This window comes from Paractinoplanes polyasparticus (assembly GCF_019710575.1).
Taxonomy (GTDB): Bacteria; Actinomycetota; Actinomycetes; order Mycobacteriales; family Micromonosporaceae; genus Actinoplanes; species Actinoplanes polyasparticus.
This window is the reverse complement of sequence record NZ_JAHWFK010000047.1, coordinates 1-50967: the sequence shown is the minus strand read 5'-3', so window position 1 is coordinate 50967 and position 50967 is coordinate 1. Positions and strand designations below refer to the sequence as shown.

The 50967-nt window shown below is 70.7% G+C and carries 42 protein-coding genes; 24 read left to right on the top strand and 18 right to left on the bottom strand.

Features of this window, described 5'->3' with window-relative positions; translation table 11 throughout:
- Positions 1 to 1837: 1837 nt before the first annotated feature.
- Positions 1838 to 2713: a helix-turn-helix transcriptional regulator gene (locus tag KXC43_RS39125; protein WP_221381287.1), complete on the bottom strand. Its 876-nt coding sequence runs from the start codon at positions 2711 to 2713 to the stop codon at positions 1838 to 1840.
- A gap of 87 nt (positions 2714 to 2800) precedes the next feature.
- Between KXC43_RS39125 and KXC43_RS39120 the strand changes: the two genes are divergently transcribed.
- From KXC43_RS39120 to KXC43_RS39105, 4 genes are all read left to right on the top strand, one after another.
- Positions 2801 to 3766, top strand: coding sequence for an SDR family oxidoreductase (locus KXC43_RS39120; protein ID WP_221381286.1), 966 nt, complete (start codon positions 2801 to 2803; stop codon positions 3764 to 3766).
- Positions 3767 to 3870: 104 nt separating this feature from the next.
- Positions 3871 to 4188: a hypothetical protein gene (locus tag KXC43_RS39115; RefSeq protein ID WP_221381285.1), complete on the top strand. Its 318-nt coding sequence runs from the start codon at positions 3871 to 3873 to the stop codon at positions 4186 to 4188.
- Positions 4185 to 6374 (top strand): bifunctional polysaccharide deacetylase/glycosyltransferase family 2 protein, encoded by a 2190-nt coding sequence (locus tag KXC43_RS39110; protein WP_308129466.1) that lies wholly within the window; start codon positions 4185 to 4187, stop codon positions 6372 to 6374. The genes KXC43_RS39115 and KXC43_RS39110 overlap by 4 nt, the downstream gene beginning before the upstream one ends.
- 57 nt (positions 6375 to 6431) lie before the next feature.
- Positions 6432 to 7826, top strand: a complete 1395-nt coding sequence (locus tag KXC43_RS39105; protein ID WP_221381284.1) for a serine/threonine-protein kinase — start codon at positions 6432 to 6434, stop codon at positions 7824 to 7826.
- Here the strand turns inward: KXC43_RS39105 and KXC43_RS39100 are convergent.
- The 5 genes from KXC43_RS39100 to KXC43_RS39080 all read right to left on the bottom strand — a co-directional run bounded on the left by KXC43_RS39100 (position 7804) and on the right by KXC43_RS39080 (position 14172).
- The gene (locus tag KXC43_RS39100) at positions 7804 to 8526 is read right to left on the bottom strand and encodes a hypothetical protein (protein WP_221381283.1); all 723 of its coding nucleotides are present in this window, start codon (positions 8524 to 8526) and stop codon (positions 7804 to 7806) included. The two genes, KXC43_RS39105 and KXC43_RS39100, sit on opposite strands and share 23 nt — an antisense overlap.
- A gap of 145 nt (positions 8527 to 8671) precedes the next feature.
- Positions 8672 to 10495: a LamG domain-containing protein gene (locus KXC43_RS39095; RefSeq protein WP_221381282.1), complete on the bottom strand. Its 1824-nt coding sequence runs from the start codon at positions 10493 to 10495 to the stop codon at positions 8672 to 8674.
- Between the two features lie 86 nt (positions 10496 to 10581).
- A complete protein-coding gene (locus tag KXC43_RS39090; protein ID WP_221381281.1) occupies positions 10582 to 12036 on the bottom strand; it encodes a GntP family permease in 1455 nt (484 codons plus the stop codon).
- 61 nt (positions 12037 to 12097) lie between these two features.
- Positions 12098 to 12691, bottom strand: a complete 594-nt coding sequence (locus tag KXC43_RS39085; protein WP_221381280.1) for a TetR family transcriptional regulator — start codon at positions 12689 to 12691, stop codon at positions 12098 to 12100.
- The gene (locus tag KXC43_RS39080; RefSeq protein WP_221381279.1) at positions 12688 to 14172 is read right to left on the bottom strand and encodes a DHA2 family efflux MFS transporter permease subunit; all 1485 of its coding nucleotides are present in this window, start codon (positions 14170 to 14172) and stop codon (positions 12688 to 12690) included. Before KXC43_RS39080 ends, KXC43_RS39085 begins: the two co-directional genes overlap by 4 nt.
- A 53-nt stretch (positions 14173 to 14225) precedes the next feature.
- On the opposite strand from KXC43_RS39080, the gene KXC43_RS39075 reads away from it, so the two are divergent.
- From KXC43_RS39075 to KXC43_RS39060, 4 genes are all read left to right on the top strand, one after another.
- A complete protein-coding gene (locus KXC43_RS39075; protein ID WP_308129465.1) occupies positions 14226 to 15083 on the top strand; it encodes an amidohydrolase family protein in 858 nt (285 codons plus the stop codon).
- Positions 15084 to 15158: 75 nt separating this feature from the next.
- Positions 15159 to 15314 carry a hypothetical protein gene (locus KXC43_RS39070; RefSeq protein ID WP_221381278.1) on the top strand — a complete coding sequence of 52 codons (156 nt, stop codon included), beginning with the start codon at positions 15159 to 15161 and terminating at the stop codon, positions 15312 to 15314.
- Between the two features lie 16 nt (positions 15315 to 15330).
- Positions 15331 to 15699 (top strand): EVE domain-containing protein, encoded by a 369-nt coding sequence (locus KXC43_RS39065; RefSeq protein ID WP_221381277.1) that lies wholly within the window; start codon positions 15331 to 15333, stop codon positions 15697 to 15699.
- Entirely contained in the window at positions 15696 to 16490 is a 795-nt protein-coding gene (locus tag KXC43_RS39060; protein WP_221381276.1) for a PfkB family carbohydrate kinase, read from the top strand. The genes KXC43_RS39065 and KXC43_RS39060 overlap by 4 nt, the downstream gene beginning before the upstream one ends.
- Positions 16491 to 16501: 11 nt before the next feature.
- Here KXC43_RS39060 and htpG read toward each other — a convergent pair whose 3' ends face one another.
- Complete coding sequence (gene htpG / locus KXC43_RS39055) at positions 16502 to 18331, bottom strand: molecular chaperone HtpG (protein ID WP_221381275.1); 1830 nt, start codon at positions 18329 to 18331, stop codon at positions 16502 to 16504.
- Positions 18332 to 18395: 64 nt separating this feature from the next.
- Positions 18396 to 19679, bottom strand: a complete 1284-nt coding sequence (locus KXC43_RS39050) for a citrate synthase (RefSeq protein ID WP_221381274.1) — start codon at positions 19677 to 19679, stop codon at positions 18396 to 18398.
- 163 nt (positions 19680 to 19842) lie between these two features.
- Between KXC43_RS39050 and KXC43_RS39045 the strand changes: the two genes are divergently transcribed.
- The 7 genes from KXC43_RS39045 (at position 19843) to KXC43_RS39015 (ending at position 28141) form a co-directional block, all read left to right on the top strand.
- On the top strand, positions 19843 to 20703 hold the full coding sequence (locus KXC43_RS39045; RefSeq protein ID WP_221381273.1) for a universal stress protein: 861 nt from the start codon (positions 19843 to 19845) through the stop codon (positions 20701 to 20703).
- 52 nt (positions 20704 to 20755) lie between these two features.
- Positions 20756 to 22987, top strand: coding sequence for a putative bifunctional diguanylate cyclase/phosphodiesterase (locus KXC43_RS39040; protein ID WP_221381272.1), 2232 nt, complete (start codon positions 20756 to 20758; stop codon positions 22985 to 22987).
- A 489-nt stretch (positions 22988 to 23476) separates the two neighbouring features.
- Entirely contained in the window at positions 23477 to 24259 is a 783-nt protein-coding gene (locus tag KXC43_RS39035; protein ID WP_221381271.1) for an exodeoxyribonuclease III, read from the top strand.
- A gap of 90 nt (positions 24260 to 24349) precedes the next feature.
- Positions 24350 to 26047 (top strand): PP2C family protein-serine/threonine phosphatase, encoded by a 1698-nt coding sequence (locus tag KXC43_RS39030; protein ID WP_255645597.1) that lies wholly within the window; start codon positions 24350 to 24352, stop codon positions 26045 to 26047.
- Positions 26044 to 27072 (top strand): cobalamin B12-binding domain-containing protein, encoded by a 1029-nt coding sequence (locus KXC43_RS39025; protein WP_221381270.1) that lies wholly within the window; start codon positions 26044 to 26046, stop codon positions 27070 to 27072. Before KXC43_RS39030 ends, KXC43_RS39025 begins: the two co-directional genes overlap by 4 nt.
- A 217-nt stretch (positions 27073 to 27289) precedes the next feature.
- Positions 27290 to 27520: a hypothetical protein gene (locus KXC43_RS39020; protein ID WP_221381269.1), complete on the top strand. Its 231-nt coding sequence runs from the start codon at positions 27290 to 27292 to the stop codon at positions 27518 to 27520.
- Positions 27521 to 27751: 231 nt separating this feature from the next.
- Positions 27752 to 28141 (top strand): winged helix-turn-helix transcriptional regulator, encoded by a 390-nt coding sequence (locus KXC43_RS39015; RefSeq protein WP_221381268.1) that lies wholly within the window; start codon positions 27752 to 27754, stop codon positions 28139 to 28141.
- A 7-nt stretch (positions 28142 to 28148) separates the two neighbouring features.
- Here the strand turns inward: KXC43_RS39015 and KXC43_RS39010 are convergent, their stop codons facing one another.
- The 5 genes from KXC43_RS39010 to KXC43_RS38990 form a co-directional block, all read right to left on the bottom strand.
- Complete coding sequence (locus KXC43_RS39010; RefSeq protein ID WP_221381267.1) at positions 28149 to 28535, bottom strand: RidA family protein; 387 nt, start codon at positions 28533 to 28535, stop codon at positions 28149 to 28151.
- 76 nt (positions 28536 to 28611) lie between these two features.
- Entirely contained in the window at positions 28612 to 29370 is a 759-nt protein-coding gene (locus tag KXC43_RS39005; RefSeq protein ID WP_221381266.1) for a laminin G domain-containing protein, read from the bottom strand.
- A 102-nt stretch (positions 29371 to 29472) separates the two neighbouring features.
- Positions 29473 to 29853 carry a DUF6401 family natural product biosynthesis protein gene (locus KXC43_RS39000; protein ID WP_221381265.1) on the bottom strand — a complete coding sequence of 127 codons (381 nt, stop codon included), beginning with the start codon at positions 29851 to 29853 and terminating at the stop codon, positions 29473 to 29475.
- Between the two features lie 75 nt (positions 29854 to 29928).
- A complete protein-coding gene (gene hrpA, locus KXC43_RS38995; protein ID WP_221381264.1) occupies positions 29929 to 33828 on the bottom strand; it encodes an ATP-dependent RNA helicase HrpA in 3900 nt (1299 codons plus the stop codon).
- A 44-nt stretch (positions 33829 to 33872) separates the two neighbouring features.
- Positions 33873 to 34934, bottom strand: coding sequence for an LCP family protein (locus tag KXC43_RS38990; RefSeq protein ID WP_221381263.1), 1062 nt, complete (start codon positions 34932 to 34934; stop codon positions 33873 to 33875).
- Between the two features lie 383 nt (positions 34935 to 35317).
- Here KXC43_RS38990 and KXC43_RS38985 point away from each other — a divergent pair, with 383 nt between their 5' ends.
- The 7 genes from KXC43_RS38985 to KXC43_RS38955 all read left to right on the top strand — a co-directional run bounded on the left by KXC43_RS38985 (position 35318) and on the right by KXC43_RS38955 (position 43699).
- Positions 35318 to 36700: a sugar transferase gene (locus KXC43_RS38985; protein WP_308129464.1), complete on the top strand. Its 1383-nt coding sequence runs from the start codon at positions 35318 to 35320 to the stop codon at positions 36698 to 36700.
- 1 nt (position 36701) lies between these two features.
- Positions 36702 to 37730: a glycosyltransferase gene (locus KXC43_RS38980; RefSeq protein WP_221381262.1), complete on the top strand. Its 1029-nt coding sequence runs from the start codon at positions 36702 to 36704 to the stop codon at positions 37728 to 37730.
- Complete coding sequence (locus KXC43_RS38975) at positions 37727 to 38758, top strand: glycosyltransferase family 4 protein (protein ID WP_221381261.1); 1032 nt, start codon at positions 37727 to 37729, stop codon at positions 38756 to 38758. The genes KXC43_RS38980 and KXC43_RS38975 overlap by 4 nt, the downstream gene beginning before the upstream one ends.
- Entirely contained in the window at positions 38755 to 39810 is a 1056-nt protein-coding gene (locus KXC43_RS38970) for a polysaccharide pyruvyl transferase family protein (protein ID WP_221381260.1), read from the top strand. Before KXC43_RS38975 ends, KXC43_RS38970 begins: the two co-directional genes overlap by 4 nt.
- Entirely contained in the window at positions 39807 to 41129 is a 1323-nt protein-coding gene (locus tag KXC43_RS38965) for a hypothetical protein (protein ID WP_221381259.1), read from the top strand. The genes KXC43_RS38970 and KXC43_RS38965 overlap by 4 nt, the downstream gene beginning before the upstream one ends.
- Positions 41126 to 42244, top strand: coding sequence for a hypothetical protein (locus tag KXC43_RS38960; protein WP_221381258.1), 1119 nt, complete (start codon positions 41126 to 41128; stop codon positions 42242 to 42244). The genes KXC43_RS38965 and KXC43_RS38960 overlap by 4 nt, the downstream gene beginning before the upstream one ends.
- Before the next feature lie 75 nt (positions 42245 to 42319).
- Positions 42320 to 43699, top strand: coding sequence for a tyrosine-protein kinase domain-containing protein (locus KXC43_RS38955; RefSeq protein ID WP_221381257.1), 1380 nt, complete (start codon positions 42320 to 42322; stop codon positions 43697 to 43699).
- A gap of 17 nt (positions 43700 to 43716) precedes the next feature.
- Here the strand turns inward: KXC43_RS38955 and KXC43_RS38950 are convergent, their stop codons facing one another.
- The 4 genes from KXC43_RS38950 to gsmA all read right to left on the bottom strand — a co-directional run bounded on the left by KXC43_RS38950 (position 43717) and on the right by gsmA (position 48665).
- Entirely contained in the window at positions 43717 to 44286 is a 570-nt protein-coding gene (locus KXC43_RS38950) for an arsenate reductase/protein-tyrosine-phosphatase family protein (RefSeq protein WP_221381256.1), read from the bottom strand.
- Positions 44283 to 45074, bottom strand: a complete 792-nt coding sequence (locus KXC43_RS38945) for an aldo/keto reductase (protein WP_255645595.1) — start codon at positions 45072 to 45074, stop codon at positions 44283 to 44285. Before KXC43_RS38945 ends, KXC43_RS38950 begins: the two co-directional genes overlap by 4 nt.
- A gap of 59 nt (positions 45075 to 45133) precedes the next feature.
- A complete protein-coding gene (locus KXC43_RS38940) occupies positions 45134 to 47464 on the bottom strand; it encodes an ATP-binding protein (RefSeq protein ID WP_308129463.1) in 2331 nt (776 codons plus the stop codon).
- Between the two features lie 61 nt (positions 47465 to 47525).
- Positions 47526 to 48665 carry a sporangiospore maturation cell wall hydrolase GsmA gene (gene gsmA, locus KXC43_RS38935; RefSeq protein WP_221381254.1) on the bottom strand — a complete coding sequence of 380 codons (1140 nt, stop codon included), beginning with the start codon at positions 48663 to 48665 and terminating at the stop codon, positions 47526 to 47528.
- A gap of 220 nt (positions 48666 to 48885) precedes the next feature.
- Here gsmA and KXC43_RS38930 point away from each other — a divergent pair, with 220 nt between their 5' ends.
- A complete protein-coding gene (locus KXC43_RS38930) occupies positions 48886 to 49866 on the top strand; it encodes a phosphatase PAP2 family protein (RefSeq protein ID WP_221381253.1) in 981 nt (326 codons plus the stop codon).
- Entirely contained in the window at positions 49863 to 50420 is a 558-nt protein-coding gene (locus KXC43_RS38925) for a YflT domain-containing protein (protein WP_221381252.1), read from the top strand. Before KXC43_RS38930 ends, KXC43_RS38925 begins: the two co-directional genes overlap by 4 nt.
- A gap of 389 nt (positions 50421 to 50809) precedes the next feature.
- On the opposite strand, the gene KXC43_RS38920 is transcribed toward KXC43_RS38925, so the two are convergent.
- Positions 50810 to 50967 (bottom strand): sigma-70 family RNA polymerase sigma factor (locus tag KXC43_RS38920; protein WP_221381288.1); only part of this gene is annotated, 158 nt, incomplete at its 5' end.

Genomic DNA, 50967 nt, shown 5'->3' with positions numbered 1-50967 from the left:
ACCGGATGCCGCCGCTCGCGCGGCGGCGACAGCCAGCCGAACCGCAAGGCCCGCTGCCTCGCACCCCGGGCCGGACGCGCCGCACGCCAACTGACTGCATCCAGCCGAACCGCAAGGCCGCCTTTTCTACCCTCGGGCGAGATGCTGCGCCGTTCGTGCGGGTGACAGTGGCAGGGCAGTAAGGTCGCCGGCGTGCACAAGCTCGGGGTGGCAAGTGCAGCCTGGCCGGAGCTCGGGGTGGCAACTGCAGCCTGGCCGGAGCTCGGGGGTGGCAACTGCAGCCTGGCCGGAGCTCGGTGCAGCCTGCGCCGAGCTGGGAGCAGCCAGCCCGGAGCTGGGAGCAGCCAGCCCGGAGCTCGGAGCAGCCTGGCCGGAGCTCGGAGCAGCCTGGCCGGAGCTCGGAGCAGCCTGGGCGGACCTCCAGGCATGCCACGTCGGCGATCTGCTGGGACGGCGGCGTGGCGTACGTCGCCAGCCTGGACGGCACGCCGGTGACAGCGCCGACGGAGTCGATCTGTGCACGCGGGGCAGCGACCGGCTCGACGAACGGGAGCGGCACAGATGAGACAACGACCGGCCCGACCGGACTGAGCGGCACAGACGAGACAACGACCGGCTCCACTTGCGCCGCGGAGGAAGTAGTTACTGGCTTGGCCGGCCGCGGTGTTGGAGCCGGCGCCGGCGTGGCTTGGTGAGCTGCGGAGCTGGTCGAGGACTCGGACCAGTCGCTCCAATCCGACGCGGCAGCGGCGCGGCGCAAACGGCTCAGCTTGGCGAAGTGCCTTTGTTGAAGGCCCCAGGCGCGGTGCCGCTCGTGTTCGCGGCGAAATTCCTCACCTGCGGGCGAGTAGTTTCGGCGCCGGGTCCGGTCACGCATTTTTGCCAACTCTGCCGAATTGAACAATTGCAGCTGCCGCATGCCTATATTGTCCCGCGCCGGCTATCAGAATGGGCGCCCTCGGGGCCTATTGATCATGCCAAAGTTGGGTGATTAATCGACCACTCGACTAGGATTCGATCATCACCGACGACGCAACTGCCTACAATTTCGTCCCTATCCGCTCTCTCGACGGCGGGCACCTGCGCGCAGAAGATCAGCAAGCCAGCCTGCCTGCCTGCCTGCCTGCTTGGCGGCCTACCTGGCGGGCTGGCTGGCTGCCGGGCTGGGCGGCTGGCTGGCTGCCGGGCTGGTGGGCTGCCGGGCTGGTGGGCTGCCGGGCTGGTGGGCTGCCGGGCTGGTGGGCTGGCCTGCCCATTCAGATCATGCAGCAGCGGGGGTCGCCACGACGGTCTCAATCCGGGCGCGTTGAGTTTCGGCGCTCTCGCCTACGAGCCTGAACCTCTCAACATGTGAGCGTATCGACCGGTGACGGTTCATTGGTCACGCGTGACGGCCGAGAAGCCGAAGGGTGCGCGGAAATAAAACAGACAAGCACTTTCGGCTGACCGCCAATAGTCACCGGACGCACCGCCACACAAGATCGCGTCCGCCGAAGCGCGCAGATCGAAGAGCGATAAGTAAAAGCACCGCCACGTGGTTGTTGTCGTTAACTAACGCAACCACGACGCCTCGCTCGTTGCCAACCACCGACGCACCGCCACCGGCCGCACCTATCCGGACCACGACGACACACCGCCTGGCGAGCGCCCTAACCACCCACACACCGCCACCGGCCGCACGCGCCCCGACCACGACGACACACCGCCCGGCGAGCGCCCTAACCACCCACACACCGCCACCGGCCGCACCCACCCAGACCACGACGACACACCGCCCGGCAAGCACCCACACACCGCCGGGAACTACCGCACCAGCGCCGACCCACCCGGCCAAGACCTATCCGACCCCGGCGCTCCCATCCATCGCAGCATCTCGACGTGCAGAACCAGACCACCAAGGAACAGTCGCAGAGCCGAGCACCCCCAACTTCTCCGCATCGACCGTCCCGGCATCAGGGTGATAGACGACCAACATCACCCCGTCGGTGTCGCTGACGTGCAGCTTCTCCCGGTGCAGGGTCAGCTTGCCGACGGAGGGATGGTCGAAGCACACAGCAGCACCGCCTCGATGGCGTACGTCGTGGCGGGCCCACAGACGACGGAAGAGAGGGCTGGCCAGCGAGAGCTCAGCGACCAGCTCCACCAGGCGCGGATCGTCGGTGTCGGCGCCGGCTGCCTCGCGCAGGTGGGCCACCATCGTGGCCGCGGCCGCCTGCCAGTCGGGGATGAGGGCCTGTTCGCCCTCGTCGAGCAGCACGTCGCGCAGCCGGTTGGCGCCGGTCACCATGCGGGGGGAGAGGGCGGTGGCCAGGGGGTTGGCTGCCAGAACGTCCATGAAGCGGCCCTCGACGAAGGCCGGCAGCGGCAGCTGCGCGACCAGGGCGGCCGTGCTCGGTGGCACGACCTCGTGGCGGCGCGGGGAGCGGGGGCGGCGGGAACGTTCCGCGCCCAGGCTCAGCAGGTGGGCGCGGGCGTCGTCGTCGAGCCGGAGGACGCGGGCCAGCGATTCGAGCACCTGCACCGACGGGTGGCGGCCGCGGCCGCGTTCCAGGCGCAGGTAGTAGTCGGCGCTGATCCCGGCCAGCATCGCGACCTCCTCGCGGCGCAGGCCGGGCACCCGGCGCACACCGGCCGCGGGCAGGCCGGCCTCGTCGGGGGTCACCAGCGCGCGCCGGGCTCGCAGGAACGCCCCCAGCTGCCACTGTTCGGTCATGTGACCACGGTAGGTCGGTGCCGGGCCGCCTGCGGGGGTCTGCTGGACCCCTGCCTGTCCGCGGGCGGCCGGGCAACCATGGTCGGCATGACCACTGTTCTTGTCACCGGCGGGTCCGGCTTCATCGCCGGGCACTGCATTCTCCAGCTTCTCGACCAGGGGTACGACGTCCGCACGACGGTGCGCTCGCTGAGCCGCACACCCGACTTCGCGGGGGTCGGCTTCGCCGAGGCCGACCTGCTCAGCGACGACGGCTGGGCCGAGGCCGTCCGGGGCTGCGACCACGTGCTGCATGTGGCCTCGCCGGTCGCGCCCGGCCCGGTCGAGAACGAGGACGACCTGATCGTCCCGGCCCGCGAGGGCACGCTGCGGGTCCTTCGGGCCGCCCGTGACGCCGGGGTGGGCCGGGTCGTGCTGACCTCCGCCTTCCACGCTGTCGGGTGGGGGTACCCGCACGACGATCGCGTCTTCACCGAGCAGGACTGGACCGTGCTCGACGGGCCCGGCACCGACGCCTACGGCCGCAGCAAGACCTTGGCCGAGCGGGCTGCGTGGGACTTCATGGCGGCCGAGGGCGGCTCGACCGAGCTGGTCACGATCCTGCCCGTGGCCGTGATGGGGCCGGTGCTCGGCGCCCAGATCTCCGGCGCGAATCAGATCGTGCGGCGGATGCTCGACGGGCAGATGCCGGCCCTGCTCAATCTGTGGTTTCCGATCGTCGACGTCCGGGACGTGGCGAGCGCCCACGTCGCCGCCCTGACTGCCGACGGCGCGGCCGGGCAGCGTTTCCTGGTGTCCGACGGCCCGGCCATCCCGATGGAGCGGATCGGCGCCGTCCTGCGGGAGCACCTCGGCGACGGCGCAAAGCGGGTGCCGACCAGCGTCCTGCCCGACGATCAGGCGCCGGCGGCGGTCCAGCCCGATCTCGGTTACGCCCGGCGTATGTCCAGCGAGAAGGCGCGCCGCGTCCTGCGCTGGACGCCGCGCCCAGCCGAGGAGGCCGTCATCGCCGCCGGTCGCAGCCTGATCGAACGCGGCCTGGTCACCCTCTGACGAAGCCGCCGGGCACGAGCCGCCGAGCACGAGCCGCCGGCCCGGACAGGGGGCGGGCGCCGGCGGAAGTGCGCATCCTCCGTGCATCTTCTACCGTCGATGCTGTGGCGGAGGAGCCGAACATCGGTCGAGCGCCCGTCGGCCGCCGGTCCCGGGGGCGGGCCCGGGTCGGGCGCGCGGTCGGGAAGGCCCCGCTGCCCGAGCACGCACGGACGGAGGCGTTCGAGGTGGGCGGGCCGGCAGCACCGCCCGTGTTCGTGGATCCCTCCGGGGGCCGGCGGCGGTGGGTGCGCCGCACGGCGTACGCGATCGGGGTCCTGCTGGTTCTGGCCCTGCTCGCCATCTGGGTGACTCAACTGCTCGAACCGGCCCGGCCCCCGGCCCCCGCGCCGTGCCCGAGCGCCGCGAGCTGCCCGCGGTGACGGTCTACCGGTCCGCCCCGCCGCCGCACGACCCGGCGGAGTCGACCTCTCTGCTGCCGCCGCTGCGACGCCGGCGGCGGATCAGGCGGCGCCGGGTGTTGGCGGGCGCGCTCGGGCTCACGGTGCTGTTGCTGCTGGCGACCGTCGTGCTGGTCGAGGTCTACACCGACGCCGGCTTCACCCCGGACGGGACGACCCCGGCCGGGACGGCCGACACCGAGGTGCCCCGCGCGGTCCGCGAAGGCGGGCCGGTGATCGACCTGACCGGCGGGGGCGAGGTGCGGACGTACGGGATGCCCGCCCGGACGATCGCGCTGACCTTCGACGACGGGCCCGATCCGCAGTGGACGCCCAAGATCCTCGACGTGCTGGCCCGGCACCACGCGCCGGCCACCTTCTTCGTCGTCGGCTCGCAGGTGGCGAGGCACCCGGACCTGACCGGGCGGATCGCCCGCGAGGGCCACGAGCTGGGCGGTCACACCTTCACCCACCCCGATCTGGCCGGGCTGCCCGAGTGGCGGCGCGAGATGGAGAACTCGCAGACCCAGCTGGCGATCGCCCACGCCACCGGCCGGGCGACCCGGCTGATGCGCCCGCCCTACTCGTCGTTCGCGGACGCGCTGACGGACAAGGACTGGCAGACCGTGCGGGCGGTCGGCGGGCAGGGCTATCTGACCGTGCTCGACACGATGGACAGCGAGGACTGGAAGCGGCCCGGCGCCGACGCCATCGTCCGCAACCTCACCCCGAAGGGCGACGCCGGGCAGATCGTGTTGCTGCACGACGCGGGCGGCGACCGCTCGCAGACCGTCGCCGCCCTCGATCGGCTGATTCCCCAGCTGCAGAAGCGCGGCTACCGGTTCAGCACGGTGAGCGCGGCGATCGGGGGCCGGATCAACCCGCCTGCCGCCGGCGACGCGGTCTGGCGCGGACGAGCGCTGGTGTGGACCGTGCAGGTGGCCGACGCCGTGCTGGCCGCGCTGTGGGTCCTGCTGATCACGGCGGGCGGGTTGATCGTGATCCGGACGCTGATCCTGTTCGCCTTCGCGTGGCGGCACTCGCGGCACCGCCGGGGACCGGACTGGTCGTGGGGGCTGCCGGTGACCTCGCCGGTCACCGTCGTCGTACCCGCGTACAACGAGGAGAAGACGATCGGGCCCGCGGTGCGCTCGCTCGCCGCCTCGGCCCATCCCGGCGTCGAGGTGCTGGTGGTCGACGACGGCTCGACCGACGGCACGGCCGACGCCGTACGGGATCTGCGGCTCGGCAACGTCCGGGTCGTGCGCATTCCCAACGGCGGCAAGGCCGGCGCGCTCAACGCCGGGGTTGCCCTGTCGCGGCACGACCTGGTCGTCATGGTGGACGCCGACACCTTGGTCGAGCCGGACGCGATCCACCGGTTGGTGCAGCCGTTCGCCGACCCGCGGGTGGGTGCGGTCGCGGGCAACGTCAAGGTGGGCAACCGGCGCGGGCTGATCGGCCGGTGGCAGCACATGGAGTACGTGATCGGGTTCAACCTGGACCGGCGGCTGTACGACACGTTCGGGTGCATCCCGACGATCCCCGGGGCGCTCGGGGCGTTCCGCCGCGAGGCGCTGACCGGATCGGGCGGCCTGAGCACGGACACGCTGGCCGAGGACACCGACCTGACGATCGCGCTCCACCGGGCCGGGTGGCGGGTGGTCTACGAGGAGTCGGCGCGGGCCTACACCGAGGCGCCGGCCACCGTACGGCAGTTGTGGCGGCAGCGGTACCGGTGGAGCTACGGCACGATGCAGTCGATGTGGAAGCACCGCCGGGCGGTTCTCGACCGGGGCGCCTCGGGCCGGTTCGGCCGCCGCGGCCTGCTCTTCATCGCGTTGTTCAGCGTGCTGTTGCCGCTGCTGGCGCCACTGGTCGACCTGATGGCGATCTACGGCCTGCTTTTCCTCGATCGCCAGGTCACCGTCATCGGCTGGCTGGCCATGCTGGTCGTGCAGGTGCTGACCGCGGTGCTGGCGTTCCGCCTCGACCACGAGCCGTTGCGCCCGCTGTGGAGCCTGCCGTTGCAGCAGATCGTCTACCGCCAGGTGATGTACGTTGTGCTGCTGCATTCGGCGCTGGCCGCGCTCACCGGGCGCCGCCTCGAGTGGCAGACGATCCACCGCACGGGCGATCTCAGCTCCGCGCCCGTTCCCGGACGTTGACCGTGATCGTTGGACTGCCGCGTATGTTCTGATCAGCAAATGGGCAGAGGAGGTGGCATGCCATCCCCAGGAGAGTTGATCGGTGACCGATACCGGCTGGACGACCGGATCGCGGCCGGCGGCATGGGCGAGGTCTGGCGGGCCACCGACACGGTGCTCGGCCGCGACGTCGCGGTGAAGACCCTGCACGCCGACCGGGCCGGTGATCCGGGCTTCCAGGAGAGGTTCCGGCACGAGGCCCGGTCGATGGCGGCGCTGCACCACCCGGGGGTGGCCGACGTCTACGACTTCGGCGAGACCGCGGACGGCACCGACGCGTACATCGTGATGGCCCGGATCGACGGCCAGCCGCTGACCGAGCGGATCGCCGAGCGGGGCCGGCTCACCGCGGCCGAGACGATGTCCGTGGTCGCGCAGGCGGCCCGCGCGCTCGAGGCCGCGCACGAGGCCGGCATCGTGCACCGCGACGTGAAGCCGAGCAATTTGATCATCAAGGACGACGGCACCGTGGTGCTGGTCGACTTCGGGGTGGCCCGCTCGGCCGGCTCGTCGACGCTGACCGGCGCCCGCGAGGTCGTGGGCACGGCGATGTACATCGCGCCCGAGCAGGTCTCGAAGCAGACGACCGGCCCGCCGGCCGACATCTACGCGCTGGGCGTGGTCGCGTACCACTGCCTGGCCGGGCACCCGCCGTTCACCGGCGACAACCCGATCGCCATCGCGATGCAGCACCTCAGCGAGCCGCCACCCGACCTGCCCGAGGACGTTCCACCGGCCGTACGGGCCGTGGTCGTGCGGGCCATGGCCAAGAACCCGGCCGACCGCTTCCCCACCGCCGCGGCGATGGCCGAGGCGGCCGACCGGGCCGTCTCGGGCGGGGACACGACCGCGATCCTGGCTGCTCCCCGCTACGGTGCGGTGCCCACCCCGACGACGCTGGCCGAGCCGCTCGGCCCGGCCGGACCGGCCGGACCGCGCCGCAAACTGGTCGTGCTGGCCGGCGCCGGGGCGCTGGTGCTGGCCGGGGCGGTCGCGGCCATCGCCTTCGCGGTCGCCGACCAGGACAACAAGGCGCCCGGCCCGACCACACCCTCCGGTTCGGTGCAGGGCTCGGTCGGCTCGGGCGACAAGCCGGCCACCACAACCGGGACGAAGCCGCAGAACCGCCCGACCACCCCCGCCCCGTCCCGCACAAGCACCCAGCCGGCGCCGCCGCCGGACACGCCGACCCCGACGGTGACGGAGACCCCGAGCGTCCCCGATCCGGGCGAGTCGGAACCCGAAGCTCCGGAAACCACCCCCGAAGCCCCGGAGACCACGACCACGCCGCCGGGCGACGGGAACGAGGGCCCGGGCGGCGGGAACGAGGATCCCGGTGGCGGGAACGACGGCCCCGGCGGCGGTGGCGGGGACACCGAGGCCGGGTCGGTCAGGACGAGCGGCTCGCCATGACCTGGTCGCTGAGGTCGGCGACCTGCTGCGAGAGCTGCTCGACAGCGTCGCGCAGCTTGGGCAGGTAGTCGTTGGCGATCGCCCCGGCGCGGATGTTGGCCGTCACCAGCGCGCCGTCGGCCCGCTGCGACGCGCTGCCGGTCGCCTTGCCGACGTTGAACGCCCAGATGTCGTCGACCTGAGCCTTGACCTGCTTGGCGATCTCCGCGGAAATCCACTTCTTGTCGTCTGCGGTGAGTGCCACGGGAACGTCCTCCAGATGCCAGGAAGCCGTCGAGGCTTCGTGGGCCGATGTGTACGAGGAAGAGAAGTGCGCATGGTGGTCGTGCGGGTTGGAGCCGGTGTAGTTCTGCTGCCGCCAGCTGTTGCTGGCCGACCAGATGCGCCGGTTGTAGATGATGTAGCGCAGCCGCTTCTCCGCGCCCGAGCGGCACCGGGTCAGCAGGAACTGCACGACCTTCTCCATCGACAGCCCCGGCACCCGCAGGTTCACGTCGACGTCGATGGCGTGCACCTCGTTGACCCGGTCGGCGTCGCGGATCGGGACGTTGCCGGTCTCGTCGGGGTTGTGATCCGACTGGCTGTCCTGATGCGCCGCGTCGCCGACCGAACCGTCACTGGCCTTGTCACGGCTGGGCGCGATCGCGTTGAACTCGGAGCGCAGCTTCACCAGGCAGGGAACCAAGATCCAGCTGGCCATTCGTCAGCTCCTCACGCTGAGTAGACAACGGCGGGCAAGGCTATCAGTACCCGTACGCCGGGGTCATCACTCCGCTCAGGGATGGATTGTCCCTTGTGGGATAGTCAACTCCCCACTGTGATCATCACAGCCAGTGACCACCGCGTCATCCGATGTGGATCCACGCGTCGTCCAGAGCGCCGTGGAACTGGTCGTTGTTCGTGCCCACACCCTTGCCACCCAGGCTGAACGGCTGCTCGGAGTCGATCGACAGGGCCGCTGGCACGGCCGCCGTCGCCTGCACCTGATCGTCGACGGCGATGGCCAGCGTCGGTCCGGTGCGGCGGCATTCGACGGTGTGCCATTCGTCGTCCGCGATGGAGGTGCGACTCCGGACGATGTACGAACCCTCACCCGTACGGTCGGTCAGGACGCAGCTGGGCTTGCCGGAGACACCGTCCACCTGGAGCTTGTACTGACCACCGGCCGCGGCGTAGCCCTTCTGCAGGATGTTCTGCCCGTCCTGGCCCGTCGCGCCGGCCGGCGGGGAGGCCAGGCGCACGCTCGCGCCGTAGCGCAGCGGCTGGGCCTGCGGGTTGAGATCGTCCGTGGCCTCGGCCTGCAGCACCAGGCGGGGGCACGACGGCTCGGAGCAGCGCGGCGGGAAGGTGATCGCCTGGCCCGAGCCGTGCGGCTCCATCGCGACCTTGCCACCGTTGCGGGTCACCGCGCGCAGCAGGTGTCCGTGGCCCGAGCCGTCGTCGAAGGTGCCGTCGGCGATCGTCGAGTCGAAGTTGTACGAGGCCACCGGTCCGCCGGCCGGCGCCGACTCCGCACGCGGGGTCACGCCGGCGAACGCCACGTACCGCTTGCGCGAGGTCGCGCCGACCGTGGTGAAGTCGCCGACCGCGCTGATCGAGCCCAGGGACGGACTTGTCGCGATCTGGCGGGTGCCGGCCACGCCGTTGGCCTGCGGCGCCCACGGCAACAGGTTGCCCTGCGCGTCGATCGCGGCCAGCTTGCCGCGCGGCACCGAGCCGTCGGTGCAGACGCCCTTGGCGCCGTTGTTGGTGGTCGTGCACGCCTTGTCGAAGTGCCCGCCGACGTAGACCGTGCCGTCGAGCGTCGCGATGGCCTGCGCGTCACCGTCGAATACCCGCGTCCACCGGGTGGCGCCGTTCGGGGCGTACGCCACCGCGCGCCCGCCCTGACCGCCGAGCGCCGCATAGACGCCCGAGGGGTCCGCGGCCAGCGCGAACACCTGAGAGACCGGCTTGGCGCTGAACGTGGTGTCGAGCGCCCCGGTGACCGGGTCCACGGCCGACAGGCGAAGCGTCGAACCGACGTTGTTCGTGCGGTGGAACCGGCCGCCGACGTACACCCGACGGGCCGTGACGGCCATCGCGTTGACCACGTCGTCGGTCGTCGGCGCCCAGGCGTCCAGGGCGCCGGTGGACAGGGTGAACGCGGCCAGGTTGGTGCGCGGCGCCCCGTCGACAGCGGTGATCCGGCCGCCGACGTACAGGCGCCCGTTGCCGGTGACGAGCGCGTTGGGCTGGCCGAGCACCGTGTGCCGCATGGCGGTCAGCTGGCCGGTGGTCGCGCCGAGGCCGGCGACGGCGTCGCGGGCGGTGCCGTTGACGGTGTCGAAGTCGCCGGCCGCGTAGACCACATCCCCGGCCACGGCGAGCGCGCGCACGTTGGCGTCGGCGCTCGGCTTCCAGTCGAGAAGGGCTCCCGTGCGGGCGTCGAGCGCGGCCAGCCGCGTACGGGGAAAGCTCTTGGAACCGACGACGGCGCTGGTGAAGTTGCCGCCGACGTAGACGGTCGAACCGCGGTAGGCCACCGCGTAGACCGGGCCGTTGAACGATGGCGAGGTCACCGGCTCTCCGGTGACCACCTCGGCGATCGCGGCGCCACCGGTGGCGATCACGACGGCCCCGAGGACGACGGTCAGGCTACGGCGGACGGCTTTTCGGATGTAAGGCACATTGCTCGTTAACTACGCTTCCATCCCGGAGATGCGCTCCCGATCAGGTGGCAAAAGCGACCGAACGGACGACGTTCCCCGCGCCGTCAGACGAAGACGCTCAACACCATCACGCAGGCGAAGCCGACCACCGAGATGATCGTCTCCATCACCGACCAGGTCTTGATGGTCTGGCCCACGGTCATCCCGAAGTACTCCTTGACCAGCCAGAACCCGGCGTCGTTGACGTGCGAGAAGAACAGCGAGCCGGCCCCGATGGCCAGCGCCAGCAGCGCCACCGTGGGCTTGTCGAGGGTGGTGGCCAGCGGTGCCACGATGCCGGCGGCGGTGATCGTCGCGACGGTGGCCGAGCCGGTCGCGAGCCGGATGCCGACCGCGACCAGGAAGCCCAGCACCAGCGCGTTGATGTTCGCGTCCTTGGCGGCGTCGGCCACCACGTTGCCGACGCCCGCGTCGACCAACACCTGCTTGAAGCCGCCGCCCGCGGCCACGATGAGAAGAATGCCGGCGATCGGCGGCAGCGAGCCGCCGATGACCGCCGAGGTCTGCTCACGGTCGAAACCGGCTCGCCTGCCGAGCGTCCACATGGCCAGCAGCAGGCCGAGCAGCAGCGCGACCACCGGCTCCCCGAGCACCTCGAAGAAGCCCCGGACGCTGTTCCCCTCGGTCAGGGTCAGCTCGGCGACGGCACGGGCGAGCATGAGCACGATCGGCACGAGGACGGTCAGGACGGCCGCCGCGAAGCCGGGATTGCGCCGGCCCGCCGGCAGCTGCTTGTCGACCAGTTCGGCCGGCTCGCCCGTCGCCGGGTTGGCCACGTCGTCCCGGTCGACGAAGTCCTGGCCCCCGGCCGGACCGGCGGCGGCGCCGACCAGGGCCGGCACGGGCACGTGCACGCGCTTGGCGATCCAGTTGCCGAAGACCGGCCCGGCGATGATGACCGTCGGGATCGCGCAGATCAGCCCGAACAGCAGGGTCAGGCCCAGGTCGGCGTTGAGGTTGGCGATGGCGACCAGCGGTCCGGGGTGCGGCGGCACCAGGCCGTGCAGCACGGACAGGCCGGCCAGCGCCGGGATGCCGATGCGGAGCAGGCCGATGTCCGTACGCCGGGCCACCAGCAGCACGATCGGCACGAGCAGCACCACGCCGACCTCGAAGAACAGCGGCAGCCCGATCAGCGCGGCCACACCGGCCATGGCCCAGGGCAGGGCCGAGCCGGTGACGCTGTTGACGATCCGGTTCACGATGCCGTCGGCGCCGCCCGACTCGGCCAGCAGCGCGCCGATCATCGAGCCGAGCGCGATCAGCAGCCCGACATTGCCGACGGTGCTGCCCAGCCCGGCCGTGAACGAGTCGATCGTGGCTCCCGGCGACGCTCCCGCCACGAGGCCCAGAGCCGCGGAGCCCATGATCAGAGCCAGGAACGGATGCCACTTCGCCCACGCGATCAGCAGCACCACAACCACAATGCCGAGCACGGCGGCGAGCACGAGCTGCCCGGTCCCCGCGTCGGTGATCGCCTCAGCGGCCAGCATCGTCATGATCGCGCGGTTACCCCGCCGAACGATCGTTCAACCGCCATGATCGAAAATGTCGGATGATTCAGAGCTCGAGGGGCGCCAGGTGCTCACGGACGCTGATCAGGGCCCGCTTGACCCGGTCGAAGTCGTCGGGCTGAAAGCCGGCCGTGTGTGACGGATAGAGGAACGCCAGCAAGACGCCGACCAGCGCGCCGGTCAGGGCCCGGGCCCCCGCGTCGTCGGCCGGCACGCCGAGGCGCTCGGCGATCACGCCGGCCAGCATGTCGACGGCGTCGAGGGTCTGTTGCTGCTGGCGGGCCTTCAGCTCGGGCACGGTGCGGAACAGTTCCTGGCGGCGGCGCTCGCTGACCCACTCGTCCTCGGTGAAGCGGTCGAAGACCTCCCGCATGCCGAGCAGCACCGCCTCGACGACCGGGGTCTCGGCGGGCTGGTCGCGGATCGCGGCGAGGATCAGCGGGTCGTAGTCGTCGGTGAGGACGACGTCCTCCTTGGTCGGGAAGTAGCGGAAGAACGTGCTCGGCGAGACCTCGGACGCCTCCGCGATCTGCTCCACCGTGGTCGCGGCGTAGCCCTGCTCGGTGAACAGGCGCATCGCGGCGTCGCGGATGGCCGCCCGCGTCTTCGCCTTCTTCCGCTCCCGCAACCCTGAGGTCATAGCAGTGATTCTGCCAGCACCTCCGGCTGCGGCTCGGCGGCGCGCTTCGGCATGACGGTCAGCGCGAGCACCACCCCGGCCAGCGCGAGCGCCCCGGCCACCAGCAGAGACCTTTCCATTCCGTACGCGAAAGCCTGCTGCACCGAGGCCAGGAGCCCCACATCGCCGGTTTGCCGCGCGACCGCCACACCCGAGGTGACACTGTCGGCGGCCACCGAGGGCACGCGTTCCCGGTACGCCGAGTTCAGCACCGTCCCCAGCACGGCCACCCCGATCGCCCCGCCGACCTGGCGCATCGCCTGCAGCAACGCGTTCCCGACGCCGCTGCCGGTCGGCGGCAGCGCACCGAGCGCCGCGTCCAGCGCCGGCGGCATGGTCAGCCCGAGCCCGAGTCCGGTGATCGTGATCCAGACGGCGATGTAGCCATAGCCGGTGGTCGCCGTGGTCTGCGCCCCGAGCAGCGACGCGATCGCGATCAAACCGAGCCCGCCCGCGATGACCAGCCGCGCCCCGAGCCGCCGGGCCAGCTTCTCGGCGAACCGCGCGCCCACGACCAGGCCACCGATGACCGGCAGCAGCCGCAGCCCGGAGCCGAACGCGTCGTGGCCGCCGACCGCCGAGAACAGTTGCGGCAGCGAGAACAGCAGGCCGAGCATCGCGAAGCTGGCCACCGTGGCCAGCACAGCGCCGCCGGTGAAGGCGCGGTTGCGGAACAGCGCCAGGTCGACCAACGGGTGGGCGGCGCGGCGCTGCCACAGCATGAAGCCGGCGAGCAGCGCGATTCCGGCCGCGATGGTGATCAGCGACCGGGCGTCGGACCAGCCGCGCTCGCCGGCCTCGATGATCCCGTACGTGACCCCGGCCAGCCCGGCCGCGGAGAGCACGATGCCCGGCAGGTCGAGACGGGAGCGCGCGCCGTGCGACTCGGGCAGCCAGAGCGTCAGCGCCAGCACGCCGGCCACCACGACCGGCACGTTGATCAGGAACACCGAGCCCCACCAGAAGTTGTCGAGCAGCCAGCCGCCCAGCAGTGGGCCGAGGGGGATGCCGAGCGCGCTCGCGGTCACCCAGATCGACATGGCCCGGGTCCGCTCCCCCGCCGGGAAGAGCACGGTGAGCACGGCGCCGGAGAGCGGCATGATCACGGCCGCGCCCAGGCCGAGCGCCGCGCGGGCGGCGATGAGCTGGCCCGACGTCTGGGCGTAGGCGCAGGCGACAGAGGCGGCGCCGAAGAGCATGAGGGCGCCGATCAGCATGCGCCGGCGGCCGAGCCGGTCGCCGAGCACGCCCGCGGGCAGCAGCGCCGCCGCCAGGACCAGCAGGTAGGCGGTGGTGAACCACTGGAGGTCGCCGGTGGTGGCGTCGAGATCGCGGGCGAGGGTGGGCAGCGCGACGCTGAGCACGGTGGTGTCGAGGCCGACCGCAAGCGTGCTCAGCGCCACGGCGGCGAGCGCGTACCAGCGCGAAGTGGAAGTCAGCATATTTTGATAGTAGCTGTCATTTGGTTGTTAGTGTCAATGCCTAGACTGGCGACGTGATCGAACGCCTCGCCCTGCCCGGCCTCGCCGACGTGCACACGCACTTCCTGCCGCCTCGCATGCAACGCCGCGTCTGGGAGTACTTCGACCGGGCGGAACCGGCGATCGGCCGCCCGTGGCCGATCACCTATCGCGGCTCCGAGCAGGAGCGCCTCGACACGCTGCGCGGGCTCGGCGTCACGATGTTCAGCGCCCTGGCATACGCCCATCGCCCGGCCATGGCGGCCGACCTCAACGACTGGACCCTCGCCTTCGCCGAGCGAACGCCCGGCTGCCTGCCCAGTGCCACCTTTTTCCCCGAGGCAGGCGTGGAGGCGTACGCGCGGGATGCTCTGGACCGTGGCGCCCGGATCTGGAAGCTGCACCTGCAGGTGGGCGGCTTCGACCCGCGCCTTCCGGAGCTGGACGCGGTGTGGGGCCTGCTCGCCGAGGCCGGCGCCCCGGTCGTCGTGCACGCCGGCTCCGGGCCGGTGGCCGCCGGCTTCACCGGACCCGGCCCGATCGGCGAGGTGCTGACCCGCCATCCTTCGCTGGAGGTGATCGTCGCCCACGCGGGCGCGCCCGAGTACGACGGCTTTCTCGAGCTGGCCGAGCGCTACGCCGGCGTCCGGCTCGACACGACGATGGCGTTCACCGACTTCTTCGAGCAGCTGGCGCCGTTCCCCCGCGCGCTCCGGCCGCGGCTGCGGGATCTCGGCCTGGCCGGCAAGGCGCTGCTCGGCAGCGACTTCCCCAACATTCCGTATCCGTACGAACACCAGCTGGAGTCACTGGCCCGGCTCGAGCTGGGCGACGACTGGTTGCGAGCCGTCTGCTGGACGAATGCGCAGGTGCTCTTCGCGCCGCGCGGGTGAAGGTGCGCCAAAGGCGTGCGCCGACGTGCCACGATCATGTAGGCAGACGCCCGCACCGGGAAGGGAGCCGGTCCCATGAAAAAAGCCCTCGGCTGGATCGTGCTCGTCCTCGTCATCTTCTACATCGGCACCAATCCCGGCCCGGCGTCCGAGATCGCGCAGGGCATCGGCGACGGCATCGCCGAGGTGTTCCGCAACATCGGTGTCTTCCTGCGCGAATTGTCGGACTGAGCAGCAGACTGGGTAAATGGCGTACTGGCTTCTGCAGCACAATCCGGCGCGGGGCGAGTGCGGCAGCGGCGACTGGACGGTCCGCCGCTACCGCGAGCTGATCACGGCCGGCGACGGCGTGGCGCTCTGGCTGAGCGGGCGCGACGGCGGGGTGGCGGCCGTCGGCACGATCACCGAGGCGCCGCACGACGGGCTGATCACCGTCGACTTCGCGCGCACGTTCACCGGGCGGCCCATCCGGCGCGACGCCCTGAGGGCCGACGAGCGGTTCCGCGACGCGCTCGTGCTGCGTATGCCCGGCGGCAGCAACCCGTTCCCGCTCACCCCCGCCCAGTGGCAGGCCGTCGAGGAGCGCGTGCCCGGTGCGGCGCCGGTCGCGGAATGATCCTCTGCGTCGGGCTGGCCACTGTCGACCTCGTCTACCGGGTCGGCCGGATCCCCGGCGCCGACGAGAAGGCCCAGGCCACGGCGTTCGAGGTCGCGGCCGGCGGTCCGGCTGCCAACGCCGCGGTCACGGCGGCCGCGTTGGGCGCCCCCGTCACCCTGGTCACCGCGATCGGCTCGCATCCGCTGGGGGCGCTCATCCGCTCCGATCTGCAGAACCACGGCGTACGGGTGATCGACACGGCCGCCGCCTCCGGGGCCCCGCCGCCGGTGTCGAGCATCGTGGTCGCCGGCCACGAACGCACGATCATCAGCCGCAACGCCGGTGAGCTGGAGTTCTCCGTACCGCCGGAGGGCTTGCCGGAAGCCGCGCTGACGCTGGTCGACGGGCATCACCCCGCGCTCGCCGTGGCCGCCGCGCGGGCCGCGCGCCGCCTGGTGGTCGACGCGGGAACGTGGCGGCCCGTGTTCGCCGACATCCTGCCGTACGCCGAGGTGGTCGCCTGCTCGTCCGCGTTCCGCCACCCCGCCGGCGTCGTCGAGGCGCCGCATGTCGTCGTCACCCACGGTCCCGCCCCCGTGACCTGGACCTCCGGCGGCGTCACGCGGTCGGTGGCCGTCCCGCCGGTCGACGCCGTCGAGACCTCGGGGGCAGGCGACGCGTTCCACGGCGCGCTCGCCTTCTTCCTGGCGGGCGGTTCCACCATGGAGGACGCGCTGGCCGAAGCGATCCGGGTGGCCGGGGTGCGTGTGCGGCACCCCGGCGCCCGGGACTGGCTGGATCGTCTTTAGACCATGCGTCTTCAGACCGTGCGGGCCAGGCGGTCCGCGAGGAGCTTGGCGAAGCGGGCCGGGTCCTCCAGGTCGCCGCCCTCGGCCAGCAGCGCCGTGCCGTACAGCAGCTCGGCCGTCTCGGGCAGCGCCGCGTCGTCGGCCCGCTGCTCGTGCGCCGAGCGCAGCCCACCGACCAGCGGGTGATTCGGGTTCAGCTCGAGGATCCGCTTGACCCGCGGGCCCTCCTGACCCATCGCCCGGTACATCTTCTCCAGCGCCGGCGTGATGTCGTCGGTGTCGCTGACCAGGCAGGCGGCCGAGGTGGTGAGCCGGTGTGAGAGGCGGACGTCCTTGACCTGCTCGGTCAGCTGCTCCTTGAGATAGGTGAGCAGCGGCGCGAAGTCGCCCTCGGGCGCCGGCTCCTCCTTGTCCTTGGGCAGGTCGACCGAGCCGCGCGCGATGGACTGGAACTTCTTGCCGTCGTAGTCAGGCACGGCCTCGACCCAGATCTCGTCGACCGGGTCGGTCAGGATCAGCACCTCGTACCCCTGGGCCTGGAACGCCTCCATGTGCGGCGAGTTCTCGACCTGGGAACGGCTGTCGCCGGTCAGGTAGTAGATCTCGTCCTGGCCCTCCTTCATCCGCTCGAGGTAGGCGGTGAGCGTGGTCGGCTCGCTGCCCGCGGTGGAGGCGAAGGTGGCGACGTCGAGGATCGCCTTCTGGTTGTCGGAGTCGTTGAGCAGGCCCTCCTTGACCGCCCGGCCGAACTCGCGCCAGAACGTCGCGTACTTCTCGGGATTGTTGTTCAGCAGGTCCTTGATCGTCGACAGCACCTTCTTGACCAGCCGCCGGCGGATCATCTGGATGTGCCTGTCCTGCTGGAGGATCTCGCGCGAGATGTTCAGCGACAGATCGGCCGCGTCGACCACGCCCTTGACGAAGCGCAGGTAGTCGGGGATCAGCTCACGGCTGTCGTCCATGATGAAGACGCGCTTGACGTAGAGCTGGAGGCCGCGGCGGGCGTCCCGCTGGAACAGGTCGTGCGGGGCCCGGGACGGCAGGAACAGCAGGGCCTCGTACTCGAAGGTGCCCTCGGCCCGCATGTTGATGATCTCGAGCGGCTCGGACCAGTCGTGGCTGATGTGCCGGTAGAACTCGTGGTATTCCTCGTCGGACACCTCGGATCGCGGGCGCGCCCACAGGGCCTTCATCGAGTTGAGCGTGTCGTCGCCCATCCGGATCGGGAACGAGATGAAGTCCGAGTACTTCTTGACGATCTCGCGGATCTTCGGGCTGTCCGTGTAGTCGTAGAGCGCGTCCTCCTCGTCCTTGGGGCGCAGGTGGACGGTGACGGTCGTGCCGATCGGCGCGTCGGGCGCGTCGTCGATCGTGAAGGTGCCCTCGCCGGTCGACTCCCAGCGGGTGCCGTGCCCCTCGGTGCCGGCCTTGCGGGTCACCAGCTCGACCTTGTCGGCGACCATGAAGGTCGAGTAGAAACCGACGCCGAACTGGCCGATCAGCTCGGGGCTCTCCTTGGCTTCCTTCAGCTTGGTGAGCAGCTCGGCCGTGCCCGACTTGGCGATCGTGCCGATCAGCTCGACGACCTCCTCGCGGGTCATGCCGATGCCGTTGTCACGCACGGTCAACGTGCGGGCCTCGGCGTCGGCCTCGAGCTCGATGTGCAGATCGGTGGCGTCCGCCTCCAGACCGTCCTGCAGGGTCGCCAGCCGCAGCTTGTCCAGCGCGTCCGAGGCGTTCGAGATCAGCTCGCGCAGGAAGATGTCCTTGTTCGAATAGATCGAGTGGACCATCAACTGCAACAACTGCCTGGCCTCGGCTTGAAACTCCAACGTCTCCATGCGCTGATGTTACGAAAACGCCCCGCCGGATCTCCGGCGGGGCGTCTTCAATTACTTCGATCGGTCAGCGCTTGTCGATCGCGACGAACTCGCGCTCGGCGGCGCCGGTGTAGAGCTGCCGCGGCCGGCCGATCTTGTTGGCCGGGTCGTTCATCATCTCGGTCCACTGCGCGATCCAGCCCGGCAGGCGGCCCAGCGCGAAGAGAACCGTGAACATCTTGGTCGGGAAGCCCATCGCCTTGTAGATGAGGCCCGTGTAGAAGTCGACGTTCGGGTAGAGCTTGCGCGAGACGAAGTAGTCGTCGCTGAGCGCGATCTCCTCCAGCTGGAACGCCAGCTCGAGCATCGGGTCGGGCCGGTCGAGCGTCGAGAACATCTCTTGCGCGGCCTTCTTGACGATGGCGGCCCGCGGGTCGTAATTCTTGTAGACCCGGTGGCCGAAGCCCATCAGCTTGACGCCCTTCTCCTTGTTCTTCACTCGCGTGACGAAGGAGTTGACGTCGCCGCCGTCCTTGCGGATCTGCTCGAGCATCTCGAGCACGGCCGCGTTGGCCCCGCCGTGCAGCGGGCCGGAGAGGGCGTTGATGCCGGCCGAGACCGACGCGAACAGGTTGGCCTGCGCCGAACCGACCAGGCGGACCGTCGACGTGGAACAGTTCTGCTCGTGGTCGGCGTGCAGGATGAACAGCATGTCCAGAATCTTCGCGACCTTGGGGTCGACGTCGTACTGAACCGTGGGCAGGCCGAAGGTCATCCGCAGGAAGTTCTCGACGTAGTCGAAACTGTTGTCGGGGTACGGCAGCGGGTGGCCGATGGACTTCTTGTACGCGTAGGCGGCGATGGTCGGAAGCTTCGCCATGAGCCGAATCCCCGAGATCTCGACCTGTTCGGGATCGAGCGGGTCGAGCGCGTCCTGATAAAACGTCGACAGCGCGGTGACGGCCGAGGAAAGAACGGCCATCGGGTGCGCGTCACGCGGGAACCCGGAGAAGAAGGCGCGCATCTCCTCCTGCAGGAGCGTGTGGACGCGAATCTTGTCGGCGAAATCCTTGAGCTGCTGGGGCGTGGGCAGCTCGTCGTGCATCAGGAGGTAGGAGACCTCGAGGAACGACGACCGCTCGGCCAGCTGCTCGATCGGGTAACCGCGGTAGCGGAGAATGCCGGCGTCACCATCGATGTAGGTGATCGTCGACGTGGTCGAAGCAGTGTTCACAAAACCCTGGTCGAGGGTGACGAAGCCGGTCTCCTTGAGGAGGGCGCTGACGTCGATGCCGCCCGGGCCCTCGACCGCCTCGCGTACCGGCATCGACAGCTGGCCACCAGGGTGGTCGAGCTTGACATCCGTCATGTATTTCCCTCACTTCACCGGCAGATGTCCCACAAATTTTGTAGTTCACCGTAAACCCTCAACCTGAATGGGTCATCAGGCGGATCCCTGCTGAGGGATTGATCACGAAGAGTGGCGCTCTTGTATAGATAATGGTTGTAGTCGAACGCGGAGGTGCGACCCGATGCCGAATCCGAGTCCGAGTCCTGTGGTGGTGGGGGTCACCGGCACCTCCGCGGGTCTGGCCGCCGTGCGGCTGGCCGCCCGGGAGGCCGTGTCGCGCGGCCGGGAACTCCGGATAGTGCACGCTTTCGCCTGGTCGCACCCCCGCCTCGATCAAGACTACGACCGGGCCCGGCGGGCCGCATCTCAGGTGGTCGACGCGGCCGTCGCCACTGCCCAGCGTTCCACACCCGGCGTCCGGGTGCAGGGCCAACTCGTCGACGGGCTGGCCGATCGGGTGCTGCTGCGCCTGAGCCGCACTGCTGAGCTTCTCGTGCTCGGCGACGACGACCTGGCCACCCTGCCCTGGCTGCCGTCCGGCTCGGTGCTGGTGCAGACGGTCGCCCGGGCCTGGTGCCCGGTGCTGGTCGCGCGCGGCCCGCGGCCGCAGGCCGGGCCGATCCTGGCCGCGGTCGACGGCTCGCACTCCTCGCTGCTGGCCCTGCGCCAGGCGGCCGAGGAGGGCGCCCGCCGCAACGTCGGCGTGATCGTCGCCCATGTCGTCGAGGAACCCGGCCCGGCGGCCGAGGCAGCGGGCCGCGACGTGCTCGCCCGGGCGGTCGAGGCCGTGCCCGAACTGGTCGACTACCAGACCCGGCTGCTCACCGGATCGCCGGCGGCCACTCTCGTACGGGCCTCGGGCCGCGCCCGGGTGACCGTGCTCGGGCCGCGCGGCACGCACGCCGCGGGCCTGCTCGGCTCGGTGGCCCGCACCGTGCTGCGCCGGGCGGCCGGCCCCACGCTCTTCGCCCACGGCGGCAGCATCCCGGCCCAGCGCACCCCACCCGCGCTGCGCCGCACGGGAACGGCGCTCGCCCGTTAGCCAACTGGCGGCGGCTCTCAGCCCCGGGCGGAAACGTCCGAAACGAAGAAGGATGACCAGGAACTGGCGGCTGTTCGCGTCGCTGGGTGTGCTGGCGACCGTCGTCTACACCGTGAACGTGTCGCCGGCGGTCAACGCTGCCTGCATGCTGACGGTCGCGGCGGGCTCGGTGTGGGCCTGCTTCGCCGGTCCCCGCCGGCACGGAGCGGAACCGCCCGGCGCCTGGCTGCTGCTCGGCGGGGCGGTGCTCGGCTGCCTGGCCGGGGTGCTGCTGCGCCCGGCGGTGGAAAATCTGCCGGGGCTGTGGCCGCTGCTGGCCGACTGCGCGACCATCAGCAGCTACGGCATGCTCTGCGCCTTCCTCCTCACCATGGTGCGGCTGCGGCAGAGCCTCGACCGGCATGCGGTGCTCGACACACTGATCGTCTGCGTGGCCGGCGCGCTCGTCGTCGGCCTGTTGCTGGCCGCGCCGGCGGCCGAGATCTCGGACCGGCCCGAGCCGGTGTCGTTCGTGGCCGGGCTCTATCCGCTGTTCGACGTGGTCGTGCTGATGCTGCTCATCAACCTGACCTTCACCGCCACCACCTGGCCCGCCAGTCTGGTCGCCCTGATGTGCGCGATGGCCTCGATGTTCGTCGGGGACACGGCGTACGCGATAGTCGGCGCCAACGGCATCACGTACGCCTCCCCGCTGTTCGACGCCCCGTTCCTGCTGGGTTTCGTGCTCATCGGCGTGACCGCTCTGCATCCCTCGGTGACCCGGTTCGGGCGGGCCGCCCGCCCACCCGTACAGGCCTGGTCCGCGCGTCGCATAGCCGTGCTCGCACCCGCTCTGGCCAGCCCGTTCGTGCTGCTGACAGTGCTGGACAGCCCGAGCGAGCGGGCCACGATCGCGGTGGCCGGCCTGGTGATCGTGGCGCTGCTGCTGGTGCGGGCGATCGGCGCCGTACGCTCCCAGGCCGCGGCCCAGCTGCGCGCCGAGCATCAGGCCATGCACGACGCGCTGACCGGCCTGCCCAACCGCCGCGAAATGGGCGAGAAGATCACGCGGATGCTGTCGCGCGGCCGCGGCCAGGTCTGGGTGCTGCTGCTCGACCTGGACGGCTTCAAGATGGTGAACGACGGCTGGGGTCATGACACCGGCGACCAGCTGGTCATCGAGGTGGGCCGGCGGCTGCGCGCGGCCCTCCCGGCCGCGGTTCCCGTCGGCGCGCTCGGCGGCGACGAGTTCATGCTGGCCGTGGCGGGTGACCGGGCCGACGCGGACGCGCTGGTCGACGTCGTCCGGAACTGCTTCTCCCGTACGTTCCCGGTGCGCGGCACCGAGCTGACCATCACCTGTTCCATGGGCCTGGCCTCCGCCTCGACCCCGGCCGCCTCGGCCGAGTCCCTGACGCGCGAGGCCGACACCGCGATGTACCGGGCCAAGGCCGAGGGCCCCGGCACCTGCACGATCTTCGACGCGGTCATGCACGACCAGGTGCGGGAACGGATCGAACTCGAGGTCGAGCTGCGCAAGGCGCTCGGCCGCGACGAGCTCACCGTGGCCTATCAGCCGATCGTCGACCTGATGCCCGGGGTGCCGGCCGGCGCCGAGGCCCTGGTCCGCTGGAACCACCCGGTGCGCGGACCGATCAGCCCGGCCCTGTTCATCCCCATCGCCGAGGACGCCGGGCTGATCGGCGACCGGGTCCGCCAGGAGTCGCTGCGCCAACTGGGCGAATGGCGCGCCGACGGCACGGTCGGCGACGCGTTCTACGTCTCGGTCAACGTGTCCGGCCGCCAGCTGCTAGACCCGAACCTGCCGCTGGTGCTGGCGGCCGAGATGCAGGCGTACGGGGTGCCTCCGCACAGCGTGGCGGTCGAGATGACCGAGACGGTGCTGGTCGACTCGACCGGCGTGGCCGGCCGGGTGCTGTTCGAGCTGCGCGAACTGGGCTGTCAGGTGCTCATCGACGACTTCGGCACCGGCTTCTCGGCCCTGGGCTACCTGCGCCGCTTCCCGGTCACCGGCATCAAGATCGACCGTTCCTTCGTCACCGGCCTGGGCAGCAACCCCGAGGACGACGAGATCGTCCGGGCCATCGTGGCCCTGTGCCACGCGCTGCGCCTGAGCGTGATCGCCGAGGGCGTCGAGACCCGGGTGCAGCGCGACGCCCTGGCCGCAGTGGGCGTGACCCGGGGCCAGGGCTGGCTGTGGGGCCCCGCCGTGCCCCCGGCGGAGTTCGCGCGTCACTGGCATGCGGCGAACGCCGCCGCCCTCGCCGGCCACGACCACGACTGATCTGTGGACAACCGGCTGCGCCCGCTTGACAGGCGATAGTCTCCCTTTCCTATCCCCTCTGGGCGGGTGGGGGCTCGGGATGGCCCGGCGCGGTGAAAAGATCGCTTTTCGGGCGGCCGGTCGGGAACGGGCAGGCCGGGTGCTCGCATGCTGAACAACCCGCGGCTGCCAACTGGCATCGCGGTCAGAAGTCGGGCATTATTCGCTGGCCGGGTTCGCTGGTAACGCGGATCACATTCGGCTTATGTTGGATGGCGGAAGGGAGACGGCATGGCGGCGCTGGTGGGCTCCGAGGGAGCTGTGGTCTGGATGGTCGCGGTGCTTCTCGTTCTCACGGGAGGCCTGACCGTCGCGCTTCTCGCCGCCACGCGATTCACCCGCCGTCCCTGACGCCCGACGGGCGGCCCTGACGCCTGCCGGATGCCCGGCGCTGCGTGACTCGCCGCGGCGGAAGAAGCGGTTCGGGCGCTGATGTAGCAGGGTGGGTGGATGCGCTTCGCTACGTGGAACGTCAACTCGGTCAAGGCCCGGCTGCCACGCCTGCTGGAGTGGCTGGACAGCACCAAGCCGGACGTGGTGTGCCTTCAGGAGACCAAGGTCGCGGCCGACGGCTTCCCCTCGGACGAGGTGCGCGAGCTGGGCTACGACACCGCGGCGTACGGCCAGGGACGCTGGAACGGCGTCGCCCTGCTGTCCCGGGTCGGGCTTGAGGACGTACGCCACGGATTCGACGGGGAGCCGGGATATCCCGAGCCGGAAGCGCGCGCGATCAGCGCCCGGTGCGACGGGATCCGCTTCTATTCGATCTACGTGCCCAACGGGCGTACGCCGGAGGACCCGCACTACGCCTACAAGCTGTCCTGGCTGGCCGCCCTGCGCACGGTGCTCGCGGCCGAGGCCGGCACGGGGCCGCTGGTGGTCGCCGGTGACTTCAACGTCGCGCCCACCGACGACGACGTGTGGGATCCGAGCGTGTTCGCCGGCTCGACCCATGTGACCGCGCCCGAGCGTGACGCGCTGGCCGAGATCCGCGCGGTGGGGCTGCGCGACATCGTGGCCCGTCCCATGAAGGGGGACCATCCCTTCACCTATTGGGATTACCGCGCCGGCATGTTCCACCAGAACAAGGGGATGCGGATCGATCTCGTCTATGCCACCCCATCGGTGGCCGACCGGGTCGCAGACGCGGTGGTGGACCGCGAGGCGCGCAAGGGAAAGGGCCCCAGCGACCACGCCCCGATCGTGGTGGATCTGAGCGCCGCCCCGGCCTGATCAACCACCTGGGCACGGCCGCCCGGCCCGTGAGCCCGTAGTCTGAGGGATAGAAGATCGTGTCAGGCGGGGAGAAGACGGGAGGCACCAATGACAGCGCCATCGCCGATGACAGCGCCGGTGTCCACCGGCGAACAGCTGGCAACGCTGCTCCGTGCCGCACTCGACGCCGCCAGTGAGGCGGTCGTGCTGTGCCGCGCGGCCGACGACACCATCCTGATGGTCAACTCCGCGGCTCAGACGCTGGTGCCCGGTTTGTCCGCGGGCGTCACCGCGGTCGACGGGCTGCTCCCCGGGCTGGCCGGCGCGCTGGCCGCCGGCGACGACACCTTCACCGACTTCTACGACGGCCGCCACCTGCAGGGTCAGCGTCGCCGGCTGGGCGACCACCACTACGGGTGGTATCTGCGCGACCGCACCGACGAGGTGGCCCGCGCCGACGCGTTGCGCGCCGAGCGGGCCCGCACGGCGTTCCTGGCTGAGGCCGGTCGCCGTCTCTCCTCCTCGCTGCACCAGGGTCGCTGCACCCGCATCACGGCCGAGCTGGCCGTGGCCCACCTGGCCGACGCGGCCGTCGTGGTGCTGCCGGTCAACCGCCGCCAAGCCCACTGGGTGCGGGTGGTGGCCGGCGAGACGCCCGTGGAGGGCCAGCTCCGCGAGCCGTCCCTGGCCGAGGTGCCCGGCCTGGTCGAGGCGCTCGGCGGCTTCCCACCCATCCCCAGCAAGTGGCTCGACGCGTCCCAGGCGCCCGAGTGGCTGCTGCCCGCCGGCTTCGGCCCGATCGGGGCGCTGCTGGTCACTCCCCTGCCGGGCAACGCCGAGCCGGCCGGGGCGCTGATCCTGGCCCGCCGCGGCGACGACGCCGAGTTCAGCCCGGAGGACGAGATTCTCGCCCGCATCTTCGCGGCCCGGGCCGGCGCGGCCATCTCGGCCGCCGGGCTCTACCGCGAGCAGGTCGACACCACGGCCGTGCTCCAGGCCGACCTGCTGCCGCCCGAGCTGCCCCAGCCCGACGGCATCGAACTGGTCGGTTCCTACCAGGCCGCCCGCGAGGCGATGCACATCGGCGGCGACTTCTACGACGTGTTCGGGCCGACCGACACCAGCGCCGACACCGTGATCGCCCTGGGCGACGTGTGCGGCAAGGGGCCCGAGGCGGCAGTGCTCACCGGCAAGGTGCGCCAGACCCTGCGCGCGCTGCGGCTGGTCGGCGCGGCGCCCGACGAGATGCTGCACGTGCTCAACAAGGCCCTGCTCGAATCGGGCCGCCGGCATCGCTTCGTCACGATGGTGGTCGGCTCGGTCAGCCGCGCCGATCACGGCCGGGTGCGGCTCAACCTGGCCACCGGCGGCCATCCGCCGCCGCTGGTGCTGCGGGCCGACGGCACGGTCGAACAGGTTCCCACCAGCGGCACGCTGATCGGGGCCGTGCCCCGCACGGTGGTGCGGCCGGCCGAGGTCGAGCTGGCCCCCGGCGAGTTGTGCCTGCTCTACAGCGACGGCCTCACCGAGGCCCGCGGCGGCCCGAGCGGCGACGAGCAGTTCGGCGAGGCCCGGCTGCACGACGCGCTGGCCGAGTGCCGCGGGCTGCCCGGGGTGGTCACTGTCGAGCGGGTACGCCAGCTCGTCAGCGACTGGGTGCACGGCGGCACCCGCGACGACATCGCCATGCTGGCCGTCCGCGCCCCGACCCGCGCCCCGCTGAGCCTGCGCAACGGCGACCGCCACCAGTCGCCGTTCGCCATCGACGCGCGGCGCGGCGACCGGCGCGTCCGGCAGCGCTCGTGAGCGTCGTCGCGCGGCGGTCGATCGACGAGCCGGGGCTGGCCGACGAGTTCCTGCGCCTGGTGGGCGAGGGCGACGAGTACGGCGCGGTCGAGATGGTCGGCGAGCTGCTGGACGGTGGGGTGGCGCCGCAGCGCATCCTGATCGACCTGATCGCCAGCACGCAGGCCCGGGTGGGTGAGTTGTGGGCGGCCAACGAGTGGTCGGTCGCCCGGGAGCACGCGGCGACGGCGATCAGCGAGCGCGCGGTGGCCGCGGTGGCGGCCCGGACGAACGTCCGGCCGACGCGGGGCCGGGTGACCATCGCCTGCGTCGACGGGGAATGGCACGCGCTGCCCACCCGCCTGCTGGCTGAGATGCTGCGGCTGGACGGCTGGCGGGTCGACTTCCTGGGCGCCAACGTGCCCGGCCCGCACCTGATCACCCACCTGCACCAGACCGGGCCCGACGTGGTCGCGCTGAGCTGCATGATCGCGACGCGGCTGCCGCGCGCGCACGCGGCGATCACGGCCTGCAAGGCGGCCGGGGTGCCGGTCATCGCCGGTGGGCGCGGCTTCGGTCCCGGCGGGCGCTACGCCCAGCACCTGGGGGCCGACGCGTGGGCCGCCGGCGCGGAAGAAGCGGTGCAGCGGCTGGCCCGCAACTGGCCGCCGTACAGCCCGGATCCGCAGCTGTCGGCCTTCCTGGGCGACGAGGAATACACGTACGTGGTACGCAACCGCGGCGAGCTGATCGGCGCGGCGATGCGCCGGCTGACCGAGTCGTATCCGGCCATGCGCGAGTACAACCAGCGCCAGCTCGACTCGACGGCCGAGGACATGGCCCACATCGTCGATTTCCTGGCGGCCGCCCTCTACGTGAGCGAGACGCCGATCTTCACCGACTTCGTGGAGTGGACGAACGGCGTGCTCCAGGCGCGCGGCGTGCCCGCGGTGGCCCTGCGGGTCGGGCTCGACTCCGTACGGTCCCAGCTGCGGGATTACCCGCGGGCCACGGCGATCCTGGACGCCGGGGCAGCGCGGATTTAATTAGGTGGCGTGCCTCCGGGCCGGCCCCTACTGTTGCGGCATGCGCTTCTGATGCTCCGGCCGTTGAGGCCGTTCACCGTGCTCGGTTCCGGGTGCTCCGGCGGGGTTGTCCGCCGTGGAGCCGCCTCCGTGCCCGACACCCGGAACATCACGTCTCACCTTTCCCCGGCTCCACCGTGCCTCGCCCTGTCCTGAGCAGGGCTCAGAGGAGGTCTGCATGCCTGGCCAACGTTTCACCGTCCGGATCGACCCGGATGATCTCGCCGTGAGCGAGCTCGCACCGGCCCTGCCCCGTGCCGCGGACTCCGCCGGCCGTAAGAAATCGGGGGCGGCCCATCACGGCGCCCGTGACGAGCGGCAGGCCGCCCGGCAACGCTCCGAGCAGGCTCGGGCCGGCCGTGCGGCCGGCGCGAGCGGCGGCCGCTCCTACGCCTTCCGCCGCAGCTAGGCCGACACGAAGGCGCAGCCGCGCCAACACGAAAACGCAGCTGGGCCAACACGAAGGCGCAGCCGCGCCAACACGAAAACGCAGCTGGGCCAACACGGAGGCGCAGCCGCGCCAACACGAAAGCGCAGCTAAGCCGACACGAAGGCGGACGGCCGCGACAGAACCGATCGGAACCGAGGCGCCCGGGCACAGCCCGGGCGCCTCGGTCCGTACGGCAAGTAGGGTCTTGGCATGGGAACCAGGCAGGAGATCAGCGCTTTGCCGCCCGAGGCCGACCTGGCCCAGGCCGACTCGCTGGCCCGCGAGATCTTCTCGGACGTGGCCACCAAGTGGTCGCTGCTGATCATCGAGTTTCTCGGGCAGCGCACCATGCGCTTCAACGAGCTGCGCCGCGAGGTCGGCGGCATCAGCCACAAGGTTCTCACCCAGAATCTGCGCACGCTCGAACGGAACGGCCTGGTCGAGCGGACCGTGCACCCCACCGTCCCGCCCAGCGTCGAATACACCCTCACCGAGGCCGGCCAGGCCCTGCGCAAGGTGGTCGACGGCATGTGTGACTGGACCCAGACCTATCTGTCGCAGATCAAGGACGCCCGCCGCCGGTTCGAGGCCGGCGCCTGAGGTACAGCTACTCGAGCACGGCTGTCGCCTCGACCTCCACCAGGTGTTCCGGGACGTCGAGGGCGGCGATGCCGAACAGCGAGGCCGGAGCCTCAATGGTCACGCCCAGCCGGGCCGAGGCGCGGGCGATGCCGTCCAGCAGCTCGGGCATGCGGTCGGGCTTCCAGTCGACGACGTGCACGGTCAGCTTCACGACGTCGGCGAACGTGGCGCCGGCAGCCTCGAGCGCGGTGGCCACGTTCAGGTAGCTCTGCTCGACCTGAGTGGCGAAGTCGCCGGAGTCCCAGGCGACCTGGCCGGCGACGTGGATGAGCCTGGTGCCGGTCGCGATCGACACCTGCCGGTAGACGTCGATCTTCGGCAGGCCGGGCGGGTTGATCAGGGAAACAGCCATGCCGATCACCGTACGAGCCGCGCCCTGGGCTCGGAAGAACGCACTTTTCCGAGCTCAGGGCACCTTCGGGTAACCGTCAGCCCAGCTCGGCGTAGACGTCGTCGAGGCGGCCGTGGAACATGTCGGTCTTGGTGTTGAAGTTCGGGCCGCCGATGCGCAGCGGCAACGTGTTGCTGATGGACAGGTTGGCCGGGACGGTCGCCTGACCGCTGAGCTTGTCGTCGATCCACACCTGGAGCGCGGTGCCCTGGCGCTGGCACACGACCTTGTGCCAGGTGCCGTCGGCGACCGAGGCCGACGAGCGGGCGATGTAGACGGTCGGCGAGCCGGCGCCGACGACGATGCACTGGGCCTTGCCGTTGGTCTTGCCGACCTGCATCTTCCACTGGCTCGTCGTGTTGGCCACGCCCTTCTGCATGACGTTGGCCGAGCCCGTGATCTGCGTCTTGACCGTCAGCAGCCGGGCCGACCAGCGGAAGTTCCGGGTGCCGGGGTTCAGGTTGGCCACGCTGGCCGTCTCCAGCAGCGCGCGCGGGCACGTGGTGGCGGTGGTCGCGCAGGCCGTCGGGAACGAGACGTAGCGGCCGCTCGGGGTGGCGGTGTCGAAGCGGAGAACGCCCGCGTCGGCGGTGCGGGTGGTGAGAGCGGGACCGCCGCGGCCCGAGGCGTCGGCCACACGGCCGTTGACGGCGCCGGCGTCGAAGGTCCAGCGGGCGACCAGCTGCGCGGTGGACGGAGCGGCGGCGGACGGAGCGGAGGCGGACGGAGCGGCGGCCGCGGGCACCGCAGGGACGACGAGGCCGGTGATCGCGGCGAGCGCGAGGGCGAGCTTCATACGTACAAGATGGCGTATTGACCGATTTCGCCGCAACGCACCCCTATAGGCGTTTCGGGCGAGCCTGAAAGTGGACGGCCCGCCCGGCGGCCCCGGGGAAGGTCAGAGAACCCCGTTCTCCTCGGCGATCATGCAGATCGCAACCAGGCGCAGCAGGTGCCAGTCGGCGGCCTTCCAGTCGGCCGGAGCGGTCGGCGCGAAACCCGGGTCGGGCAGGCCGCGGCTCATCCGCCGGGCGCCGGCGACGATCGCGCGGGCGTACCCGGCCAGACCGTCGGCGTCGCCGTCGCGGCCGGCCGACTCGAGGGCGTCCCGCACGGCGGCGGCGTGCTGGTCGACCAGAGCCAGCAGGCCCGGGTCGGCGAGGGCGGCGACGATGCCGTCGACCCCGACCCGCGCCATCATTTCGTCGAGCAGGCCGGTCGCCGGAGAGGCCGGAACGAGCGCGGAAATCGGGGCGAAGGCCAGGAATTCGTTCGTCATGGCCAGAACGCTAGGGCCTGCCGGGCACCCATGACAGGGGGGTAACCGAACGGCACCCGAGCGCCAACGAGCGCGCTACACCGGGAGCTGGTCCATCGCCTTGAAGATCCGTTTGTCCGATATCGGATAGGCGGTACCGAGCGATTGGGCGAAGAAATTGATCCGCAATTCCTCGATCATCCAGCGGATCTCCCGCAGCCCCTCCTCGGGTGCGCCGAGCCCGCGCAGCTCGCGGTACTCCGACTCGATCTCGTGGATCTGGGCCGTCAGCTGGCGGTCGCGGGCCAGGTTGCCACCGAGGCGGTCGAGTCGGTAGACCATGCCGCGCAGGTAGCGCGGCAGGTGGTGCAGCTGGCGCCAGCCGGTCTCGGTCACGAAGCCGGCGTGCACGAGGCCCTTGAGCTGCTGGCGGATGTCGGCCAGGGCGGGCAGCAGCGTCGGGTTCCGCTGCGACTTCAGGCGCTGCTCGATGTCGTACGCCGTCGAGAGCACCTGCCGCACCTGGGTGACCACATTGGCCACGGCGTCGACGAGATCCTGGCGTACGGCGTCGCGCAGCGAGGCGAACTCGATCGACGACCAGACCGGCCCGCCCGCGTCGGCCACCAGCCGGTCGACGGCCGCCCCGGCACAGTCGTCCAGCAGTTCGGCGATCGAGCGGTACGGGTTGCCCCGGGTCAGCTCGAGCTTGGCCTGGTTGTCGAGCCGCCCCTGCAGGTAGCGCGCGGCCGGCGGCAACGTCAGCAGCAGCAGCTTGCGGGTTCCCGCGATCATGGCTGTACGCTGCTCGGCCTCGGTCTCGAAGACCTTGACGGCCACGCTGTCGCCCTCGTCGACCAGCGCCGGATAAACGTTGACCTCGTACCCGCCACGCACCTGGGCCACCCGGCGCGGCAGCATCCCGAAGTCGTTGGTGGTGATTCCCCGGCGCTCGATGTCGCCGGCCGCCTTCGAGATGGTCTGCTGCACCTTGGGTGCCAGCGAGCGCCGCAGCACCTCGAGGTCGCGGCCCTCCCCCGCGACCTGGCCCTGCTCGTCGACCACCCGGAAGTTGACGCGCAGATGGTCGGGCACCTCGTCGGGGCGCCAGGCGTCGCGCGGCACGATGGTCCCGGTCAGCCGCCGCAGTTCGGTGCCGATCGCGTCGGGCAGCGGCCCGCGTCGCGCCGGCACCCGGTCGAGCACGGCGTCGGCCCAGTCCGGCACGGGGACGAAGTTGGTGCGCAGCGCCTTGGGCAGGGCCCGGATCAGCGCGATCACGACCTCGCGGCGGAACCCGGGCACCGACCAGCCGAAGTCGTCCGGGTCGAGCTTGTTGAGCAGCGCGATCGGCACCTCGACGGTGACGCCGTCGGCCTTCGTGTTCGGCTCGAACTCGTACGTCAGCGGCAGCCGCACCCCGTTGGCGAGCCAGGCGTCCGGGTACGCGTTGGGGTCGACCCCGTCGCGGCCGGCGTTCACGAGCATCTCGCGGGTGAACGTCAGCAGCTCCGGATCGTCGCGCCGGGCCTTCTTCCACCACGAGTCGAAGTGCCGCGCCGAGACCACGTCGGCCGGGATGCGGGCGTCGTACAGGGCGTACACGGTCTCGTCGTCGACCGCGATGTCGCGGCGCCGGGCCCGGTTCTCGATCTCCTCGATCCGGGCCAGCAGCTTCGCGTTCTCGGCGAAGAACTTGTGGTGGGTGTCCCAGTCGCCCTCGACCAGCGCGTGCCGGATGAACAGCTCGCGCGACACCACCGGGTCGACCTTGGAGTAGCCGACCTTGCGCCGCGGGACGATGGGCAACCCGTACAGGGTCACCTTCTCGTACGCCATGACGGCGCCCTGCTTCTTTTCCCAGTGCGGCTCGCTGTAGGAGTGTTTCACCAGGTGCGGGGCGAGTTTCTCGGCCCACTCGGGCTCGATGCGCGCGTTCACCCGGCCCCACAGGCGGCTGGTCTCGACCAGTTCAGCCGACATCACCCAGCGCGGCTGCTTCTTGAACAGCGCCGAGCCCGGGAAGATGGCGAACTTCGCGCCGCGGGCGCCCAGGTACTCGCGCTTGTCGCCCTCCTTGAGGCCGATGTGCGAGAGCAGGCCGGACAGCAGGGCGGTGTGCACGTGCTGCCCCTCGGCGACTTCCTCGCGGTCCTCCACGAGCGACAGTCCGAGCGTACGGGCCACCTGGCGCAGCTGCGCGTAGATGTCCTGCCACTCGCGTACGCGAAGGTAGTTGAGGAATTCGCTGCGACAGAGCCGCCGGAACTGGTTGCCGGACAACTCCTGCTGCTTCTCGCGCAGGTAGCGCCACAGGTTGAGGTAGCTGAAGAAGTCCGATTCCTTGTCGGTGAACCGGGCATGCTTCTCGTCGGCCTGCTGCTGCTTCTCGGTGGGGCGCTCGCGCGGGTCCTGGATGGACAGCGCGGCCGCGATCACCATGACCTCGGCCAGGCACTCCTGCCGGTCGGCCTCGATCACCATGCGGGCCAGCCGCGGGTCGACCGGCAGCTGCGCGAGCTGACGGCCGAGCGGGGTGAGCTTGCGGTCGTCGAGCGCGCCCAGCTCCTCCAGCAGCTTCACGCCGTCGGTGATGTTGCGGCGGTCGGGCGGATCGATGAACGGGAACTTGGCCAGGTCGCCCAGGCCCAGGTTGGTCATCTGCAGGATGACGCTGGCCAGGTTGGTCCGCAGGATCTCGGGCTCGGTGAACTCGGGCCGCGCCTCGAAGTCCTCCTCGGAGTACAACCGGATGCAGATGCCGTCGGCGACCCGGCCGCAGCGACCCTTGCGCTGGTTGGCGCTGGCCTGCGACACCGCCTCGATCGGCAGGCGCTGCACCTTGAGGCGGTGCGAGTAGCGGCTGATGCGCGCGGTGCCGGGGTCGATGACGTAGCGGATGCCCGGCACGGTCAGCGACGTCTCGGCGACGTTGGTGGCCAGCACGACCCGGCGCTGCGAGTGCCGCTCGAAGACCTTGTGCTGCTCGGCCGCCGACAGCCGGCCGTACAGCGGCACGATGTCGGTGTTGCGCAGGTTGCGTTTGCCCAGCGCGTCGGCGGTGTCGCGGATCTCGCGCTCGCCGGAGAGGAAGACCAGGATGTCGCCGTCACCCTCGCGACCCAGCTCGTCGACCGCGTCGGCGATGCCGTCGACCTGGTCCATCGGCTCTTCGGTGTCATCTTCCGTCATGGCGACCAGGGGCCGGTAGCGGGTCTCGACCGGGAACGTACGGCCGGAAACCTCGATCACCGGGGCCGGCTTGCCGTCCCGGTCGGCGAAGTGCTCGGCGAACCGCTGCGTCTCGATGGTGGCCGACGTGATGATCAGCTTCAGCTCGGGCCGCCGGGGCAGCAGCTCGCGCAGGTAGCCCAGGATGAAGTCGATGTTGAGGCTGCGCTCGTGGGCCTCGTCGATGATCAGCGTGTCGTACCGGTAGAGGTTGCGGTCGTTCTGGATCTCGGCCAGCAGGATGCCGTCCGTCATCACCTTGACCATGGTGTCGTCGGAGACCTGGTCGGTGAAGCGCACCTTGTAGCCGACGGTCGTGCCCAACGGGCGCCCGACCTCTTCGGCGATGCGCTCGGCGACGGTGCGCGCCGCGATCCGCCGCGGCTGGGTGTGCCCGATCTGCCCGCGGACGCCGCGCCCGAGCTCGATGCAGATCTTCGGAATCTGCGTCGTCTTGCCCGACCCCGTCTCACCAGCCACGACGACCACCTGATGGTCGCGGATGGCGGCCAGGATGTCGTCCTTGCGCTGGCTGACCGGCAGCGACTGGGGATAGCTGATGGGAGGCACGGTGGCCACACGCGCGGCGAGACGGGCCTCCGCCTGGTCGACCTCGGCCAGGATCTCACCGAGCGCCGCGGCCCGAGCGTCCTCGTCCTTGATGCGCCGGGTCCCCTCCAGACGGCGCCCGAGGCGCCGCTCATCCCGCGGGAGGAGGTCAGCTATGCGTTTACGGAGTTCCGGCAGGGCAGTTGTTGTCGACATCGCGCAGCAAGAATAGGCGGATTCAGCGGCAAACGCCTGGTGATTTAGCTCCCGGGCGCCTTCTGCGGGTGGGCCGTCAGCCACTCGTCGATCGTGTCCGCCTTGATCGCCGCGAACATCGCCGCCGACTTGACCTTGTCCAGTTGGACGGCGCTACCGGCCCGGGTCCTCAAGTTCGCCGAGGTGTACGGCACGGTCGCGTACTTGATCGCGGCGGGCCGGATGCCCCGGACGGCGAGCGCGAGCTCCCGCAGATCGAGGCTCTTGTCCACGGTGAGCGCCTCGGCCGCAGTGACCATCAGGTGGTCGAACTTCAGCGGATTGGTCAGCATGTCCCCGTGGGCCGCCTCGGCGATCACTGCTTTGACCACCAGCTGCTGGTTGTACATGCGCCCGAAGTCACCGCCCGGCACCTCGTAGCGCTGCCGCATGAACTCCTCGGCCTCGTCGCCGTCCATGTCGTGGCACCCCTTCGGCCACACCTTCCTGGAGAAGGTCGACCGCACGACGTACGGCACGCAGACGTTCACGCCGTCCACCGCATCCACCAGCCGATGCACGCCGGCGAAGTTCGCGATCATCGCCCCGTCCAGCGGCACCCCGGTCAGCTGCCTGACCGTGGCCGCGGTCAGCTTCGCCCCACCGAACGCGAAGGCAGCATTGATCTTGTTCTTGCCGCCCTTCCACGACCCGCCGGCCGGCACGTCGACGTAGCTGTCCCGCGGTATCGAGACGATGGTCGCCTTGTCCCGGTTGCGCGAGATGTGCACCAACATGATCGTGTCCGACCGCTCCCCGATCGGACTGACGCCGCCCGCCTCGCCGGCCCGCGAGTCCGACCCCAGCAGCAAGAGGTTGAGCGCCCCCGACTCCCAGTTCTCGTCCCGCTGTTCCTGGTCGGCGGCGCTCGCCGCGTCGGGCAGCAGATCCTCGCGCGCAACCTTGTTGTCGTAGCGCGAATAGAGGTAAAAAGCGCTACCGGCCAACCCGCCGCCGAGCAGGAGCAGCAATACGACAAGAACTGTCAGGGCCTTCTGCCACCCCGCGAGCCGTCCGAATCGCGATTTGCGGCGCGCCCTACGACGCCGGGTGTCGGTCACAACCATGGCATAACCCTGTCGCCAATTCACGACATGGTCAAGCCGGACCGTTAACTGTCCGGGGAACGTGCTCGAAATAACCTACAAGGGCATGCCTCTGTTGCCGGAATGTTTCACGCCGGACGGTGACCTAGGACACGCGAGGCCGGTGAACCCCACAAACATGCAGCTCATAGCGTCACTCCGTTTACGACATGTCCGATTCGACACTCGATTACGCGATCCGTTTAGCGCGATTTTGTCCCCTTGAGAAGCAACGGGAACACGAAGGTTCCGCTTGACCCGATTCGGCCCACGAGGGTCTTTCAACCGGCCGAAAGGGGGAGGCCGACATGTTTGTTCAACCTTTTAGGATCCCTCCGTTCCCAACTGAAGAACGCGGAGGAGACGTGTCCGGTGCTGCTTCCGCCGCCGCCCTTGCCACCGGGCGAAAGCACATTTACGGCGTACGCCCACCCCGCGCCTGGATGCTCATTCTCCCCGTCGACGCGCTCGCCATCGTCGCCGTCGTGCCGCTGCACCTGAACCATGCGCGAGCACTGCTCACGATGGCGGTGGTCTCGGTGGCGCTGTTCGCCGGCGCCGGCCTCTACCGCCCGCGGCTGCATCTGTCGTTGCTCGACGACGTGCCCGCCCTGGTGGCCCGCCTGCTGATCGCCGTCTTCTTCGTGGCCGCCGTGACCGTGTTCCGCCACGACTTCGACTCCGTCGACTCGCTGCTGACCGCGGTGGCGTTCGCCGTCCCCCTGGTGGTGGCCGGCCGTCTGGTCACCTACCTCTTCATTCGCGCGGCACGGCGTGCCCGCTGGCGCACCGGTCACCGCGCAGTGATCGTGGGCAGCGGCCCGGTCACGGCCGGCCTCGTGCAGGCGCTGACCCGGGAACGCAGCTACGGCCTGGACGTGGTCGGCCGCTTGGACGAGCCCGGCAACATCTATCTGTCCGGTGTGAAGTGGTTGGGCGACGTCACCGATCTGGCCGGTGTGCTGACCCGCCACCAGGCTGACGTCGTCATCGTGGCCGATGCTCGCACCTCCGAGGACCGGTTCGCCGAGATCCTCGAGGCGTCGATCGGTCGCACCTACGACGTCCTGGTCGTGCCGAGGATGCGCCGGTTCCCCACGCGCAGTGCCCGCCAGGACCACATCGGGGCGATCCCGATCCAACGCGTCCGCCTGCCCGTGCTGGAGGGGTGGCGGTGGCGCCTCAAACGCTCGGTGGACATCCTGGTCAGCGCGTTCGCCCTCGCGGTCCTGAGCCCTGTGCTGCTCTGTTGTGCCCTGGCTGTACGCCTCGAAGGCGGCCCCGGAGTCCTCTTCCGGCAGATCCGGGTAGGACGGAACGGCCGGACCTTCGAAGTGCTCAAGTTCCGATCGATGCGCCCCCGCGACGACAACGACTCGCAGACGACGTGGTCGATCGCGCAGGACGACCGGGTCGGCCCGGTCGGCAAGGTGCTCCGTCGCACGTCGCTGGACGAGCTCCCCCAGCTCTGGAACATCCTGCGCGGCGACATGACCATCGTCGGCCCCCGCCCCGAACGCCCCCACTTCGTAGAACAGTTCTCCGCGGTCCACCCGCACTACGCCCGCCGGCACCGGGTTCCTGTCGGCCTGACCGGCTTGGCCCAGGTGAGCGGCCTGCGCGGCGACACCCCGATCAGCGATCGGGCCCGCTTCGACAACTACTACATCGAGAACTGGTCCCTGTGGCTCGACGTGAAGATCGTCGTCCGCACCCTCAACGAGATCTTCTCCGCCGGAGGCCGCTGAGATGCGCGTTCTGCACGTGACCGAGTGCTACTCAGCCGGAACCGGCGCCGTCGTCAACCAGCTCGCCGAGGGTTTGCCGGGCGCGGAGCACCACCTGTTGTGGCACGCGGACAGCGACCCCTGCACACCGGCCGCCTTCGAGAGCATCGAACAATTGCCGGCCGGCGCCGGCGCGCGCATTCGCTCGGTCGCCGCACGAGCCGCCCGGATCCGGCCCGACGTCATCCACGCGCACTCGAGCTGGGCGGGCATCTATGCGCGACTGGCCCGAGCGGGCACTCCGGTGGTCTACCAACCGCACTGCTTCGGCTTCGTGAATCCGAGCGTCGGCCGGTCACAACGCGTCCTGGCACGCATCACCGAGCAGGTGCTGGCCCATCGCACCGCGGCCGTCGTCGCCGTCTCCCCGTACGAGGAGCGTCTCGCCCGGCGGGTGTCCCGCCTCGCCCGCACCCACGTCGCGATGGTGCCGAACCGTGCCGGTATCACCGAACGCCGGCCGCGCCCCCACCGGACGGAGCATCCGGTCGTCGCCATGATCGGCCGGCTCAGCCCGCAGAAGGACCCCGAGTTCTTCGCCGAGGTGTCGGCCAAGGTCCGCGCCCGCCGGCCCGATGTCCGCTTCCGCTGGATCGGCGGCGGCGCCGACGAGCGCTACCTACGCCTGCTCGCAGCAGCGAAGGTCGAGGTCACCGGCTGGCTGAGCACCGGCGAAATGGCGAAAGCCCTCGACGGGAGCGACCTGTATCTGCACTCGGCGGCGTCGGAGGGGTTTCCGATCAGCGTGCTGGACGCGGCAGCAGCGGGCTTGCCGGTCGTGGTGCGCGACATCGACGCCTTCGCGGGGCTGTCGCTGGTCAAGGCGGGCGACGTGGACGAGGCGGCACGCCGGCTCGAACAGGTTCTCGGCGAGCCCGCGCACCGCGCACACGCCCTCATGGGCACGGCCGACCTGCTGGCCGCGATGAACGAGACACGGCAGGCCGAAGCCCTGGCGGCTGTCTACCACCAAGTGATCGGGGAACGATGACGTTGCGGGTTCTCTATCCGGGCCGGATCGTCAACCGGCATGTAGGCGGGAACACCACCTACACCCGCAAGATCCGGGACGGGGTCACGGCGCGGGGCCTGGCCACCGGCACCATCCCGTCCGGCCCGCATCCCCTGCTGACCGCAGCCGCCGAGAACGCGTACTCGCTTCGCGGCTTGCGAAACACGGTGCTGCATTTCTCGGCCGACACCGGGCCCCTTGTCCGCCCCCGGACGCCGTCGGTGGTCACTGTGCACGGCGTGGCGAGCCGGTGGACGAAGGTCGCGCGCACCGAGTCGCAGGAGAAGGTGTGGCGCGCTCGCGTCGGCTCCGCGATCCGCAACACCGACCGCCTCATCACGGTGTCACACAGCAGCGCGGACGACATTTCCGAGGTCTTCGGGGTGAGCCGGGAACTCGTGCATGTCATCCCGCACGGCATCGATGCCGACGCGTACGCCCGCCCGGCCGGACTCAGCGCGGCGCTGGCTCGGTACGAGACCCGCCCCTTCGCGCTCTTCCTGGGCAACCTCGAGCCTCGCAAGAACATCGTCGAGCTCATCCGAGCCTTCGGCCGCCCGGCCGTCCGCGCCACCGGCCTGGAACTGGTCGTCATCGGCCGGCCGGCGTGGAACTTCGAGGAGATCGTCCGGGAGATCGACGCTTCGCCGTGGGTGACCCATCTCGGCTTCGTCGAGGAGTCCGACAAGATCGCGATGATGCAGCGCTGTACCGCCTTCCTCTTTCCGAGCCACTACGAAGGGTTCGGCTTCCCCGTGCTCGAGGCGATGGCGGCCGGCGCTCCCGTGATCTGCAGCGAACGCGGCTCTCTGGCCGAGGTGGCCGGACCGGCACTGCGCCTGTCCGACCTGGACGCCGATTCCATGGCGGACCGGATCGCCGGCTACCTGGCCGATCCGGCCGCACTGGAAAGCTGTCGTGCCGACGGCGCGGCATGGGTCCGGCGCTTCTCCTGGGAGCGCTCGGTCGACCAGCACATCGACGTCTATCGGGAGCTCGTCAAGTGACCAAGGTTGCCATCCTGCACGGATACAGCGCCGACAACATCGGCGACGGCTTTCTGGTCGCCGAGACCTGCGAGATGCTCCGCGAGGCGTTCGGACCGGACGTCGAGATCACGCTCTTCGCGCACAAGCCGGAGTCGTTCGACGGCTTCGGCGTGCGGCTGGTCTCGACCGCGCCGAGCCGGGTGCTCCTGCCCCGGCCCTCGATGCTCCGCGAGCTGAGCCGGCTCGACGAGTACGACCTGGTCGTCGGGGTGGGCGGCGGCTACCTGCGGATGGGCCGCCCTTCGGCCGCGGCCAAATGCGCGCTGGTACACGTGCCGCAGTTGATCGCAGCCGGGCGGGTCGGCCGTAAATCGGTCTACCTTCCGCAGTCTGCCGGCCCGTTCCGGATGGGCACCCGCCGCCCCATGCGGCGGCTGCTGTCCAAGGTCGGGCACTTCATGGCTCGGGACGACCGCACGGTCGCGGAGCTGGGTCTGCCGAACATCGGTCGCTACCCCGACATCGCTCTGCTGCGCAACGCCTCGCTCGAGCGGACACCGGCGGCGCCCGCTCATCCCGTCGTGCTCACCGTGCGCGGCTTCGACGGTGTCGTCCCGCCGGACGTGCTCAGCCTGGCCGAGCTGCTCCGGCCCTTCGACGGCTTCATCCAGTCGACAACCGGCAAGAACGACGACACCCGGGCGATGGGCTCGTTGCATCCCGGCCGGCTGCTCGATCGCGCCGAGATCCACGGTCAGGACGGCCCGCGCCGAGTCGTCGTCGCCGTGCGACTGCACGCGGCGCTGCTGGCCATGGGCGCCGGCCACTACGTCGTCCACCTGTCCTACGAGCGCAAGGGATTCGGCGCCTTCACCGACCTCGGGCTCGGCGAGTATGTCCACAACGTCTTCCGCTTCGACCCGGCCGCGGTGGCCGAGCAGGCCCACCGCCTGCTCGAGGATCCTGCGGCCCGCCGTAAGTACGACGACGCCATCGGCGCCGCCGCCGGCGCGATCACCAGCTCCCGCCAGCGACTCCTCACGGCGATGACGACGGCCGCTCGACAATGACACTCGATCGCACCACACGTCCGGCGCCGGCTGAGCCGGCGCGACAGAGCGAACCGGAGACTCCTCGCTGGCCGGCCTGGCTCAACCCGGCCGTCCTGGTCCTGGTCGCCATGTCCCTGCCGGCCGTCGCGGTGGCCCTGACTCCGGACCAGTTGTTCCTGGAGATCACCGGACTCTATCCGGCCTCCGACGGTTTTCTGCTGCAGCTCGCGATCGTGTGCGGCGGCGGTCTCGTGGGACTGGCCGTGTCGACATTCATCGCCCCGCGGGCCCGGTTCCGGCTCGTGGCCGAGACAGCTCGTTTCCGGCATCGTGCGCGCGTCCTCACCACGATCACCACCGTCGCCTACCTGATCTACGGCGCCCTGGCCGTCGCCCGCGGACTGGGTCCGGCCCTGGCCGCAAGCGTGTTGCGCGGTGAGCCGGGTGCGTTGCAGGCCAGCCGGGAAGCGTTCGCACCGGTGGCCGGCGTGACCACGTTGGTCGCCTTCGGTGGCCCGGCGGTCTGCGCGCTGATCGTGGCCAGCGCCGAACGGAAGCTCACCCGTCCGGAGCTCACGGCCATCGCGGTGATCGTCGTGGGCGCGTTCGCCCGCGGCTACCTCAACGCCGAACGACTGGCCATTCTCGAGGTGGCGATTCCGACGTTCTTCGCCATCGTTGCCAGGCGCCGCATACGCCTCGCCGCGGAAGGCGTCCGCACGCGTTCGGCCCCGGCGATGATCGCGGCAGCTGTCGCCGCGGTCAGCCTCTTCGCGACGGGCGAGTTGCTCCGGCCCAGCTACCAGGTCCGCGAGGGGACCGTGAACTTCGGGAGTTACATCTACGGGAGGCTGTCCGCCTACTACCTCTCGTCCACGGCCAACGGCGAGTACCTGCGTCACCTGATCGATGCGGTTCCCACACCGATGTTCACGGCGCAGGCGTTCTGGACCTTTCCCGGCGTCTCGGCGGTGCTCACACCGTCGGCCGTCTTCGGCTACGACCCGCAGGAGACGTTCTACGTCATGCTTTCCCAGCGGCTCAATCCCGAGATGAACACGGTCGGCCTCGCGCCGTCCCTGCTGGCCGAATGGGGCCTGGTCGCGGCCACGGTGATCGCGGCCGCGCTGACGCTGGTGCTTTCCCTGAGCTGGCGGTCCGGGCTGAACCGCCTCAGCGCCGGCGGGGTCGCCGTGCTCGGCGTGCTCATCGTCGCCTCGATCGAGTCCGCCCGGTACCCCTACTTCCTCCAGGGCCGGTTCGTCGTCGCCTTCTTCGGCGCCTGGTGGATCTACAGCTCGGCCCGCCGGTCATCGTCCGGGAAGGCCAGATCGTGAGCGCCACCGCGACGATCACGCGGTTCGCCCGGCCGGTCCTCCTGCTGGCCGGCTCGGGGATCTCGGCGATCATCCCGATCGCGACACTGTCGATCGCGACGCAGACCCTCGGCACCAGCGGTCAGGGGGTGGTCGCGTTGACGCTGGCTGTGGCGGCCTATGCCGCCCAACTGACCGGGGCCGCACTCATCGAGGGTCCGCTCGCGGCCGGCGAGCGGGAGCCCAGCCTCTCGTGGTGGCTGATCCTTCCCGCAGCGGTGGGCGCCGCGCTGCTGGCGTTCGGCGCCGTAAACATGATCTTCGCGGCGACCGGCGTTCTCCTGCTCTATCCGGTTCTCGAATTGACGCGAGTCTCGTGTGTCGTCCGGAACCAGGCACGGACCGAGGCCCGGTCGGCGGCAACCATCGCGGCCGCAGCCGTGGCCGCGCTGCTTCTGAGCCGTACCCCCGTCTCGGGCTCGGCGTGGGCGGTCCTCGCGCTCGGCGGTTTCGCTGCGGTGCTGCTGCGCCGGGGGACGCTGTCGGGCCGGCCCACCCGGCCGGCGCCGAAGGGCATCGGCCGCCCGATCATCGCCGAGACCGCTGTCACCGGGAGCGTCCAGCCCCTGCTCGTGGCCGTCATCTCGGCCGTCCTGGGCCCCCTCGCGGCCGTGGGCTTCCGCGCTCTCACCTCGTTGGGCAGCCTGATGAGCCCAGCGCTCGGCTTTCTCCGGCTACGCCTGCTCTCGCACAATGCCGGCCGCACGGACCGCATCGTCGCGCTGACACTCCTGGTGGTCTTCGGGGTGGCCGTTGTCGTCGTCGGCGAGACCCCGCTGTTGCCCGCGCTTTTCGGCGAGGCCTGGGAGTACAGCTCCTACTTCGTGCTGATCGTCCTGGTGGCCTGGCGTCTGGTGGTCGCGGCGGCGACGTTCCCGTTCGCACAGCTGCGACGCGAAGGCCGGACCACCACGGTCCTGGCAGTCCGGACCGTGACCTCGATCCTGCTGCTCGTCTTCTCGGTCGCGGGCGCGCACTGGTACGGCGTCACGGGGGCGTTCACCGGCCTGCTCCTGGCGGAGGCCATCTCTGTTCTTCTCTACCGGTGGGCGCTCGCCAGGAGCGATGACCGTTGAAGCTCACCGCTGAGTTCGCCCACACCCCCCGCTCGCACCTCGCTGTCACACCGGCCGGATCGAAGGAATGACCAGATGGTAGTCACCCAATACCTGCGTATCTTCCGCTCGCATTGGCTGGTGATCCTGATCGCCCTCGCGCTGAGCGCCGGCGCCGGGCTGGCGTACTCGCTGGCCGGCGAGAAGGTCTACAGCTCGACGGTTCAATTGTTCGTCTCGACCACGGGCGCCGGCCAGGACTCGAGCGACCTCAACCAGGGCAGCACCTTCACCCAGCAGCGCGTGAAGTCCTACATCGACTTCGTCGACAGCCCCGAGGTCACCACGGCAGTGGCTCAGGACCTCGGACTCCGGCTCACGCCGGACGAGATGGCACGGAAGATCGACGCCGTGTCGCCGCTCAACACGGTGCTGCTCAACATCACCGTGGAGGACGGCCGGCCGGCACAGGCTCAGCGCATCGCCGAGGCCGTCGCCCAGCAGTTCTCGGTCCTCATCGCCCAGATCGAGACGCCGACGGGCGGACGGGTCTCCCCGGTCAAGATCTCGATCACCCGTCACGCCGCGCTGCCGACGGAGCCGATCCTTCCGCGCACCGAACTCAACGTCGCCTTCGGTCTCATCGCGGGCCTCGCGCTGGGTCTCGGCGGCGCCCTGCTACGGCACAACCTCGACCGGAGCGTTCGCAGTCGGGACGCCATCGCCCGGCTCATCGGCGCACCGGTCATCGGCAGCGTGAGTGAGGATTCCGCGGCGTCGAGCCACAAGCTCATGCCCATCCAGGACGGTGGCATCCGGGGTGAGGAATTCCGCCACCTCCGCACCAACATCAGGTTCCTGTCGGTCGACCGGCAGATCGGCAGCTTCGTCGTCACCAGCGCGATGCCCGGGGAGGGCAAGACCTCGACGGCGTCGAACCTGGCGATCGCCCTGGCTCAGGCGGGGCAGCCGGTCGTCGTCGTCGACGCGGACATGCGCCGGCCCAGCGTCGCCGACACCTTCGGCATCTCCGGAGCGGTCGGACTCGCCGACGTGCTGCTCGGCGAGGTCAGCCTGCGCGACGCCGTGCAGAAGTGGCGACCCGACCTGCCGCTGTACATCCTGCCGTCCGGCCAGACCCCACCGAACCCCAGTGAATTGCTCGGCTCTCAGCAGCTCGAGAAGCTCATCCAGTCGATGCGCGAGACGAACATGATCGTGGTCTTCGACTCACCCCCGCTGCTGCCGGTCACCGACGCCGCCGTACTCGCCCGGGCGACCGACGGCGCGCTGCTCGTCGCGCGCGTGGGGAAGACTCGGACCGATCAGCTCGAAACGGCTGCGGAAGCGCTGCGCACGGCCAACGCGCCGATCCTCGGCACCATCGCCAATCGGGTTCGCCGCCGGAAGAAGGCGGACGGCTACGGCGCTTACACCTACTCGGCACAGGCGGGCGGGCAGCGCCGGGCGCGCTGACCACGAGCGAGCCGGATCTATCCGGCCATGACCTGGAGGATCGCGTCGACGGCCGCGTCGATGTCCGCCGCGGCCGTCTTGTAGTCGCGCCTCGGACCACCCATGGGGTCGGCCACGTCCAGCATGGACGGATCGGGTGGGGTGCGCAGACCCCGGCGGCCCTGAGCGAACTCGGCGAGCGCGGTGACGCGAGCGGACAGATCGGCGTCCGGCAGGTCGCCCGGTCCGGCGCCGGCGAGGAGCCAGCTCAGTTCCCGCCAGGTGAAGGTCTTCGTGCGCATGACGACCGGCGCCGCGGAGATGAGAGCGTCTCGCTGATCCCTGGTCGCGGTCAGGACGAGGCGGGCGCGGCCGAGGTCGAGGTCGGTGAGGACCCGCGACACGAAGCCGCGCGGACTCACGCCCCGGCTCCGAAGCTCCTCGGCCGCATGCTGTTGCATCGGACGGCCCGCCGGGCCGCGAATCCCCGCGCTGGCCACGGTGAGCTCACCGGCCTCCGCGCCGCGACGGGTGCGCAGACCGGCGATCATGAGGCGTTCCGCCATCGGTGAGCGGGCCTGGTTGCCGGTGCAGACGTGCAGGATCAACTGTGGCCCATGTTGTTGATCGCGGTCATCTCGTCGTCGGTGAGCACGAAGCTGTCGATGTCGGCGTTGCCGGCGATGCGTTCCGGGGTCTTGGACTTGGGGATCACCACGATCTCGTGCTGGACGTGCCAGCGCAGCACGACGCGGGCCGGTTCGACGCCGTGGGCGGCGGCGATGCGGGTCAGGGCCGGGTCGTGCAGGTTGGTCGTCTTGAACGGGGAGTAGCCCTCGAGGACAACGCCGCGCTCGCGGTGGGCGGCCAGGACGCGCGGGTCGTAGAGGGACGGACCGAAGCGGACCTGGTTGACCGCCGGGGTCTGGCCGGTCTCGGCCGTCAGCTCGTCGATCTCGCCGGTGTCGTAGTTGCTGACGCCGATGGCCCGGGTCAGGCCGGCCTCGCGGGCCTCGATGAACGCCTGCCAGACGCGCACCGACCGGCCACGGTGGGGCGGCCAGTGGATCAGCCACAGGTCGACCGCGTCGACGCCCAGGTCGCGCAGGGAGGCCTCGATCGTGGCCCTTTCCCGGCCGGCCCGCTCGGGCGGCAGCTTGGTGGTGAGGAAGACCTGGTCGCGCGGGACGCCGGAGTCCTTCAGGGCGCGGCCGACCTCGGCCTCGTTGCCGTACATGGTGGCGGTGTCGAGGTGCCGGTAGCCGGCCTCCAGCGCGTCCCGGACCGCCTGGTACGCGGAATCGCCGCGCAGCTGCCAGGTGCCGAAGCCGAGCAGGGGCATCTCGACGGGGGTGCCGTCGGCCGCCTGGGGGAGCGGCAGTGCGGGAATCGTCATGACTCTCATCCTGCCCCTCCTCCGGCGACGGGACACCCCACGTCACCTGGGTCACACCCCTACTCGACAGCGGGGTGGTGCTCCGGCACCGGGGTGCGGATGTCGGCCGCGGCCGGGTCGTGCGACGACGGGTCGGCTGCCGGCAGCGCGCTCAGGCCGGGCAGGCGGGAGTTCTCCATCGCGGCCCGCTCGGCCAGGGCACGTTCCAGGGCCGCTCGGGCCGCGGCATCATCGGTGTCTTTCATGTGCGGCTCCTCCTCGAGGACGACAACGGGCAGGGTGAAGTGGAAGCGCGTGCCGCCGCCGGGGTTGTCGGACACCCCGATCTCGCCGCCGTGGCGCTCCACGATGCGCCGGCAGATGGCCAGGCCCAGGCCGGTGCCGGCGTACCCGGCCTCGGCGTGGGCCCGATGGAAGCTGTCGAAGACGTCGTTCTTGGCGTCGTCGGGGATGCCGATCCCCCGGTCCGCCACCTCGACCCGGACCCAGGCGCCGGCGGTCGAGCCGGTCACCTCGACGCGCGGCTCGGTGCCGGGGCGCACGTACTTGAGGGCGTTGCCGATCAGGTTGTCCAGCACGTGCCGCAGCATCGCCGGGTCGGCCGTCACCGCCGGCAGCTCGCCGACGGTGATCCGCGGGTGGTCCTCGGGGCGCAGGTGGGCCGTACGGTCGTGGACCACCTCGCCGACCAGCGCGCCCAGGTCGACCCGGCGGATGCGCAGCGGCGCGTCCCGGGCCGTGCTGTACGCGAGCAGCGTGTCGATCAGTCCGGCCATCCGGTCGACGGCCCGGATGATGCGCTCCACGCTGTCCTCGACGCCCGTGCCCGGCGGCAGGTCCTCGATGACCGCCTCGCTGTGCCCGCGGATGACGGTCAGCGGCGCCTTCAGGTCGTGCGCGACCACCCCGGCGAAGACCGCCAGGTCGTTCTCGTAGCGGCGCAGCTCGGTGATGTCGTGGAAGACGGCCACCGCGCCGTGCCGCCCGGCGCTGGTGTGCAGCGGGCGCCCGTCCACGCTGACCAGCACCCCCTCGGGCCGCTGGTCGTTGCGCACGAGCATCTCGACGCCGTCGCACGACTCGCCGTGCAGGGCCCGGATCAGCGGCATCTCCGCCACCGGGAACGGCGTGCGCCCGTCCGGCCGGTAGAGGCCGTAGTGCTTCTGCCATTCGGCCGGGTCGTTCTCGTCCTCGGCCACCCCGAGCAGCGCCCGCGCGGACGGGTTGTGCATCAGGAACGCGCCGCGCTCGTCCACGACGCCGACCGCGTCGCTGATGCTCGCCATGATGGCGCCGAGCAGGCCGGCTTGACGGCGGCTCTCCTCCTCCGCCGCGCGCAGGTCCACGGTCGCCTTCTGCACCCGCGCCCAGGCTCGGGCCCGGCCGGTGGCCAGCACGTAGACCAGGCCGGCGAGCAACAGCGAGAGGGCGATGCCGGTGAGCAGCACTGTGAGCGGCAGCCGGCTCGAGGCGCCGGGCAGGTGCGCGGCCTCGGCCCGGGTGATCAGGGTCCAGCCCCGGTCGGCGACCACGAGGTCGGCGGTGCGCTCCAGGTTCGCCCGCCCGGGAACGGTGTACTCGGCGACGGCCGGGCGGCCGCCGTCGCGGTTGGTGGCGAGCAGCACGCCCCCGAGCTGACCCTGGCTGGCGGTCTCGAGCATGCCGGTGAGGAAGTCCTTACCGCGCAGGCCGAGGACGAGCCAGCCGCGGAACTCGGGCACGTTGGCCCGGGTCCAGATCGGGGCGGCGAAGACGAACGAGCGTTGCTGCTGGGCGGCCGGCAGATTGCGGTCGCGCAACAGCACGTACGCGTCGGAGACGCTGGGCTGGCCGATCCGGCGGGCGTCGGTGAGGGCAGCCGCGGCCTCCGGGGCGGCCGCGACGTCGATGCCGTTCATCGGCCGGCCGCGCGCGGTCAACGGGCGGGTGAAGATCGAGAAGTAGTGCTCGCCGGCGGTGACAGCCGGGCGCAGTTCGAGCCCCGAGGCCCCGCGCGAGCGCCAAAGCGCCTGCTGGGCCGCGATCTCACTCCTGGTGACCGGCACGACGTAGGCCAGGGAAGCCGCGCCGATCAGGTTGGCCGAGGCCAGCGGCGCGGTCGCCGCGTCGAAGTCGGCCCAGGTCAGGGTGGCGTCGGTGCCGATGCCGGCGGCGGCCGTCTCGACCAGCGACCGGTACCGCTCGGTCTCGGTCTGCACGGCCGCCCGGGCCATCGCCGTGCGCTGCTCCATCACGCGCTCGGCGTTCTCGTGCTGCGCCGAGCGCATCACGGCATAGACCGAGGTGACCACGGCGAGCCCGGCCAGCAGGACGACAGCCGCCAGAAGCAGACCGGTGAAGCTTCCGCGGCGGGCCTCCGCCGCGGCGGCCGATGGCTCCCGTCGCTTCACCGAAGTCAGCATAAGGTGCAAATCACCCCCGTCAGCCTGCTTCGGCCAACGGGGGTGAGTCTCACTTCCAGGTGTCGTACTGGTACAGCTTCTGCTGCGCCATCAGCGTCGTGACCTTGGTGTAGTAGTTCGGGTCGGTGGCGTAGCCGGCCTTCCACACGTTCCAGATGAAGGCGTTGGCGTTCTTCGTGTAGTTGAAGGCCGGGGCGTACCGCGGGTTGACCTTCAGAAAGTTGCCGTGGTCACGGAAGGAGTGCGCCATCGAGGCGTACGTCCGGAAGGTCGCCGTCGTGGTGAAGCAGCTGCCCGCCTTGGTGCACTCCTGCGTCCGGTAGTCGTGGCAGCCGTTGGCCAGCGTGCCGTAGCGCCCGTTCTGGCACTTGATGCCGAAGTAGTTGCGGTCGACCGAGGCCAGGCCGCTGCGGCCCCAGCCCGACTCGAGGATCGCCTGCGCGATCGTCACCGAGGCCGGCACGCCGTACTCGCGCCAGCCGAGCTGCGCCCCCGGCACGGCCGCCTTGATGAACTGCTCCGGCGTCTGCGAGACGACCGGCTTCGGCGCGGTGGCGGGAGCGCCCGGGCAGGCCTTGAGCGCGGTCGTCACGACGTACGCGTGGGAGATGTAGTTGCCGTCGGAGAGCTTGTTCCACTGCGAGGTCGTGCGGACCGTGCCGCTGACCGTCGAACCGGGCACGTAGCAGACGCCGGTCACCTTGGTGCCGCTGCCGACGACGCGCCGGACCGCCGCGGTGGTCGACGGGCCCGACCGGATGTTCACCTTGCCGTCGGAGCTGCGCACGGTGCCGACCCGGTTCGTGGTGACGGCCTTCCCCGGCTTCACCTTGACCGCCTCGGCCTGCGGCGACGAGGTCGCGCAGCGCTTGATGGTTCCGCTGCTCCGCACGTACGCGTGGGTGACGTAGCCGCCCGAGCTGAGCTTGTCCCACTGGGTCGTCGTGCGTACCGACCCCCGGACGCTCTGGCCGGTGACCGCGCAGACGGCGGAGACCCGCTGGTTGTCGCGCAGCGACCCCAGCACCTTGTCGGCCAGCGAGGGACCGGATCGCACCTTGAGCGTGGTGCGCACGTCGATCGTGGCCGAGACCGCGGCCGCGTTCGCCGCACCCGGCGCGGCCACCAGGCCGGCACCGACGGCGAACACCAGCAGCGGGCCGGCGAACCGGCGGGCGTACTGCCTCATATGGAACGTCTCCTTCTCAACGGGCGGCGTCCGTTAGAAGGTGGCGGCGGGGCGTTGCGGGACAAGTGCGCGCGAGGGTGCAGACAAGTTGCGACGCGGCGCACACGTGGCGGATGTGTCGCCGTGAAGCCGCTGGGACTTATGATTCGACGCGCTTAGAAATGCCGCCGGTTGGGCAATCGCCCTAGCGCCCTGCCCAGCCCATCCGAAGGACACGCCCATGACGGTCCTGGCGTCCCCCCAGCCGGCGACGGCCGCGCCTCCCCGCGCCTCGCGTCACCTGCTCGCGCCGTTGGCCGTCGCCGCGCTGGCCACGCTCGCCGTGCCGGCGCTCTACCAGGTCGCCGTCCGCACGACGCTCGGCCAGCAGGTCGACACCATCGTGATGCGCGGCGCCGACGTGCACCACGCACAGGTGACCGGGGTGCTCGAGCGCACGCTCAACAACACCTCGCTGGCCAGCCTCGTGCTGGTCTGCCTGTTCGCGGCGGTCTTCGGCGTGATCCGCCGGCGGCTCGACCTGGCGCTCGGCGCAGCCCTGCTGGTGATCGGGGCCAACCTGACCACGCAGCTGATCAAGACCCAGCTCCCCCGCCCCGACCTGGACGGCTCGGGGATGCCGAACTCGTTCCCCAGCGGCCACACCACGGCCGCCGCGTCGGTCGCGTTCGCGGTGATCCTGGTGCTGCCGCAGGCGCTGCGGGGCATGGTCGCCCTGGCCGGCTTCGCCTACGTCACGGTGATCGCCGTGGCCACCGTCTGGGCCGAATGGCACCGCCCGAGCGACACCGTGGCCGCGCTGATGGTCACGCTGGCCTGGGGCGCGTTCGCGGTGTTCGTCATCCGGCTGCTCAAACCCATGGACACCCGGCCCGCCAGCCGCGTGGTCAAGCTGCCGCTGCTGGCCGTCGGCCTGGTGACCGCCGCGGCCGGATCGTTCGGTCTGGCCTCGGTCGTCCTCTCCGAGCGGGCCATGCCCGACCTGGTCTCGGGCCGGTTCGCGTTCCTGGCCGGCTCGGCCGCGATCACGGCCGTCGCCGCCGGCGCCTTCCTGCTGTGGGCCCGGCTGGCTGCTGCCTTCCCACTGTCGGCGCCGCCTCCGGCTCCTCGGACCCGGCCGAAGCCCGCTCCCGCGTCCGTGCGAAAGAACTCCGGCGCTCCGGCATCCGCCGGCCGCCGCGTCAAGGGAGGTACGAAATGACCGCACCCACCCCCGATAACCCGACCACCGCCGGCGGCATCCCGCCCGGCCCGGGCGGAGTGCCCAGCCTGCCCGCCCAGACGCAGGCCGCGGGCGGCTCGCCGACCGTCGTGGTCGGCACCTACCCCGGCTACGCCCAGGCCCAGAAGGCCGTCGACACGCTCAGCGACAACAAGTTCCCGGTCGAGCGCACCGCCATCATCGGCACCGACCTGCGCCTGGTCGAGAACGTGCTGGGCCGCGTCACGGTAGCCCGCGCGGCGCTGGCCGGCGCGGCCAGCGGCGCCTGGTTCGGCCTGTTCGTGGGCCTGCTGTTCGGCCTGTTCAGCGATTCCAGCTGGTTCGCCGTCATCCTGGTCTGCCTGCTGATCGGCGCCGCCTGGGGTGCGGTGTTCGGCGCCATCGCCCACGCGGCCACCGGCGGCCGGCGCGACTTCGCCTCGCGCTCGTCGATCCAGGCCGGGAACTATGCGGTGGTTACTGATCCTGAGGTCGCTGACCAGGCGCGTTCGCTGCTCGTCTCGCTCAACTGGCAAGCGTCGGGCGCCCAATAAACAAGATCAAGAGCGCTCACTAAGAGCCAGATCAAGAGCAGGATGTCGTGGCGGGGTGGGTGGTTCGGACCGCAACTCCCGTCGAGGGCCGCACTGGGAGGAGCTGGGCGCCGGGGCGCCCAGAACGCTCCTCCCAGCACGGCGACGTGCGTGCGTGGTGACGCCCAACGGCAAAGAACAACCCCTCCGGGCCAGGGCCGGAGGGGTTGACTTTGTTCTTCGAGCGCAACCGATTACGCAGGTCGCGCGGGTGGGGTGAGCGCTCTGGGCGCGCCAGCGCCCTGCTCGCCCCGCCCGCGCCCTCGACGGGAGTTGCGGTCCGAACCACCCACCCCGCCACGACAGGACCTTGATCTTGACCTTGATTCGGAAGTTACCTGCTTTCGGCGTCAGAAGTCGTGGAGTTCGGTGCGGAGCTTCGTCAGCGCCTTCGTCAGCAGGCGGCTCACGTGCATCTGGCTGATCCCCACCTGGTCGGCGATCTGCGACTGGGTCAGGTTGCCGTAGAAGCGCAGCGTGAGGATCTTCTGCTCGCGCTCGTCCAGGG

Excerpts from the sequence above, each read along its gene's own strand:
- KXC43_RS39125 (WP_221381287.1), bottom strand. The coding sequence starts at position 2,713 with ATGACCGAACAGTGGCAGCTGGGGGCGTTCCTGCGAGCCCGGCGCGCG.
- KXC43_RS39120 (WP_221381286.1), top strand. The coding sequence starts at position 2,801 with ATGACCACTGTTCTTGTCACCGGCGGGTCCGGCTTCATCGCCGGGCAC.
- KXC43_RS39105 (WP_221381284.1), top strand. The coding sequence starts at position 6,432 with ATGCCATCCCCAGGAGAGTTGATCGGTGACCGATACCGGCTGGACGAC.
- KXC43_RS39100 (WP_221381283.1), bottom strand. The coding sequence starts at position 8,526 with ATGGCCAGCTGGATCTTGGTTCCCTGCCTGGTGAAGCTGCGCTCCGAG.
- KXC43_RS39090 (WP_221381281.1), bottom strand. The coding sequence starts at position 12,036 with ATGACGATGCTGGCCGCTGAGGCGATCACCGACGCGGGGACCGGGCAG.
- KXC43_RS39085 (WP_221381280.1), bottom strand. The coding sequence starts at position 12,691 with ATGACCTCAGGGTTGCGGGAGCGGAAGAAGGCGAAGACGCGGGCGGCC.
- KXC43_RS39080 (WP_221381279.1), bottom strand. The coding sequence starts at position 14,172 with ATGCTGACTTCCACTTCGCGCTGGTACGCGCTCGCCGCCGTGGCGCTG.
- KXC43_RS39070 (WP_221381278.1), top strand. The coding sequence starts at position 15,159 with ATGAAAAAAGCCCTCGGCTGGATCGTGCTCGTCCTCGTCATCTTCTAC.
- KXC43_RS39065 (WP_221381277.1), top strand. The coding sequence starts at position 15,331 with ATGGCGTACTGGCTTCTGCAGCACAATCCGGCGCGGGGCGAGTGCGGC.
- KXC43_RS39060 (WP_221381276.1), top strand. The coding sequence starts at position 15,696 with ATGATCCTCTGCGTCGGGCTGGCCACTGTCGACCTCGTCTACCGGGTC.
- htpG (WP_221381275.1), bottom strand. The coding sequence starts at position 18,331 with ATGGAGACGTTGGAGTTTCAAGCCGAGGCCAGGCAGTTGTTGCAGTTG.
- KXC43_RS39050 (WP_221381274.1), bottom strand. The coding sequence starts at position 19,679 with ATGACGGATGTCAAGCTCGACCACCCTGGTGGCCAGCTGTCGATGCCG.
- KXC43_RS39045 (WP_221381273.1), top strand. The coding sequence starts at position 19,843 with ATGCCGAATCCGAGTCCGAGTCCTGTGGTGGTGGGGGTCACCGGCACC.
- KXC43_RS39040 (WP_221381272.1), top strand. The coding sequence starts at position 20,756 with ATGACCAGGAACTGGCGGCTGTTCGCGTCGCTGGGTGTGCTGGCGACC.
- KXC43_RS39035 (WP_221381271.1), top strand. The coding sequence starts at position 23,477 with ATGCGCTTCGCTACGTGGAACGTCAACTCGGTCAAGGCCCGGCTGCCA.
- KXC43_RS39030 (WP_255645597.1), top strand. The coding sequence starts at position 24,350 with ATGACAGCGCCATCGCCGATGACAGCGCCGGTGTCCACCGGCGAACAG.
- KXC43_RS39020 (WP_221381269.1), top strand. The coding sequence starts at position 27,290 with ATGCCTGGCCAACGTTTCACCGTCCGGATCGACCCGGATGATCTCGCC.
- KXC43_RS39015 (WP_221381268.1), top strand. The coding sequence starts at position 27,752 with ATGGGAACCAGGCAGGAGATCAGCGCTTTGCCGCCCGAGGCCGACCTG.
- KXC43_RS39010 (WP_221381267.1), bottom strand. The coding sequence starts at position 28,535 with ATGGCTGTTTCCCTGATCAACCCGCCCGGCCTGCCGAAGATCGACGTC.
- KXC43_RS39005 (WP_221381266.1), bottom strand. The coding sequence starts at position 29,370 with ATGAAGCTCGCCCTCGCGCTCGCCGCGATCACCGGCCTCGTCGTCCCT.
- KXC43_RS39000 (WP_221381265.1), bottom strand. The coding sequence starts at position 29,853 with ATGACGAACGAATTCCTGGCCTTCGCCCCGATTTCCGCGCTCGTTCCG.
- hrpA (WP_221381264.1), bottom strand. The coding sequence starts at position 33,828 with ATGTCGACAACAACTGCCCTGCCGGAACTCCGTAAACGCATAGCTGAC.
- KXC43_RS38990 (WP_221381263.1), bottom strand. The coding sequence starts at position 34,934 with ATGGTTGTGACCGACACCCGGCGTCGTAGGGCGCGCCGCAAATCGCGA.
- KXC43_RS38980 (WP_221381262.1), top strand. The coding sequence starts at position 36,702 with ATGCGCGTTCTGCACGTGACCGAGTGCTACTCAGCCGGAACCGGCGCC.
- KXC43_RS38975 (WP_221381261.1), top strand. The coding sequence starts at position 37,727 with ATGACGTTGCGGGTTCTCTATCCGGGCCGGATCGTCAACCGGCATGTA.
- KXC43_RS38965 (WP_221381259.1), top strand. The coding sequence starts at position 39,807 with ATGACACTCGATCGCACCACACGTCCGGCGCCGGCTGAGCCGGCGCGA.
- KXC43_RS38955 (WP_221381257.1), top strand. The coding sequence starts at position 42,320 with ATGGTAGTCACCCAATACCTGCGTATCTTCCGCTCGCATTGGCTGGTG.
- KXC43_RS38945 (WP_255645595.1), bottom strand. The coding sequence starts at position 45,074 with ATGACGATTCCCGCACTGCCGCTCCCCCAGGCGGCCGACGGCACCCCC.
- gsmA (WP_221381254.1), bottom strand. The coding sequence starts at position 48,665 with ATGAGGCAGTACGCCCGCCGGTTCGCCGGCCCGCTGCTGGTGTTCGCC.
- KXC43_RS38930 (WP_221381253.1), top strand. The coding sequence starts at position 48,886 with ATGACGGTCCTGGCGTCCCCCCAGCCGGCGACGGCCGCGCCTCCCCGC.
- KXC43_RS38925 (WP_221381252.1), top strand. The coding sequence starts at position 49,863 with ATGACCGCACCCACCCCCGATAACCCGACCACCGCCGGCGGCATCCCG.